This is a genomic window from Nocardioides sp. HB32 (assembly GCF_054058995.1).
The window spans coordinates 3,075,139-3,131,866 of sequence record NZ_JBSSBS010000001.1 but is presented as its reverse complement, the minus strand read 5'-3'; the positions used below and the strand labels follow the sequence as shown (position 1 = coordinate 3,131,866).

Genomic DNA, 56,728 nt, shown 5'->3' with positions numbered 1-56,728 from the left:
GCCGGCGACCGACCAGCAGGACTCGATCTCGGGGACGCCGCGGAGCCGCTCCGGGGAGTCGTCGGGCTGCGAGGCGTCGATGGGGCGGATCGAGATGAACGCCGTGAGCGGGAGCCCGAGCTGCGCGTGGTCGACGGTGGCGACGTAGCCGGTGATCAGCCCGCGCGACTCCAGCCGCTTGACGCGCTGGTGGACCGCGGAGGTGGAGAGCCCGGTGGCCTTGCCGAGGTCGGTGAACGACATCCGTCCGTCGTTGGCGAGCAGCTCCAGGATCTTCCGGTCCGTCGCCTCGAGCTCTGACTGGGTCACGCGGTGAGCGTAGCGGCCCGTGGCAGGATCTGGTCCGTGACGCAGCCCGGACGACTGATGCTCCTCGACACCGCCTCGATGTACTTCCGGGCCTTCTTCGGTGTGCCGGAGATCAAGGGGCCCGACGGTACGCCGGTGAACGCGGTCCGCGGGCTCCTCGACTTCATCTCCCGGCTGGTGGCTGACTACCGGCCCACCGACCTGGTCTGCTGCTGGGACGAGGACTGGCGCCCGCAGTGGAGGGTGGACCTGCTGCCGTCCTACAAGGCGCACCGCGTGGTGGCCGAGCGGGAGGGCGCGCCGGACGTGGAGGAGGTACCCGACCCGCTCGAGGTGCAGGTGCCGATCATCCGCGAGGTGCTCGACGCGTTCGGGATCACCGTGGTCGGCATGGCCGGCTACGAGGCGGACGACGTGATCGGCTCGCTGGCCTCCCAGGCCGACCAGCCCGTCGACATCGTCACCGGCGACCGCGACCTGTTCCAGCTCGTCGACGACCAGCGCGACGTCCGCGTCCTCTACATCGCCCGCGGCGTCGGCAACCACGAGCGGGTCACCAACGACTGGGTCCGCACCAAGTACGGCGTCGACGCGCGGCAGTACGCCGACTTCGCCACGCTGCGCGGCGACGCCTCGGACGGGCTGCCCGGCGTCGCCGGGGTCGGCGAGAAGACGGCCGCGACGCTGCTCGAGCGGTTCGGCGACATGGACGGCATCATCGCGGCCGCCCTCGATCCGGGCTCCGACCTGGCTCCGGGACCGCGCGGCAGGATCAAGGCGGCGGCGGCGTACCTCGAGGTGGCCCCGCAGGTCGTCGCGGTCGCCCGCGACCTCGACCTCGGCGCGCCCGCGACGACGCTCCCCCGCGAGCCGAAGGACCTCCCGCGGGTGGCCGAGCTCGGTCAGCGCTGGGGCCTGGAGAGTCCGGTGCAGCGACTGACCGAGGTGCTCTGCTCCGGTTGACCCTCAGCGCAGCATCTCGTCGACGACGATCTTCGCCGCCGACGGGCAGCCCTTGGTGAACCCGTAGAACGGCCCGAAGTCGCGGGTGGCGAGGAAGCCGACGGTGTAGAGCCCGGGCAGGGTGGTCTCGAACCCCTCGGACAGGTCGGGGAAGCCGTCCGTGGCGCCGATCCGGTCGAGGACGCCACGGAGGTACGGCACCCGGGCGACGTCCGGCTTGTACCCGGACGCGAACACCACGTGGTCGACCTCGAGCTCCGAGCCGTCGGAGAGCGTCAGCGTGACGGGCCCGTGCCCCGCGACGGCGGTCACGGCGGTGTCGGGGTGGCTGGTCACGACGTCCGGGCGCAGCCGGGGCACCAGCCAGTGCTCGAGCGTCAGCCGGCCGACCTCCCAGAACTGCTGGGCGATCGCCGCACGCTCCTCCGCCGTGAGGCCGCGCCACCAGCCGCGGTGCGCGAGCGTCTGGTCGACGTGGGCGTCGACGAACTTCCAGCTGACCTTCTCGAACGCCGGGGTCGGGTGCCGGTGCACCACGTCGACCCGGGACGCGCCGTGGTCGCAGAGCAGCGCAGTCCACTCGTACGCGCTCTGCCGGCCCCCGATGACCGCCACCCGCGCCCCGGACAGGTCCTCGAAGGTCACCCGGTCGACCGTGTGCGAGCGGTGCGCCTCGGGGATGCGGTCGTGCCAGTCCGGGAGCTGCGCGAAGAAGCCGACGCCGGGCGCGGCGACGACCTTGTCGGCCTCGATGCTGGTGCCGTCCGCCATCGCGGCCACGAACGTGCCGTTCGGCCTGGTCAGGTCGCCGACCAGCCGCTGGTCGGCGACGATCCCCTTCCGCGCGGCGAACCAGTCGGTGTGGTCGAGGAACACCGAGATCGGGATCGGGTCGTGCCCGGCCGGGTCGAGGCCACGCTCCTCGAAGAACGTGGTGAAGGTGTCCTCACGGTTCGCGTCGAGGTACCAGTCCGGGCCGGAGCGCAGGTACATGTCCTGCGGCATCCGGTCGCGCCAGAACGACATCGGGATCCCGACCACGTGGGTGTCGATGCCGCGGTCGCGTGCGTACGCCGCGGTGGCGTAGGCGTAGGGGCCGGCCCCGATGACCAGGAGGTCCGTCCGAGTGTCGGGCATGCCGGCACGCTACGCCGTCAGGGGGACGTCCGTACGGTGGTTGTCATGACCCGGGTCGCGATCGTCGGGGGCCACGGACAGGTGGCCCGACAGCTCATCCACGTGCTCCGTCGCTCGGAGCACGACCCGGTGGCGCTGGTGCGCAACGAGGCCTACCGCGCGGAGCTCGAGGAGCGCGGCGCCGAGGTCCGCCTGCTCGACATCGAGCGCGACGGCACCGGCGCGTTCGCCGCGGCCTTCGAGGGTTGCGGCGCGGTGGTGTTCGCGGCCGGCGGCGGCCCCGACGGGAACGTCGAGCGCAAGCGGACGGTCGACCTCGAGGGAGCCCTGAAGTCGATCGAGGGTGCGCGGAAGGCGGGCATCGACCGGTTCGTGCAGGTCTCGGCCATCGGCGTCGACGACCCGCTGCCGGCCGACACCGGCGATGTCTGGCGCGCGTACGTCGAGGCGAAGCGGGACGCCGACGCCGCGCTCCGGGCGAGCGGCCTGGCCTGGACCATCATCCGGCCCGGCCGGCTGACCGACGACGCCGCGACCGGGACGGTCTCCCTGGGCCCGGACGCGACGCGCGGCGACGTCCCCCGAGCGGACGTCGCGGCCGTGCTCGCCGCCGTGCTGGACGAGCCCGGGACCGTCGGGAAGCAGTGGAACCTCGTGACCGGCGACGTCCCGGTCGAGCGTGCGGTCCGCGGCGCCGGGGACGGTCACTCGTCGTCGGCGAGCGAGGAGTAGGCCACCACGCCCCGGCGCAGCCGTCGGACGACCTCGCGAGCGGTCTCCCGCAGCGGTGTGGCTCCCGCAGCGTCCGCCACCTGCCCGGCCAGGTCGATCAGCTGCTTCATCCAGCGCACGAAGTCGCCGGCCGCGAGGTCGCTGACCATGAGCACGTCGTCGAGCTCGTCGCCCTCCGCCCAGCGGTACGCGACCCAGGCGAAAGCCCAGGTCGGGCTGGCGGAGGAACTCGAGCCGGTGGTCGCGCTCGAGCGCGTCGAGCGCCGCCCACAGCTTGACCATCTCGGCGACGACCTCGCGGACCCCGCCCCCCGGCACCCGGGGCGAGGAGGCGTCGTCGGGCCGCCGGGCCTCGAAGACCAGCACGGACAGTGCGGCGGCCAGGCCGGAGGCGTCCAGGTCGTCCCACAGGCCGACCCGGATGCACTCGGCCGCGACCAGGTCGAGCTCGGAGTAGATCCGCATCAGGTGCCGGCCCCGGTCGGTGACCTGCTCGCCGTCGAGGTACGCCAGCGCCGTCAGCACGTCGCAGACCCGGTCGAACTGGCGGGCCACCGTGTTGGTGCGCTGCTCCACGCGCCGCTTCAGGGTCTGCGTGTCCCGGTCGAGCTTGAAGTACCGCTCCGCCCAGCGCGCGTGCTCCTCGCGGTCCGGGCACCCGTGACAGGGGTGCGCCTTGAGCTGCTCCCGGAGCGCCGCGATCTCGTCGTCCGCGGCGGTGCGGGTCCGGTCGCCCCTGCCGGAGGTGCGGGACGGCGGCGGCGGGTCGAGGTCGTGCGTGCGGCTGCGGAGCGCGGAGGCCAGGTCGCGGCGCATCTGCGGGTTGCGACCGTTGAAGTTCTTCGGCACCCGCAGCTTGGCCAGCGGCGTGACCGGTGTCGGGAAGTCGATCATCGCGAGCCGGCGCGCCTGCCGGTCGGCCGTCACGACGTACGGCCGCGGGCCTTCGGGCGACCAGCCGGGGTCGATCACGACGGCATAGCCGGCGAACTTCCCGGTCGGCACCTGGATCACGTCGCCGGGCTTCAGCGCCCGCAGCGACTCCATCGCGTCGTCGCGGCGGTCCGCCTTGCGGGTGCGGCTGGCGCCCTTCTCCACGTCGCTGATCCGGCGCCGGAGCTCGGCGTACTCCATGAAGTCACCGCGCTCGCAGGACGCCGCGTCGCGGTAGCCCTCGAGGGCGTTCTCCGCCTTGCGCACCTGCCGGGCCAGCCCGACGACGGCCTTGTCGGCCTGGAACTGCGCGAACGACTGCTCGAGCAGCTCGCGGGACCGCTCGCGGCCGAACTGGTGCACGAGGTTGACCGCCATGTTGTACGACGGCCGGAACGACGAGCGGAGCGGGTAGGTGCGGGTCGAGGCGAGCCCCGCGACGTGCCGCGGGTCGATCCCGGGCTGCCAGAGCACGACGGCGTGGCCCTCGGTGTCCAGGCCACGCCGGCCCGCGCGGCCGGTGAGCTGGGTGTACTCCCCCGGCGTGATGTCGGCGTGGCTCTCGCCGTTCCACTTCGAGAGCTTCTCGATGACGACGGTGCGCGCGGGCATGTTGATGCCGAGCGCCAGGGTCTCGGTCGCGAACACGACCTTGCACAGCCCGCGGAGGAACAGCTCCTCGACGCACTGCTTGAACGCCGGCAGCATGCCGGCGTGGTGGGCCGCGACGCCGCGGGTCAGGCCGTCCAGGAAGTCGTGGTAGCCGAGGACGTGGAGGTCGTCGGACGGCAGGTGCGAGCACGCCTCCTCGACGTATGCGTAGATGGTGTCGCGCTCCTCCGGCGAGGTGAGGCGTACGCCGGCGTTGAGGCACTGGGTGACCGCTGCGTCGCAGCCGACCCGGCTGAAGATGAAGACGATCGCCGGCAGCAGCGCCATCCGGTCGAGCTGCTCGATGGCGTCCGGGCGGCTCGGGATCCAGACCCGGCGTCCGTTGCCGACGTTGTACTTGTTGGTGGCGCGCCGGTTGCGGTCCCGCGGCGAGCGGCGGTCCCGCATCCGGGAGCTGGCCCAGTCGTCGCGCGCGATCTTGACCAGCTCGTCGTTGACCGGGGCGCCCTCCTTGACGAAGCCCGCGGCCGCGTCGACGTCGGACTTCGCGAACAGGTCCAGGATCCGGCGGCCCACCATCACGTGCTGGTAGAGCGGGACCGGGCGGCGCTCCTCGACGATCGTCTGGGTGTCCCCGCGGACCGTCTGCAGCCACTCACCGAACTCCTCGGCGTTCGAGACGGTCGCGGACAGCGAGACCACGGACACCGACTCCGGCAGGTGGATGATGACCTCCTCCCACACGGCCCCGCGGGACCGGTCGGCGAGGTAGTGCACCTCGTCCATGACCACGAAGCCGAGGCCCAGGAGCGTGCGCGAGCCGGCGTACAGCATGTTGCGCAGCACCTCGGTGGTCATCACCACGATCGGCGCCTCGCCGTTCACCACGTTGTCGCCGGTGAGCAGGCCGACCTTCTCGGGCCCGTACCGCGCGACCAGGTCGTTGAACTTCTGGTTGGACAGGGCCTTGATCGGCGTCGTGTAGAAGCACTTCCGGCCGGTCTCCATGGCCAGGTGCACGGCGAACTCGCCGACGATGGTCTTGCCGGACCCGGTGGGGGCGGCGACGAGCACGCCGCGGCCCTCCTCGATGGCGCGACAGCCCTCGAGCTGGAACTCGTCGAGCGGGAAGTCGTAGAGCGCCTGGAAGTCCTTCAACACCGGGTGTCGCTGGTGCTTGCGGTACTCGGAGTACCGCTCGGACGGGCTGAGGTCCGTCATGCGTCCAACCTACGCGAGCACCTGCAGGGCTCCGGGGGCGCACTCGACGGTGAGCGGGAGCGCGCCGAACCGCTCGCCGTCGGCGTACGACACGATCCCGGGGGCCGCGACGGTGACCGAGCGGACCCGGTGGTGCTCGTACGCCGGGTGGGTGACGTGGGTGCCCTTGAACAGCTTCGGGTAGGTGCGGATCAGGCCCGGCTTGCTCATCGGCTTGATGATCACCACGTCGAGGAGCCCGTCGTCGAGGACGGCGCCCTCGGTGATCCGCAGCCCGCCGCCGAACGACGGGCCGTTGCCGACCGCGACCAGCATCGCCTCGAAGGTGCGCACGTCGCCGTCCAGCTCGAGCGTGTACGGGATCGGCTCGAAGACGCGGAGCTCGGCCAGGGTGGCGATGTTGTACCGCATCTGGCCCCTGGGCCACGTCATCCGGTTCGCGCGCTCGTTGACGATCGCGTCGAAGCCGGCCGCGAGCACGGTCGTGAAGTACCTGGTGCCGCTCCGGGCCAGGTCGATGGTGCGCACCGTGCCGGCGAGCAGCCGCTCGGCAGCCGCGACCGGGTCCTTGCGCGGGACGTCGAAGTACCGCGCGACGTCGTTGCCGGTGCCGGCCGGGACGAGTCCGACCGGAGTGCCGGTGCCGGCGGCCGCCTGGACGCCGATGTGCACCATGCCGTCGCCCCCGCAGAGCACCAGGGCGTCGGTGCCGTCCGCGACGGCCGAGCGGGCCAGGTCGAGCGCCTCGTCGGGGTCGCGGCCCTCGACGGTCCGCACCTCGAGCCCGGCGGCGCGGAGACGGGTGGCGGCCGCGTCGCGGAACCGGGCGCCCCGGCCCTTGCCGGACGTCGGGTTGGTCAGCAGCGTGATCTGGTGGAGCTCCACGGCGCGAACACTAGTGGTGACCTACGGCTTCGCGGTGCCGATCCGCAACAGGACGGTGTAGTGCTCCGCCGACGAGCCGACGGCCTTCGACAGGCGGCCGAGGGCGTCGAGCACCAGGTCCGCGGTGAACCCGGTCCCGGGCACAGCCAGGGTGAGCCGGTTGTCGACCTCGACCAGGAGCACCTGGCCGTGCCGCCAGGCCTGGTGGGCGTCGTGGCGGGCCTTGTCGTCGGCCACCGGCAACGGGTAGGCCTCGTCGACCGCGAGCAGGTCGCACGGGAGCGGGTCGTGGCCGGCGGCCGTCAGCACCCCGGTCACGGCGTACCCCCTACGGAGCCCCGACTCCGCGGCCCAGGTGACGTCGGACTCCCCCAGCCACTCGGGGAGCTCGAAGGGGTCGACCGGCGTCACAGCGGTGAGGCCTCGTCGGGCGACAGGTCGGAGAACGGGCGGTTCTCCTCCCGGCGCTTGTCGTGGACGCGGGCAACGACCTCGGAGATGAAGTAGAGGACCACCATCGGGACGGCCATGAACGTCATCGTGAACGGGTCGGTCGAGGGTGTCGCGACGGCGGCGAAGACGAAGATGCCGACGATGATCCACGGCCGGTAGCGCGCGAGGGTGCGGCCCTTCACGACCCCGGCGCGGTTGAGCATGATCACGAAGACCGGGATCTCGAACGCGAGGCCGAACACGAGCAGCGTGCGGAAGAAGAACTGCATGTACTCGTTGAAGTCGACCAGGTTGGTCACCCCCGGCGGGTTCAGCCCGATCAGCACCTCGAGGCCCTTGGGGAGCGTGACGTATCCGAGCACGATGCCGACCATGAACAGCGGGCCGGCCACGGCGAGGAAGAGGTAGGACCAGCGCTTCTCGTTCGGGTGCAGGCCCGGGAGGATGAACGCCCAGATCTGGTACAGCCAGATCGGGCTGGTGCCGATGACCGCGGCGAAGCCGCAGAGCTTGAGGTACAGCATCAGGCCGCCGCCCGCGCCGCTGGTGGTGGCGAAGCTCGAGCCCTTCGGCAGCCGTTCCTGGGCGTCCTGGTAGGGCCCGTAGACGAAGTCGTAGAGGTGGTCGAAGAAGAACAGCGCGATGACCAGCCCGAGGACGAGGGTCAACGCGACCTTCAGGACGCGGGCGCGCAGCTCCCGCAGGTGGTCCGACAACGCCATCCGCCCGTCGACGCCGACGGGATGGACGGGCCTGCCGGAGAAGAGGCGGAGGATCCCGGTGAGGGCCAACTCAGTGGTGGCTCAGCCGTTGTGCTTGTCGGTCTGGCTGTCCTCGGACCGGATCGGCTCCTGCACGCCGGGCTGCTGAGCGGTCGGCGGCAGCTCGGTCGGCGCCGGTGCGACCGGCGGCGGCGGGGTCACGGTGTCCTTGCCGGTGTCGTCGTCGTCCTGCAGGCCCTTGGTCTCGGCCTTGAAGATGCGCAGCGCCTGGCCGGTGCCCCGGGCGAGGTCGGGCAGCTTGGACGCCCCGAAGACGAGCACCACGATCGCCAGGATCACGAGCCACTCGGCTCCCTGGGGCATTCCGATCAAGGGGTTGAGCATCGTGACCTCATCTTGTCGTGGGTGGGGCGTGCTCCATGGTACGCCGGTCAGGCGTACAGGCTGAGGGTGGTGCGGGCCTGCTCGAGGAACCGGACCTGCAGCTCGGGCGGGCTGATCACGCGGGCGTGCGGCGCCAGCCTCAGCAGCAGTCGCTGCAGCCAGCGCTCGTCCGCGATCAGCAGGTCGACCTCGAGCCGGCCACCACGTCTCCTCCGCACCGCCTCGACCGGGTAGTACTCGACGATCCAGCGCGCCTCGGGGTCCAGGGCCAGGGTGACCGGCATGGTGTCGCTGGCGCGGGTGAACAACCCGTCGCTGAGGTCCCGGGGTCCCTCCGGGGCGGTCTCGATCGGCTGGTCCAGCACGGTGGCCGCCCGGATCCGGTCCAGCCGGAACAACCGGGGCGCCTCGGCGAGGTGGCACCACGCGTCGAGGTAGCGGAAGCCGTGCGCGGTGACGACGCCCCGGGGGTCGACGGTCCGCTCGGACTGCTCGTCGCGGGACGGCACGAAGTAGGTCAGCCGGACCTGTCTCCGGCGGCCGACGGCGTCCTGGAGGTCGTCCTCGAGGCGGGCCTGGTCGAGTCGCTCGGGGGACTCCTCCCCCGGGTCGATCCGGGGCGCGGCGGAGCCTCCCGCGGCTGCGGCCTCGAGCTTCGCGAGCGCGCGGTCGACGACCTCGCGGGTCTCCTCGCTGGCACTGCTGCGGAGGGCGCGGAGCGCGACGATGATCGCGGTCGCCTCGGTGGGGGTCAGCTTGAGCGGGCGGGCCAGGTAGTCGGCGTTCGACACCCGGATCACCCCGTCGGCCTCGGGGCCCTCGAGCGCGTCGAGGTCGACGTCGATGAGGTCGTCGGGGTACCCGCCCGGCAGGCCGCACATCAGCAGCACCTTGAGGTCGCCGAGCAGCTGGTCCGGCTCGATGCCGAGCGCCCGGGCAGCGTCGTCGAGGCGGACCTGGCCGTGGGCGTGCAGGTACGGCACCAGCGTGAGCAGCCGGGCGACCTGGTCCTTGGCGCCCGAGCTCGTCGAGGTGCTCATGCGGTGCGCTCCAGGGCCGCGGTGAGCCGGCGTACCAGCTCCTCGCGCACGTGCGCGGGCTCCTCGACGTACACGTCGGCCGCGTAACCGAGGAGCTCGTCGCCGACGCCGCCGCCCCGGCTGATGACGACGCGGTCCCAGGCCGTCAGGTCGTCCGGACCGTCGACGCCGGGCTGGATCTCCTCCGCGTCCCGGCGCAGGGCCAGGCCCGAGCCCTCCCGGACCAGGACGGTGACGCGGGTGGTCGTTGGCGCCGGCGCGAGCCGGACCGTCGTGGCCCGGACGTCGATGCCGGGCGGCACGTCGTACGACCCGGGCCGGCCGTTCTTGCGGGCGACGCCCTGCACGCGGGACAGCCGGAACACCCGCTCCTCGCCGCGGTCGGTGTCGAAGCCGACGACGTACCAGCGCCCGGAGTAGCGCACGACGCCCCAGGGCTCGAGATGGCGGGTGCGGCTCGAGGCGGCGCCGGAGCGGCGGTACTCGAACTCCACCGGTGTCCGCTCCTGGACGGCCTCCCAGAACACGTCGAACGACGGCTCGTCGGCGCTCAGCCGGGGCTGGGCGATCTCGAGCGCGGTCACGTCGGTGGGGATCCCGAGCGCGGTCAGCTTGCGGACCGCCTCGGTGGTCGCCTCTGCCAGCCGGGCGTGCTCCCACACCCGCGTCGCGAGCCCGATGACGGCCGCCTCGTCGGCGGTGAGCTGGACGTCGGGCAGCGCGAGCTGGTCGGGCCGGATCCGGTAGCCGGGCTCGTCGTCGAAGTAGGCGTCCATGTTGCCCACCTCGATCGGCACGCCGAGGCTGCGGAGCTCCTCCTTGTCGCGCTCGAACATCTTCTCGAAGGCGTCGGTGCTCGAGTCCGGGTAGAGGATCGAGCGGATCCGGTCCTTGGAGACGTAGTGACGCTGGACGAGCAGCATGATGAGCAGGTTGAGCAGTCGCTCGCTCTTCTGCACCACCATGCTGCCGCGCCCCGTTGCTACTCGGTTGCTACTTGGCGGACTGGATGTCGACGACGAAGTACAGCGTGCTGTTCGCCGGGATGCCGTTCTGCTCCTGCGCGCCGTAGCCGAGCTCCGGCGGGATCGACAGGAGCACCCGGTCGCCGACGTGGAGGCCGGTCAGGCCGTAGGTCCAGCCCTTCACGACCTGCTGCAGCGAGAACGTCGCCGGCTTGCCCGAGTAGCTCTCGTCGAACGGCTTGTCCGCGCCGTACACCTGGCCGAGGTAGTTCACGGTGAGCGTCGAGTCCTCGGTGACCGCCTTGCCCTTGCCCTGCTTGATGACCGAGCGGAGCAGGTCGCCGTCCGGGTCCGGCTTGTCGAGGCCGCTGAAGTCGAGCCCGGTGACCGTGCCGCCCTTCTCGACGACCTTCGGCATCTGGGAGGACGGGACGTCCTTCGGCTTGGGCGCCTGGTAGGGCTCCATCAGGTCCACGATGATCAGGACGGTGTCCTTGTTGGCGATGCCGAGGTTCGGGTTCCCGGAGGCCCCGAACGCCTCCTCGGCGGTCGTCGTCACGGCCACCCGCGAGCCGATCTTCTGGCCGAGCACGGCGTCCTTGAACACCGGGCTGAGGTCGCTGCTGGCCGTCACCGTCTCCGGCTGGCCGGTGTCGTAGTCGCTGTAGGCCTTCTCCTGGGTGTAGCCGTTGCCGATCCACAGGTACGCCTGGACCGTGTCGCCCTCGGCGATCTCGTCGCCGTCGCCCTCGGAGATGACCGAGGTCTCGGTCTTGTCGGTCTCGAGCTTGCCGTTCCAGTCGACCTCGGGCGCGCTGCCCAGGTCCCCGGTGATCGAGATGCCGTGCAGCGCGGCGTCGCTGGAGCCGCTGGACCCGTCGGAGCCGCTGGAGTCGCTGCCGTCCCCCGAGCCGCACGCGACCAGGGTGGTAGCCAGGAACAGCGGCAGCAGGAGAATGGGAAGGCGTCGGAGACGTCGGGGCACAGAGCTCACCTATCGGATCGGGTTCATCATCAGCGCGGTCACCCTATCCGGCGTGCCTGAGGGGACGCTGATCGGCGCGGCTGTTGTGTCGCGGTTTGGTCACCAACCGCACGTTTTCGGTCCTCCGCCGTGCGGTTGGTGACCAAACCGCGCACTTTCCAGGCGCTCACATGCCATCGATGAGGCGCTGCACCCGCTCGTCGTACGCCCGGAAGGGATCCTTGCAGAGCACGGTCCGCTGGGCCTGGTCGTTCAGCTTGAGATGGACCCAGTCGACGGTGAAGTCGCGGCGCCGCTCCTGCGCGCGGCGGATGAACTCCCCACGGAGGCGGGCGCGGGTGGTCTGCGGCGGGACCGACTTCGCCTCGAAGATCTTCAGGTCGGTGGTCACGCGCGCCACCGCGCCGCGCTTCTCGAGCAGGTAGTAGAGGCCGCGACCCCGGTGGATGTCGTGGTAGGCGAGGTCGAGCTGGGCGATCCTGGGGTGGCCCAGCGGCAGGCCGTGCTTGGCGCGGTAGCGCTCGATCAGCTTCCACTTGATCACCCAGTCGATCTCCCGGTCGACGAGCCCGAGGTCGTCTGACTCGACCGCCTTCAGGCCGCGCTCCCACAGGTCGAGGGCCTGCTCGATCACCGGGGTGCTGATCTCACGGCGGTCGACGAAGTCGCGGGCCTTGGAGAGGTACTCCTGCTGGATGTCGAGCGCGCTCGCCTCGCGGCCGTTCGCCAGGCGGATCTTGCGGCGGCCGGTGACGTCGTGGGAGATCTCGCGGATGGCGCGGATCGGGTTCTCCATGGTGAGGTCGCGCATCACGACGCCCTCTTCGATCATCCGCAGCACGAGGTCGCAGCTGGCCACCTTGAGCATGGTGGTGGTCTCGCTCATGTTGCTGTCGCCGACGATGACGTGGAGCCTGCGGTACTTCTCGGCGTCCGCGTGCGGCTCGTCGCGGGTGTTGATGATCGGCCGGCTCCGGGTCGTGGCGCTGCTGACGCCCTCCCAGATGTGCTCGGCCCGCTGCGAGACGCTGTAGCTCGCGCCCCGCGGGGTCTGGGTGATCTTGCCGGCCCCGACCACGATCTGGCGGGTCACCAGGAACGGGATCAGCACGTCGGCGAGCCGGGAGAACTCGCCGGCCCGGCTGACGAGGTAGTTCTCGTGGCAGCCGTAGGAGTTGCCCGCCGAGTCGGTGTTGTTCTTGAACAGGTAGATCTCGCCCGCGATGCCCTCGTCGTGCAGCCGCTGCTCCGCGTCCAGGAGCAGTCCTTCGAGGACCCGCTCCCCCGCCTTGTCGTGCGTGACCAGCTCGGTGACGTCGTCGCACTCCGGCGTGGCGTACTCCGGGTGACTGCCGACATCGAGGTAGAGCCGGGCACCGTTGCGGAGGAACACGTTGCTGCTGCGCCCCCAGCTGACGACCTTCCGGAACAGGTACCGGGCCACCTCGTCGGGACTGAGCCGGCGCTGCCCCTTGAACGTGCACGTCACGCCGTACTCGTTCTCGATCCCAAAGATCCGCCGGTCCACGACCTCAGCCTAGGCGCAGCATGTCGACTGCGGGGGCTCCCTTGGTCGCGGTTTGGTCACCAACCGCAGGAAATCGGGGCTTCATCACGCGGACTTCGACCAATCGATGATGCCGTCCTGCCGGCGCCAGCGGTTCATCATCCGTTCGCGGCCGGTGGCCGAGTACATCGAGTTGTCGACCAGGGCCCGCCACCGGCGGAGTCGTCGTACGTCGTGCGTTCGCCCGAGCGCGCGATCGAGCTCGTGCATCGTGGCTCCCGGGTGGTTCACGAGATCGTCGAGGACGAAGCCCCGGCGCACGTACGGCGACCCGGTCAGCCCGCGCTCCCGACGCAGGTCGATCCGGTGCTGGTCCCGCCCGCGGTGATGCGCGCCGTCGTACTCGTGCAGGAAGGTCGTGCCCTCGACCAGGAGGTCCGCCTGCGCGAGCAACCGGCCGGCCTCGTCGCGGATCTCCGCCTGCGGCACGAACGGGATGTCCATGACGACGTGGAACTGCTGCAGGACGGACTCGCCGCCGGAGTCGCTCTTCCCCGTCGCTCGCCGCCAGGCCTCCCGGAGCATGCGGACCCCCGGCCGCCCGCTCGCCAGCAGGTTGGTCATCCGGTCCGGATCCAGGTCGCCGAGACGGAGGGCAGAGTCGATGAGCACCACGAGGTCGATGAGTCCGAGGTCCCGCGCGGCGCGCAGCAGGATCTCCTCCGGTGCCTCGACCGGCAACCGGGCCCGTTTGACGGGCTTGCGCTCGCGAACCAGCCGTGAGCAGATCAGGCCGTGCCGTCTCGGGCGTGGGTCGTCCAGGTCGACAGCCACGAAGACGGGGACCTGCTCCGGCAGCCGGGGCAGCTGCCACCCGAGCAGCTGGGCCCCGGTGAGGTGGGTGAAGACGGCGGACTTCGGCAGCACCAGGAGATAGGCCTCCAGGTCCCTGACGAACTCCTCCTCGTCCGTCAGCCCGCTCCGCAGCGGCCGCCCCAGCCCGTGGCTGACCCGGCGGTGCCCGGCGAGGCGGACCTCGCCGCGGAAAGGCTTGTCGTCATCGGTCGCAACCATGGACAGAGGGTGCGCCCGAGAGCGGTTGGCTGAAACCGGCGCCGCCCACGCTGTGGATGACCCGCCTGGCAACATGCGCGGTTTGGTCACCATCCGCGGAACGGGAGCGCTCCCACGTGCGGTTGGTGACCAAACCACCGGGTCGGGGGCCGCGGCGAGGTCAGGCCGGAGGCGCGACGGGGGGCTCGTCGCCGGGGCCGGGGCCGGCCTCGGAGGGGCCACCGGACGGGGCGTCGGCCCCGGACGGGGCGTCGGCCGGGGACGGAGCGTCGGCCGACGACGGTGCGGCGGAGGACGGCGAGACCGGGCCGCGGTCACCCAGGAGCTCGTCGAGCCGGGCCGGGCGGATCCGGGAGAACTTCCGCGCCTGGCTACGGGTGCGGTCCAGGACGGCGACCTCGAGGTCGTCGATCGAGATGACCCGGTCCTCCTTGTCACCCTTCTCGTTGTCGGAGTGGCCGAGCGCGGCGACGGCGAGTGCGACCGCGTCCGGGAGCGAGGTGCCCTCGGTGTACCGCTCGGAGAGGTACGACGCGACGACGTCGGCGGCGCCGCCCATCACGGCGTACCCGTGCTCGTCGGCGACCTGTCCGTCGTACGTCAGCCGGTACAGCTGGTCGTCGGCGGCTGAGTCGCCGATCTCGGCGACGAAGATCTCGACCTCGTACGGCTTCTCACCGCCCGAGGAGAAGATGGTGCCGAGGGTCTGCGCGTAGGCGTTGGCGAGGCCGCGGCCGGTGACGTCGCGCCGGTCGTAGGCGTACCCGCGCATGTCGGCGAGCCGGACTCCGGCGATGCGGAGGTTCTCGAACTCGTTGTAGCGGCCCACGGCGGCGAAGGCGATCCGGTCGTAGATCTCGGAGACCTTGTGCAGAGCCTGGGAGGGGTTCTCGGAGACGAACAGGATGCCGTCGGCGTACTGCACGGCCACCACGGACCGGCCGCGGGCGATGCCCTTGCGTGCGAAGTCCGCGCGGTCCTTCATCAGCTGCTCGGGCGAGACGTAGAACGGCATGCTCATCGGGCGTCCCCCTCCGTCAGCGGGGCGGCCGGGCCGTCGGGACGGGTCATCCGGCCGGCGATCACCTGGTCGGCGATCGCCGCGACCTCGGCGTCGGGCAGCCGGCGGCCGCCGTCCGCGGTGATGACCTGGACGACCGGGAAGATCCGGCGGGTCAGGTCGGGGCCACCGGTCGCGGAGTCGTCGTCGGCGGCGTCGTACAGCGCCTGGATGACCGCGGTCACGCAGCCGGTGCGGTCCAGGTCGGCGCGGTACAGCTTCTTGAGCGCGCCGCGGGCGAACAGCGACCCGGAGCCGACGGAGTGGAACGCCGTCTCCTCGTACCGTCCGCCGGTCACGTCGTAGCTGAAGATCCGGCCCTGGTCGACGGTCAGGTCGAAGCCCGCGAACAGCGGCACGACCGCGAGGCCCTGCATCGCCAGCCCGAGGTTGGACCGGATCAGGGCCGCGAGCCGGTTCGCCTTGCCGTCCATCGAGAGCGTGGTGCCCTCGATCTTCTCGTAGTGCTCGAGCTCGGTCTGGAACAGGCGCACCATCTCGACCGCGATGCCGGCCGAGCCCGCGATCCCCACCGCGGAGAACTCGTCGGCGGGGAAGACCTTCTCGATGTCCCGCTGGGCGATGATGTTGCCCATCGTGGCGCGGCGGTCACCGGCCATCACGACGCCGCCGGGGTACGTCGCCGCGACGATCGTCGTGCCGTGCGGGGCCAGGTCGCCGGCGTGCCCCTGGGGCACCGCGCGGCGCGCCGGCAGCAGGTCGGGAGCCTGCTCGGCGAGGAAGTCGCTGAACGACGAGATGCCCGGCTGCAGGAAGGCAGCCGGGAGGCGCGGGTCGCTCATTCGCCGCCCTTCTGGATGAACGACTTCACGAAGTCCTCGGCGTTGGTCTCGAGCACGTCGTCGATCTCGTCCAGGATGTCGTCGATGTCGCTGTCCAGCGCCTCCTTGCGCTCGGCGACGTCGCTCTCCGGGGCGGTCTGGACGACCTCGTCGGCCTCCGAGGACTTCCGCGGTTGCTTCTGCTCCTGTGCCATGCCTCGACCCTATCCACTCAACGGGTGAGAGCGGTGAACAAAGCCTCGGCCGTCTCACACCGGTCGAGCAGCTCGCCCACGTGCGCCTTGCTGCCGCGCAGCGGATCGATCGTCGGCACCCGCTGCAGCGACTCGCGGCCGGGCAGGTCGAAGATCACCGAGTCCCAGGACGCCGCGGCGACGTGGTCGGCGTACTTCTCCAGGCACCGGCCGCGGAAGTACGCGCGGGTGTCCTCCGGCGGGTCGTGCATCGCGTCCTCGATCGACCGGTCGTCGAGCAGCCGCTCGATCCGGCCGCCGGCCACCAGCCGGTGGTAGAGGCCCTTCTCGGGACGGATGTCGGAGTACTGGTAGTCGATCAGCTGCAGCTTCGCGTCGTCCCACTCCAGGCCGTCGCGCTGGCGGTACTGCTCGAGCAGCTTCAGCTTCGCCACCCAGTCCAGCTCGCGCGCGCACAGCATCGGGTCGCGCTCGAGCCGGTCCAGCACCGACTCCCACCGCGCCAGCACGTCGACGGTCTGCTCGTCGGCGTCCGCGCCGTACCGGTCCTCGACGTACTTGCGGGCCAGGTCGAGGTACTCCAGCTGCAGCTGGATGCCGGAGAGCTTCCGCCCGTCGGTGAGCGTCACCGTCTGCTTCAGCCCCGGGTCGTGGGACACCGCGCGGAGCGCCGCCACCGAGCCCTCGACGGTGAGGTCGGTGGTGATGAACCTGTCCTCGATCATCGCCAGCACGAGGGCGGTCGTGCCGACCTTGAGGTACGTCGCCACCTCGGACAGGTTCGCGTCGCCGATGATGACGTGCAGCCGGCGGTACTTCTCCGGATCGGCGTGCGGCTCGTCTCGGGTGTTGATGATGGGGCGCTTCAGTGTCGTCTCGAGGCCGACCTCGACCTCGAAGAAGTCCGCGCGCTGGCTGACCTGGAACCCGGACTCCCGGCCGTCCTGCCCCTTGCCGACCCGGCCGGCCCCGCAGAACACCTGACGGCTCACGAAGAACGGCGTGAGGTGGCGGACGATGTCGCCGAAAGGCGTCGACCGGCGCATCAGGTAGTTCTCGTGGGCGCCGTACGACGCACCCTTGTTGTCGGTGTTGTTCTTGTAGAGCGCGATCGGCGCCCCGCCCGGCAGCAGGCTGGCCCGGCGCTGCGCGTCCAGCATCACCTGCTCACCGGCCTTGTCCCAGCGGACGATGTCCAGCGGCGTGGTGACCTCGGGCGTGGAGTACTCCGGGTGCGCGTGGTCGACGTAGAGCCGGGCCCCGTTGGTGAGGATGACGTTCGCGAGGCCCATGTCCTCGTCGGTGAGCTGGCTGGGGTCGGCGACCTGGCGGGACATGTCGAAGCCGCGGGCGTCCCGCAGCGGCGACTCCTCCTCGAAGTCCCACCGGGCGCGACGCGCCTTGACAGTGGCCGACGCGTAGGCGTTGACGACCTGCGAGGACGCCACCATCGGGTTGGCGAGGGGCTGTCCCTGCACGGAGATGCCGTACTCCACCTCGGTCCCCATGACCCGGCGCACGCTCATGTACCGAGAGTACGCGAGGGGGTACGGCGCTCTAGGTTGATCCCATGGGTGCGGACAACTCCGGGCGGGCCATCGCCGCCGCCGAGGCGCTGGGGCTGGCGTACGCCGTGACCAGGCACGGCCCGGTGCGTTCCCTGGAGGAGGCCGCGACGGAGCGGGGTGTGGCGCCGCACCAGATCGTGAAGACGATGGTGGTCCGGGTCTCCGAGGGCGACCACCGGTTCGTGCTGGTGCCCGGAGACCGCGAGATCGCCTGGCCGAAGCTGCGCGCGCTGCTGGGGGTCAACCGGGTCTCGATGCCCAGCGCGGAGGCGGCGTACGACGTGACCGGCTACGTGCGCGGCACGATCACACCGCTCGGGTCCACGACTCCCCTGCCGGTGATCGTCGACGAGTCCATCGCGGGTCCGGTCAGCATCGGCGCGGGCGCGCCCGGCATCGCGCTCACCGTGGACGCCGACGAGCTCGTCGCCGGACTGGGCGCGACGGTCGCCGACGTCACGTGAGCCGGAGTGCCGGGTCGCCTACAGGTACTGGCCGGTGTTGGCGACGGTGTCGATGGACCGTCCCGGCTCGGTGCCCTGCTTGCCGGTGATGAGCGTGCGGATGAAGACGATCCGCTCGCCCTTCTTGCCGGAGATGCGGGCCCAGTCGTCGGGGTTGGTGGTGTTCGGGAGGTCCTCGTTCTCCTTGAACTCGTCCACGCAGGCCTGCAGCAGGTGCGAGACGCGCAAGCCGTGCTGGTCGTGGTCCAAGAAGTCCTTGATGGCCATCTTCTTGGCCCGGTCGACGATGTTCTGGATCATCGCGCCCGAGTTGAAGTCCTTGAAGTACAGGACCTCCTTGTCGCCGTTGGCGTAGGTGACCTCGAGGAACCGGTTCTCCTCGGTCTCGGTGTACATCCGCTCCACGGTCGCGCGGATCATCCCGGCGACGGTGGCGTCGCGGTCGCCGCCGAACTCCGCCACGTCGTCGGCGTGCAGCGGAAGGCTGGTGGTGAGGTACTTGCTGAAGATGTCGCGCGCGGACTCGGCGTCGGGGCGCTCGATCTTGATCTTCACGTCCAGCCGGCCGGGCCGCAGGATCGCCGGGTCGATCATGTCCTCCCGGTTGGAGGCGCCGATGACGAGCACGTTCTCGAGCAGCTCCACACCGTCGATCTCGCTGAGCAGCTGCGGGACGATGGTGTTCTCCACGTCGGAGGAGACCCCCGAGCCGCGGGTGCGGAAGAGGGAGTCCATCTCGTCGAAGAACACGATGACCGGCGTACCGCCGCTGGCCTTCTCGCGGGCCCGCTGGAAGACCAGCCGGATGTGCCGCTCGGTCTCGCCGACGTACTTGTTGAGGAGCTCGGGGCCCTTGATGTTGAGGAAGTAGGACTTCCCCTCCTGGCCGGTGCGCTCGCTGACCTTCTTGGCCAGCGAGTTGGCGACTGCCTTGGCGATCAGGGTCTTGCCACAGCCCGGCGGGCCGTACAGCAGCACGCCCTTCGGGGGCTTGAGCTGGTGCTCCTTGAAGAGCTCGGGGTGCAGGTACGGCAGCTCCACCGCGTCGCGGATCGCCTCGATCTGGTTGGCGAGGCCGCCGATCGACTCGTAGGCGATGTCCGGGACCTCCTCGAGGACCAGCTCCTCGACCTCGGACTTCGGGACCTTCTCGTAGACGTAGCCGGCCCGGGAGTCCAGCAGCAGCGAGTCGCCGGCACGGATGGTGTCACCACGCAGCGGCTCGGCGAGCCGGACGACGCGCTCCTCGTCGGCGTTCGCGATCACCAGGACCCGCTCGCCGTCGGCCAGCAGCTCCTTGAACATCACGACCTCGCCGACCTCCTCGTAGTCGAGGGCGGCGACGACGTTGAGGGCCTCGTTGAGCATCACCTCCTGGCCGCGGCTCAGGGTGTCCAGGTCGACGCTCGGGCTGACGTTCACGCGCAGCTTGCGGCCACCGGTGAACACGTCGATCGAGTCGTCGTCGTTGCGGTTGAGGAAGGTGCCGAAGCCGGCGGGCGGCTGGGCGAGCCGGTCGACCTCCTCCTTCAGCTTCATGATCTGGTCACGGGCCTCGCGCAGGGTCTGGGCGAGCCGCTCGTTCTGAGAGGTGAGCCCGGCCAGGCTGCGCTGGGCGTCCGCGAGCCGCAGCTCGAGCGTCCGCGAGCTCGTGGGGCCCTCGGCCAGCCGCTGACGCAGGTCCGCGATCTCGGACTCCAGGAGCCGGACCTGGTCCGCGAGCTCGTCTGGGTCCGGGCCGCCCGTGCTCGAAACGCCTTCAGATGTCGACATCTGCGCCACCTCCTGTTCGATTGACCCTACCCGCGGCGGCCGTCGATCAAAGGTCTGATTTCGGGGTGTTGGTCACGATTTGGACGCGCGGAAGTGCGCGGATTGGTCACCAACCGCAGATTTCCAGGTCGAAACATGCGGTTGGTGACCAATCCGCGCCACTTCGGCGGCCCTCAGTCGATGGGTTCGTCGACCGGGAGGCCGGGCGGCCGAGGGCCGCTGTAGTCCGATCCGTAGGCACCGGGTGCGGGGCGGCGCTTCTTCAGCGGGGCGCGCTGGCCGGGGGCCATTCGGCGCGCGGTGACCAGGAACGCGGTGTGGCCGATCATCTTGTGGCCCGGACGGACTGCGAGCCCCTCGACGTGCCAGTCCCGGACCAGGGACTCCCACGCCTGCGGCTCGGTGAACCCACCGTGGGCGCGGACGGTCTCGACGAACCGGGAGAGCTGGGTGGTGGTGGCGACGTACGCACACACGATGCCGCCGGGCCGGAGCGCGTCCGCGGTCGCCTCCAGGCAGTCCCACGGGGCGAGCATGTCCAGGATGACCCGGTCGGCGCGCTCCCCCGACGCCGGGAGTGCCTCCGCCAGGTCGCCGAGCGTGAGCCGCCAGGCGGGGTGCGACTCGCCCTCCGGGGCACCGAAGAACTGCGTGACGTTGCGGCGGGCCACGTCGGCGAACTCCTCGCGACGCTCGTACGACGTGACCCGGCCGTACGGGCCGACTGCGCGCAGCAGGGAGCAGGTGAGGGCACCGGATCCGACCCCCGCCTCGACCACGTGTGCGCCCGGGAAGATGTCGGCGAGGGCGACGATCTGAGCCGCGTCCTTCGGGTAGACGACCGCGGCGCCACGCGGCATCGAGACGACGAACTCCGCGAGCAGGGGCCGGAAGACGAGGTACTCGCCGCCGGCCGAGGAGGTGACGGTGAAGCCCTCCTCTCGGCCGATGAGCTCGTCGTGCTCGAGATGTCCCCGGTTAGAGAAGAAGCGCTTGCCGGGCACGAGCTCGAAGTTGTGCCGACGGCCCTTCTGGTCGACCAGCCGGACCCACTCGCCGACGCGCAGCGGTCCGCGGTGGACGCCGGACCAGGCTTCGGCGGGGACGTCGGGGCTCGCGGACTCAGGGGCGGACACGGCGCGAGAGCCTAGTGGGCCGACTCCCGGAACGCCCTATCCACGTCGGCGGTCGTCAGCACACCGGCGACGGACCCGTCGGGCTCGACGAGGAGGTATTCCCCCGCCGGGGTCCGGCTGATGGCCATCACCAGGTCCTCGCCGCTGAGGTCGGCGGGCAGCCGGAGGCCGTCCTCGAGAGTGCGGGCCACGGTCGAGGTCGCCACCCAGGGCCGGCGGTCGTCGGGGGTGGCCTCCAGCGCCGCCTCGCTCACGATGCCGACAGGAATGCCGCCACCGGTGACGGTGACGATGCTTCCGGCCGAGGCGTCGTGCGCGCGGCGTACCGCCTCGGCGAGGGGGAGGTCGCCCGGGACCGTGAGGGTGGGGCGGGCCAGCTGGCGTGCGACCAGCTGCGGGAGGCGGCTGCGCAGCCGGGCCGAGGACATCGCCGCGGTGGAGCCGGACCAGAGGAAGGCCGCGACGACGAGCGCCAGCAGCCAGTCGAACATCTGCGGCTTCGTGCCGGTGACCGGCTCCTGCGCCAGCGGCCACAGGAGAGCGGCAACTGCCGCCGCCCGGCCGACCCAGCCGGCGACGATGGTGCCGCGGTGGACGTTGCCGCTGACCCGCCAGACCAGGGACTTGAGGACCCGGCCGCCGTCCAGCGGCAGGCCGGGAACGAGGTTGAGGAAGCCCACCAGGAGGTTGGCGCCCGCCAACCCGCTGACGGCCATCAGCAGCAGCCCGTCGGGAGTGACCGGTCGGAGCACGAAGGCCAGGCCGCCGACCGCTAGCGAGGTGAGCGGACCCACGACCGCGATGACGAACTCCTGGCGCGGGGTGCGGGATTCGCCCTCGATGGCGGTCATGCCGCCCAGGAAGTGCAGGGTGATCGAGCTGACCGGGAACCCGTAGTGCCGGGCGGCGAGCGCGTGCGACGCCTCGTGCAACAGGACCGAGAGGTACAGGATCACGGCGAACGCGAAGCCGGCGACGTACTTCCACGGCCCGAGGCCGGGCTGCGCGGTCTCGGCGACCGGCGCGACGATGACGGCGATGATCCCGGCGATGACGAACCACGAGGACGACAAGAGGACGTCGCTGCCCGCGATGGTGCCGACCCGGAAGGTGCCCGGCGGGCGGGGCCGGGATGGGGAGTCGGGCACGCCTCGAGGCTAGCCGACGTCGTGGACCGCGGGTCCGGTGGCGTGTCGGTGGGCTGACCTAGGGTGGCGACGTGAGTGTCCAGGAGGAGTCGCCGGCGTCCCGGATGGGGACGCCCGTCGACGGCGTCGAGGTCGTCGGCGCGCTCTCACCCAGCCGCGCGGGTGACTTCATGAGCTGCCCGTTGCTGTACCGGTTCCGGACCATCGACCGGATCCGGGAGCCCTACTCGCCGGACGCGGTGCGCGGCACCGTGGTGCACAAGGTCCTGGAGGACCTCTTCGACCTCCCCGCGGAACGGCGTACCCCGGAACAGGCGGGCCGGATGCTCGAACCTGCCTGGCAGGACCTGGTGGCGCAGGACGCGGAGCTGGCATCGATGTTCGCCGCCGAGGGAGGCCCGGAGGCCGCGGCCTGGCTGGCGTCGTGCCGGGGCGTGCTGGATCGGTACTTCACGCTCGAGGACCCGACCCGGCTCGAGCCGGCCGAGCGAGAGCTGTACGTCGAGACGCTCCTGGACTCCAGGCTGCTGCTGCGCGGCTTCGTCGACCGCATCGATGTCGCGCCCGACGGCGCCATCCGCGTCGTCGACTACAAGACGGGCCGCTCCCCGCACGAGATGTTCGAGGCCAAGGCGCTGTTCCAGATGAAGTTCTACGCGCTGGTCATCTGGCGCACTCGCGGCGTCGTGCCCGCGATGCTCCAGCTGGTGTATCTCGGGAACGGCGAGATGTTGCGCTACGTCCCCGACGAGCGAGACCTGCTCGCGACGGAGCGCAAGGTCGAGGCGGTCTGGATGGCGATCCGGCAGGCCGAGGAGTCCGGGGACTGGCGACCCAGCCCGGGCCGGCTCTGCGACTGGTGCGCCCACCGGGCGATCTGCCCCGCCTGGGGCGGTACTCCCCCGCCGCTGCCCGAGCGGGAGGTCGACGTCGTGGACGACACTGACGACATCTCGCTCTGATTCACAACCGCACAAAATGACGTGGTTTGGTCACCAACCGCATCAGATCGGGCCGAAAATCTGCGGTTGGTGACCAAACCGCGGAGCCGAGCAGCCCTCAGAGCCCGTTCCGCTCGGCCCACAGGGCGGCCTGCGTGCGGTCGGCGACGCCGATCCGGGCGAACGCCGAGGTGAGGTGGGCCTTCACGGTGCGCTCGCTGATGTCGAGGCGGCGGGCGATCTGCTTGTTGGCGAGCCCCTCGCGGACCAGGCCGAGCACCTCGGTCTCACGCGAGGTGAGCTGCACCTGCTGCGAGCCGGCGCGGGAGCCGAGGAGGGCGCGGGCGGCGCGGGGGTGGATGGGCGACTCACCGCGGCTGACCGCGCGGATGCCCTGGAGGACGTCCTCGGGGTCGGCGTCCTTGAGCAGGTAGCCGACCGCGCCGGCGTTGAGGGCGGCGATGATCCGCTCGCTGTCGGAGAACGACGTCAGCACGAGCACGTCCACGCCGAGGTTCTCGGCCATGATCGCGCGGGTGGCGGCGACCCCGTCGACGCCGGGCATCTGGAGGTCCATGAGCACGACGTCGGGACGGATCCGCCGCACGACCTCGAGGGCCTCGGCGCCGTTCGCGGCCTCGCCGACGACCTGGATGTCGTCGGTGCCGGCGAGCAGCTGCTCCAGGCCGGCCCGGATCACGGCGTGGTCGTCGACGACGACGACCCTGACGGGTTCGGACCCCGTGCTGGTACCCGGGGTGTTCCCTGGACCGGTCACTGCGCATCGACCTCCATCCACACCGTGGTCCCCTCGCCCGGAGAGGATCGCACGTCGAGTACGCCGCCGCTGTCGACGACCAGGCTGCGCAGGCCGCGCAGCCCGTAGCTGTCCGGCTTGGTGCGCGAGCGGTCGAACCCGACGCCGTCGTCGACGACCTCGAGGGCCAGCGTCCTCCCGTCGCCGCGCACGGTGACCGCGAGCGTCGAGGCCTCGGAGTGCCGGATCGCGTTGCGCACCGCTTCCTGGGCGACCCGCCAGACCAGCGCCACGTGGGCGTCCGAGGCGGTCTCGGCGCCCTCGACGCTGACGGACGCCTGGATTCCGGCGGCTCCGGCGGGCGCGATGAGATCGGCCAGCGCCGCCGGCAGGCCGTCTGCGCTGAGGTCGGGCGGGTGGATCTCGGCGAGCAGCGAACGCAGCGACTTCAGGCCGGTGCGGAGCGAGACGCCGGCACTCTCGAGCGTCTCCCTGGAGTCCTCCGGGAGGTCGGACGTGCGCGCGACGGCGCTCACGGAGAACGCCGTGCCGGCGAGGTCCTGGACGACGCTGTCGTGCAGGTCGCGGGCGATGCGGCGGCGCTCCGCGTCCGAGGCGTCCATCGCCGACACCAGAAGTCGCTCCCGCTCGGCCGACGCCTTGCGCAGCTGCCGGGTGAGCCCGACGAGGATCGCGGTCGCCACTGCGATGAGGAGGATGAGGGCGCCGGCGGTGATCCAGCGGAACGAGTCGAAGATCTGGGTCTGCCGCTCGGTCAGGTCGGCAACCGGGAAGTAGGCCTCGAACAGCACCGGTCGGCCCGCCGCGCGCTGGTCGGCCACGCTCGTGGAGCCGCGATCGGTGGTGACGAACCGCGTGTAGATGCGCACCATGCCCTCGGTGCCGGCTGCCGCGACGTCCTCCGGACGGCCCGGATCGGCGATCTCGGAGCCGACCCCGCCCTTGCGCAGGATCACGCGTTGCTCGTCGTCGAGCGTGAGCGCGGGCTGGTGGGTGCCGTTCTGGCTGAACAGGTCCTTGAAGAGGAGGTCCAGCTGGCTCGTGTAGAGCAGGCGCCCGTTCGCCGACCAGATGTTGATGCGGTACGGCCGGTCCGTCTTCAGCAACCGGGCCTGGACCTCGCGATCGAAGCTCTCGAGCGGGCGGAGGTACTCGGTTGCGTTGTCCGGGCGCAGGTGCACGACGGTCGGCGGGAACTCGGGAGCCACCACGGACTGGGCGAGCAGCTGGGTGGTGCCCTTGGCCTCTGAGATCGCCTCGTCCGCGGCAGCTCGATCGGCCAGGATGTTGGTCCCGACGATGATGCCGACAGCCGTGAGGACCCCGATGGTGAGAAAGAGGACCACCGGGCTCCGGAGCAGTCTCAACCGTCGGACCTTTCGCTGGGGTCCCGACAGGATAGGCCCAACCGCCTCAGTAGGAGACAGCGGCGCGGCAGACCTCGCCGGTGCGCAGGTTCTCGGCGCGGAAGACCACGTCGTCGCTGCCCGGCAGGTTGAACATCGTCCGCACGACGCGGAAGCTCAGGTCGGAGTCCTCGTCACCGCGGGCTCGCCCGTTGTCGGACACCTCGCCGTTGTGCTTGACGCGCCAGTCCCACGCGTCGGCGTCGTTGCTCCAGACCGTGCCGGTGACGAGCAACCGAGTGTTGTTGCCGTCGACCTGCTCGACCTTGAGCTTCGCGCGGGAGACGCTGCTGGGGTCGCACTGGTCGCGATCAACGTCCTTCGCAGCCCCGCCGTCCTTTGCCAGAGCCGGGGCTACTGACAGGGCCGCTGCACCCAGCACGAGGCTGAGCACGACGGCGGGGCCGCGTCGGACGATCATCGAACCTGCTTCCTCAGAACCAGGGCGAGTGACCCCCTGATGACTGCAATCCTGGGCGAGGGCGGGTGCACCGCGCCATTGTCCGGTGGTACTAGGACCTGATCCGTCCGATGACTAGGCCCGCACCGCCCACACGGCGGCGAGGTCGATGCCCTCCAGGGTGTCGGCGAACACCCGACGCTCCGTGGGCAGCACCGGCACGTGGTTCTCGACCACCAGCACCAGGCAGCCGGCCGCCTCCGCCGACTTCGCCCCGGTGTTGGAGTCCTCGATCGCCAGGCAGTCGGAGGCCGGTACGCCGAGCGCCGCGGCCGCGGTGAGGTAGGGCTCCGGGTGCGGCTTGCCCTGCACGACCCGGTCCCCCGTGACCACCACGCGGAACGTCTCCGGCGGCAGCTGCGCCAGGATCGGCGCGACGAACCGGTCGTACGACATCGTCACCAGCGCACACGGGATCCCGGACGCGCGGATCCGGTCGATCAGGTCGACCGCGCCCGGCCGCCACGGCACCTCCGCCTGGACCTTGCGCACGACGCCATCGAGCAGCGCCTCGACGATCTCGTCGATCTCGAGGTCGATGCCCATGTGCTGGCGGATGTAGGCCGCGGAGACCCGCAGGTCGTTGCCCACCAGGTTCAGCGCGTGCGCCTCGCTCCAGCTGCCGCCGTACCGCTCCGCGAGCTCGTACTCGGTGCTGATCCAGTACGGCTCGGTGTCGACGAGCGTGCCGTCCATGTCCCAAAGGACGGCCAGCGGGAGGTCAGCCAGCGGGAGGTCAGCCAGCGGGAGGTCAGCCAGCGGGAGGTCAGGCTGCGGGAGGTCAGGCTGCGGGAGGTCAGTCATCGGGGTCGTAGCCGAGGTTCGCCGACAGCCAGCGCTCCGCCTCCGTCAGGGTCCAGCCCTTCCGCTCGGCGTAGTCGGCGACCTGGTCTCGGCCCAGTCGCCCGACCACGAAGTACTGCGACTGGGGGTGCGAGAAGTACCAGCCCGACACCGCGGCACCGGGCCACATCGCCATGCTGTCGGTCAGCTCGATCCCGGTCGCGGCCTCGACGTCCAGCAGCTCCCACAGGGTGCGCTTCTCGGTGTGCTCGGGGCAGGCGGGGTAGCCCGGCGCGGGTCGGATGCCGGCGTACCGCTCGGCGATCAGGTCGTCGTTCGACAGTGTCTCGTCCGCGGCGTGGCCCCAGAACTCGGTGCGGGCCCGCTGGTGCAGCCGCTCGGCGAACGCCTCGGCGAGCCGGTCGGCGAGCGCCTCGAGCATGATCGCGGAGTAGTCGTCGTTCGCTTCCTTGAAGGCCGCGATCCGCTCCTGGGCCCCCAGCCCCGCGGTGACGGCGAACGCGCCCACGTGGTCGGCGAGGCCGGTGTCCCGCGGTGCGACGAAGTCGCCCAGGGAGCGGTTGGGCACGCCGTCGCGGTGCTCGCCCTGCTGGCGCAGGTTCCGCAGCGTGGTCAGCACCTCGGTGCGCGAGTCGTCGGTGTAGATCTCGATGTCGTCGCCGACGGCGTTGGCGGGGAAGAACCCGAACACGGCGTTGGCGGTGAGCCACTTCTCGTCGACCACCCGGTCGAGCATGGCCAGCGCGTCGTCGTACAGCGCCCGGGCGACCTCGCCCGTCGTGGGGTTGTTGAGGATGTCCGGGAACTTGCCCTTCATCTCCCACGCGTTGAAGAACGGCTGCCAGTCGATGTACTCCCGCAGCTCGCCCAGGTCGTAGCCGCTGAGCAGGTGGGTCCCGGGTCGGCGGGGGGCGGGCGGCTGGTAGCCGCTCCAGTCGATGGGCGTGCGGTTGGCGCGCGCCTGCTCGATGGTCAGCATCGGCCGGTCGTGCTTGGCGGCGTGCCGCTCGCGCAGGGCGTCGTAGTCCGCGGTGACCTCGGCCAGCAGCTGCGGACGCTGGGCGTCGCTGAGCAGGGCCGCGAGGGTCGGCACCGACCGGGAGGCGTCCTTCACCCACACCACCGGGCCGCCGTACCTGCCGTCGACCTTCACCGCGGTGTGGGCGCGCGACGTCGTGGCCCCGCCGACCAGCAGCGGGATGTCGAACCCCTGGCGCTGCATCTCGGAGGCGACGTTGACCATCTCGTCCAGGGAGGGCGTGATCAGGCCGGAGAGCCCGATCGCGTCCGCGCCGATCTCGGCCGCGGTGTCCAGGATCTTCTGCGCCGGCACCATCACGCCGAGGTCGATGACCTCGTAGTTGTTGCACTGCAGGACCACGCCGACGATGTTCTTGCCGATGTCGTGGACGTCGCCCTTCACGGTGGCCATCACGATGGTGCCGTTGGTGTCCTTGGCGGTGGCGTACTCGGGGTTGTCGAGCTTCTCCTGCTCGATGAACGGGATCAGGTAGCCGACGGCCTTCTTCATCACTCGCGCGGACTTCACGACCTGCGGGAGGAACATCTTGCCGGCCCCGAAGAGGTCGCCCACGACGTTCATGCCGTCCATCAGCGGGCCCTCGATCACCTCGATCGGCCGTCCCCCGCGCTCCGCGATCTGCTGGCGGAGCTCCTCGGTGTCGTCCTCGACGAAGCCGTCGAGCCCCTTCACCAGCGCGTGCGTGATCCGCTCGGCGACCGGCAGGGACCGCCACTCCTCGGCCGCGACCTCGGTCTCCTCGCCGCTGCGGTTGTGGCTCTCGGCGATCTCGAGCAGCCGCTCGGCGGCGTCCGGGCGCCGGTTCAGGATGACGTCCTCGATCCGCTCGCGCAGCTCGGGCTCGACCTCGTCGTACACCACCAGCGCACCGGCGTTGACGATGCCCATGTCCAGGCCCGCGGCGATCGCGTGGAAGAGGAACACCGCGTGGATCGCCTCGCGGACCGGGTTGTTGCCGCGGAAGGAGAAGCTGACGTTCGAGATGCCGCCCGAGACCTTCGCGCCCGGCAGGTTCGCCTTGATCCAGCGGGCCGCCTCGATGAAGTCGGCGCCGTACGATGCGTGCTCCTCGATGCCGGTCGCGACGGCGAAGACGTTCGGGTCGAAGATGATGTCCTCGGCCGGGAAGCCCACCTCGTCGACGAGGATCCGGTACGCACGCTCGCAGATCGCCTTGCGGCGCTCGAGGTTGTCGGCCTGGCCGTCCTCGTCGAACGCCATCACGACGGCGGCCGCGCCGTACCGGCGGCAGAGGCGGGCCTGCTCGACGAACTTCTCCTCGCCCTCCTTGAGCGAGATGGAGTTCACGATCGGCTTGCCCTGCACGCAACGGAGACCGGCCTCGATCACCTCCCACTTCGAGGAGTCGACCATGACCGGGACCCGGCTGATGTCCGGCTCGGACGCGACCAGCTTCAGGAAGCGGTCCATCGCGGCGACGCCGTCGATCATGCCCTCGTCCATGTTGACGTCGATGACCTGCGCGCCGCTCTCGACCTGCTGGGCGGCGACGGTGAGGCCGGTGTCGTAGTCACCCGCCTTGATCAGGTTGCGGAACCTCGCCGAGCCGGTGATGTTCGTGCGCTCCCCGACGTTGACGAAGAGGCTGTCCGCGTCCAGCGTGAACGGCTCGAGGCCGGCCAGCCGCATCGCCGGCGCGACCTCCGGGACGGTACGCCGCTGCTTGCCGTCGACGACCTCCGCGATGGCGGCGATGTGGGCGGGCGTGGTGCCGCAGCAGCCGCCGACCAGGTTCACGAACCCGGCCTCGGCGAACTCCTCGATGATCGCGGCGGTCTCCGCGGCGGCCTCGTCGTACTCGCCGAACGCGTTCGGCAGGCCGGCGTTGGGGTAGCAGGAGACGAACGTGTCCGCGATCCGCGACATCTCGGCGATGTAGGGGCGCATCTCCTTCGCGCCGAGCGCGCAGTTGAGCCCGACCGCGAGGGGCCTGACGTGGCGGACGGAGTTCCAGAACGCCTCGGTGGTCTGGCCCGACAGCGTGCGGCCGGAGGCGTCGGTGATGGTGCCGGAGACGATCACCGGCCAGCGCCGGCCGCACTCGTCGAAGAGCTGCTCGACCGCGAAGATCGCGGCCTTGGCGTTGAGGGTGTCGAAGATCGTCTCGATGACGATCAGGTCCGCGCCGCCGTCCACGAGGCCGCGGGCGGCTGCGAGGTACGCCGAGACGAGCTGCTCGTAGGAGACGTTGCGGGCGCCGGGGTCGTTGACGTCCGGCGAGATCGATGCGGTCCGGGTGGTGGGGCCGAGCGCACCCGCGACGTACCGCGGCCGCTCGGGCGTGCCGACGGCGTCGGCCTCGCGGCGGGCCAGTCGCGCGGACTCGAGGTTCAGCTCGTAGTCGAGGTCCTCCAGGCCGTAGTCGGCCAGCGAGATCGCGTTCGCGTTGAACGTGTTCGTCTCGACGATGTCCGCGCCGGCCTCGAGGTAGTCCCGGTGGATGGCCGCGATGATGTCCGGCTGGGTGAGCGTGAGCAGGTCGTTGTTGCCGACCAGGTCCTGCGGCCAGTCCGCGAACCGCTCGCCGCGGTACCCCGCCTCGTCCGGACGGTCCCGCTGGATGGCGGTGCCCATCGCCCCGTCGATCACCATGATCCGCTCGCCCAGCGTGCGGGTGAGCTCGTCGGTGACGTCGGGCCGCCACTGCGGGGACTCGGACAACGGGGACTCCTCTCGACTGCTCAAGCGTAGGAACCCTGGCCACGAGCTGGACCGGATTCCCAGATCGTGACACCGGGCGTCTCGCCCAGGGAAATCCCCGGCGGCGACTAGGCTTGGAGGGGTGATCGAGCTGGAGGACGTTCCCGACCTGGTGGACCCGATCGTCATCGCCGCCTTCGAGGGCTGGAACGACGCCGCCGACGCCGCCTCCGCGGTCGTCGACCACCTCATCCGGGTGTGGGGTGCGCGCACCGTCGGCGCGATCGACCCCGAGGACTTCTACGACTTCCAGGTCAACCGCCCGGTCGTGGGCAGCGACGCCATGGGCCACCGGCGGATCACCTGGCCGACGACCACACTGTCCGTCGCCTCTCCCCCGGAGCTGGACCGCGACGTGATCCTCCTGCGCGGCATCGAGCCCAGCATGCGCTGGCGCCAGTTCTGCGGCGAGCTGCTCGCCGCGTGCGACGAGCTCGGCGGCACGATGGTGATCACGCTCGCCGCGCTGCTGGCCGACACCCCGCACACCCGGCCGATCCCGGTGACCGGCACGGCGACCGAGCCCGAGCTGGTCGACCGGCTCAAGCTCGAGCAGTCGACGTACGAGGGTCCGACCGGGATCGTCGGCGTGTTCCAGGACGCCTGCGTGCAGGTGGACATGCCGGCGGTGTCGTACTGGGCCGCGGTGCCGCACTACGTCGCCCAGCCGCCCTGCCCGAAGGCGACGCTGGCGCTGCTCGGCCAGCTCGAGGACCTGCTCGAGGCGTCGATCCCGCTCGGTGACCTGCCCGAGGACGCCCGCGCCTGGGAGCGCGGTGTGGACGAGCTGGCCGAGGAGGACGAGGACGTCGCCGACTACGTCCGGGCCCTCGAGGAGACCCGGGACACCACCGACCTCCCCGAGGCCTCCGGCGAGGCGATCGCGCGCGAGTTCGAGCGGTACCTCAAGCGGCGGCGCGACGAGGACTGACCGGCCGCTAGGTGCGCGGATTGGTCACCAACCGCAGATTTGAACGGTCCAATGTTGCGGATTGGTCACCAACCGCAGAACGGACCAGCCCCGTCCGGATCCGTCAGCGCATCCAGATGGCCAGGCCGAGAGCGGCGTCGAGGAGGCGCAGCATCTCGCCGGCGGCATCGGGGTCGCTGGTGTCGGCGAGGCCGTCGGTGCCCAGCGTGGCCGCGACCCAGCGGTCGACCGCGGCGAGTGCACGCGGCGCGTCGAGGTCGTCGGCCAGCGCGGTGAGGACCTCCTCGACGACGGGCGCGGCCGGTGCGCCGGCACCCAGCGAGAGGGCCCGGCGCCAGCGGTCGACGTCGTCGACGGCGGTCCAGAGCTCGGCGTCGGTCCACTCCCAGTCGGCTCGGTAGTGGTGGCGCATCAGCGCCAGTCGGATCGCCATCGGGTCGACGTCGCTGTTGCGCAGCGCCGAGACGAAGACCAGGTTGCCCCGCGACTTCGACATCTTCTCGCCGTCGTACCCGACCATCCCGCCGTGGCTGTAGACCTGGGCGAACGGCGTGCCGGGTACGGCGACCTGGGCGTGGCCGGCACACATCTCGTGGTGCGGGAACACCAGGTCGCTGCCGCCGGCCTGGACGTCGAACGCGGACCCGAGGTGCTCCTGGGCGATCGCGGTGCACTCGACGTGCCACCCCGGGCGACCGGGTCCCCACGGGCTCTCCCACGACGGCTCCCCCTCGCGGCGGCCGCGCCACACGATGCAGTCGAGCGGGTCCTTCTTGCCCGGGCGCTCGGGGTCGCCGCCGCGCTCCGGGTAGATCTCGAGCATCTTCTCCCGGGACCAGCCCGACTCCGCACCGAAGGCCGGGTCCGCGGTCACCGAGAAGTAGAGGTCGTCCTCGACCCGGTAGATCGTGCCGACGGCGTCCAGTCGCTCGATCAGGTCGATGACCAGCGGGATCGACTCGACGGCACCGATGTAGTGGTCGGGCGGCAGCACGCGCAGCGCGGCCATGTCCTGGCGGAACAGCTCGGTCTCCCGCTCGGCCAGCTCGACCCAGTCGACGTGCACCTTGGCCGCGCGCTCGAGCAGCGGGTCGTCGACGTCGGTGACGTTCTGGACATAGGTCACCTCGTGACCGGCGTTCCGCCAGGCCCGGTTCAGCAGGTCGAACGCGACGTACGTCGCGGCGTGGCCGAGGTGGGTGGCGTCGTACGGCGTGATGCCGCACACGTACAGGCGCGCCGGGCCGTCGGGCGTCGTCGTGACCCGATCGCCGGACGCGGTGTCGTGCAGGACGACCGGCGGACCCACGACGGGCAGGGTGGGGATCTCCGGGGACGGCCAGGCGCGCATGCGGCGAGCCTATCGAGTGGGGCGAGGCGGGTCAGAACGGCGGCCACGGGATCGCGGGCCACTCGCCGCGAGGCGCCGGCATCACGGCCTTCGCCGCCAGGCGCTGGCACCGCCGGGCGAGCGCCTCGAGCTCCGGGTCGGTCAGGTGCTCGGCGAGGGCCTCGCCGAGGGCGCCGCGCACCTCGTTGCCCACCCTGCGGACGACGTCCACCTCCTCCGGGGTCAGGCTCTCCCCCAGCCACCCCCACAGGACGGTGCGCAGCTTGTGGTCGGTGTGGAACGTCACGCCGTGGTCCACGCCGTACCGGTGCCCGTCGGCCATCTCGAGCACGTGGCCGCCCTTGCGGTCGGCGTTGTTGACGACGACGTCGAAGACCGCCATCCGCCGCAGCGGCGCGGAGTCCTCGTGGATCAGCGAGATCGGCCGGTCCTGGCCGTCCAGCCCGTCGAAGACGTGCTTCCACCCCTCCGGCACCTCGCGCTCGGCGACCAGCGTGACCGCGACCTGCTCCTCGTCCGGCTCCTGCCAGCGCTGGACCATCCCGGGGCCGTGCGGCCCGCCGCGCAGCCAGGTCTCGGGCACGACGTTCCAGCCGAACGCCTCGGAGACCAGGTACGCCGCCCGCTCCCGGCCCGCGAGCGTCCCGTCGGGGAAGTCCCACAGCGGCCGCTCGCCGGCGACCGGCTTGTACACGACGCGCACCCCGCCGATCTCGCCGACGAAGGTCGCGTTCGACGCAGGCATGATCCGGCCGTGGAGGACGAGCTCGTCCTCGAGCAGGTCGGCCTCGGGCATCGGTCCGTCACGGGTCCCGTCGCCGGAACCCGTTCGCCCGCACGCACAGGTGTCCGTCCGGGTCGATCGGGTTGCCGCAGAAGGGGCAGCTCGGCCGGCCCGCGTCCAGGACCTGCTCGGCACGCTTGACGAAGGCGCGGGCCGGTCCGGGGGCGATCCGCACCAGCAGGACCTCCTCGGGGTCGGGCTCCTCGAAGTCTTCGTCGAGCTGATCCGGGGTGACGACCGCGGCCTCGCTGAACGGGAACACCTCGATCACGACCCGTTGGTCGTCGGGGTCCCAGGACAGCGTCATGGTGCCGGCGCGGAACTCCTCGTCGATCGGCTGCTCCAGGGGCGCGGAGTCGTCGAGGCCGAGCGGCGCGACGGCGGGGATCATCGCCTCGTTGAGCTCGTTGGACATGACCTCGTCGAGCAGCTCGTCGATCCGCTCGGCGAGCGCCTGGACCTGCTGCTTCTCCAGCGCGACGCTCACGATCCGTGAGCCCGACCGCGCCTGCAGGAAGAAGGTGCGCTGCCCCGGCGGGCCGACGGTGCCGGCGACGAACCGCTCCGGCGGGTCGAAACCGTGGACGAGGGGTGCCATGCCAGTCACCCTAGGCGGTCGCCGAAGGGCCGGCCCCACCGCCGACGACGGCGTCCGTGGACGCCGCTCGTCGGTGCCGCTTCGTCGTGGCCGGCGGGGCCAGCCAGGACAGGTCGCCGGAGTGGGTGTTCGTGGCGAGCACGTACGGCCGGCTGCTGGTGTAGCGCACGATCGACACCGACGCGGGGTCGACGTGGAGGCGCTGGAACAGGTCGAGGTGCATGCCGAGCGCGTCCGCGAGCACGGACTTGATGACGTCGCCGTGACTGACCGCGACCCAGAGCGCTCCAGAAGCGTGCTCGGCCTCGAACGCCGCGTCCAGGCGCCGTACGGCGGCGACCGCACGCGCCTGCATCGCCGTCATCGCCTCGCCGTTGGGGAACACCGCGGCCGAGGGCTGGGTCTGCACGAGCGACCAGAGCTTCTCCTTGGCCAGCTCCTTGATCGGGCGGCCGGACCAGTCGCCGTAGTCGCACTCGGTGATCCCGCGCTCGGAGGTCGGTCGCGGCGAGCCCGGCTGGGCCTTGGCGATCGCGCGCGCCGTCTGCCGGCAGCGCTCCAACGGGCTGGTGACGACGCCGGCCAGCGGCAGGACCGCGAGCCGCCCCGCGGTGCGCGCGGCCTGGGCGGCACCGGTGTCGTCGAGCTTCACGCCGGGGAGCCGCCCCGCGAGCACGCCGGTGGCGTTCGCCGTCGTGCGCCCGTGGCGCACGAGGATCACGGTTGCCATGGCGGCGACTGTAGAGGACGGCGCCTCGGGCTACCGTGTGCCCGTGATCGTCGACTGTGCGCTCTACCGCGACGGCGAACGCGCCGCCGGCGGCACCCACTGGCAGGAGCTGCGGGCGAAGGCGGACGTCGACGGCGACTTCGTCTGGATCGGCATGCACGATCCGAGCGAGGAGGAGATGCGCGAGGTCGCCGAGGTCTTCGAGCTCCATCCGCTCGCCATCGAGGACGCCATGCAACCGCACCAGCGACCGAAGCTCGAGCGCTTCGGCGACCTGGTCTTCCTCGTGCTGAAGACCCTCTGGTACGTCGACGAGCACGACGCCGTGGAGACCGGCGAGATCGCGATGTTCCTCGGCGCGGACTTCGTGGTCACCGTCCGGCACGGCCAGGGCAACGAGCTGCACTCGGCCCGCGAGGAGCTGGAGTCGAGCCGTCGGGTGCTGGCGCACGGCCCGGGAGGGGTGATGTACGCCGTCATCGACCGGGTCGTCGACGAGTACCTCGATGTGGTCGACGAGCTGGTCGTCGACGTGGACGAGATCGAGTCGTCGGTGTTCTCCGCCGACCGGACCAACGACTCGGCGCGGATCTACGTCCTCAAGCGTGAGCTCGCGGAGGTACGCCGCGCGGTGCTTCCCCTGCGCGACCCGATCACCCGGCTGGTGACCGGCGACGTGCCCGGCGTACCCGAGAACTCGACGCCGTTCTTCCGGGACGTGGCGGACCACCTGGCCCGTGCTGCGGAGACCGTGGACTCGCTGGACTCGCTGCTGTCGACGGCGTTCGACGCGCACCTGGCCCAGATCTCGGTGCAGCAGAACAACGACATGCGGAAGATCTCCGCCGGTGCGGCCCTGGTCGTCGTGCCGACGCTGATCGCCGGGGTCTACGGCATGAACTTCGAGCACATGCCGGAGCTGGAGTGGACCTACGGCTACCCGTTCGCGCTCGCGCTGATGGCCGTGGTGGCGGCGGGCCTGTGGGTCCTGTTCAAGAAGTCCGGCTGGCTGTGACCGGTCAGGTCGCCGTCATCACGCCGGTCGACAGCAGCACGACCAGCAGCAGGCCCAGGCCCACGCGGTACGGGATGAACCAGGTGATCGCGTGCCCGGCCACGAAGCGGAGCAGCCAGGCGATCGAGGCATAGGCCACGACGAAGGCGGTGACGATGCCGACCAGGGCGACGCCGACGCTGATGCCGCCGCTCATCGCGTCCGGCAGCTCGAAGAGGCCGGCCGCGACCAGCGCGGGGATCGAGAGGTAGAAGCTGACCTTGGTCGCCGTGACCCGGTCCAGGCCGCGGAACAGGCCGCCCGAGATCGTGGCGCCGGACCTCGACACCCCGGGCACCAGGGCGGCGACCTGGATGAGGCCCACCGCGACGGCGTCGCGCATGTTCAGGTCCTGCTCGGAACGGTCCTGGCGCGCGACGCGCTCGGCCGCCCACATGACGGCGCTCCACGCGATCAGCGCGATGGCCACGACCCAGAGCGACCGCAGGTCGCCGGTGATCAGGTCCTTGAACAGGAGCCCGGCGATCCCGACCGGGATGGTGCCGACGATGACGTACCAGCCCATCCGGTGGTCGAGCTGGCCGCGGTACTCGGGCCGGACCAGCCCGAGGAACCACGCCTTGGCGATCCGCCCGATGTCGCGGAAGAAGTAGACGACCACGGCGGCGATCGCACCCATCTGGATCACGGCGGTGTACCCGGTGACGGCGTCGTCGCCCAAGTCCAGCCCGAGCGCCTTCTGGGCGATCATCAGATGGCCGGTGCTGGAGATGGGGAGGAACTCGGTGAGCCCCTCGACGATGCCGAGGATGACGGCGTCGAAGTAGTCCATCGACTCGCTTTCGGGTCGGTCCGGTCGGTGCTGGGCGAGCCTACGGGGTCGAACCTGTCCGGAAGATGAACGGCGAGCCGGGACCGTCGTACGCGGGCGCCTTGGCTACCTTCTTCCCCATGCAGCAGCGGCGAGTCGGCGCGACCGGCCTGGCGGTGTCCCGACTCGGCCTCGGCACCATGACCTGGGGACGCGACACGGACCAGCACGAGGCACGTGACCAGCTGATCGCGTTCGCCGAGGCGGGCGGGACGCTCGTCGACACCGCCGCCGGCTACGGCAACGGCGCGTCCGAGGAGCTCATCGGCACCCTGATCGGCGACGTCGTCGCGCGGGACGAGGTCGTGCTCGCGACGAAGGCGGGCATCAGCGCGCGACGCGGCGGTCGCGAGTACAACACGTCCCGCGGGCACCTCCTCTCCACGCTGGACGCATCGCTGCGCCGGCTCGGCACCGACCACGTCGACCTGTGGCAGGTGCACATCTGGACCGACGAGACCCCGGTCGAGGAGACGCTCTCGGCCCTCGACACCGCCGTGCAGAGCGGGCGCGCGTCGTATGTCGGCATCTCCAACTACAGCGGGTGGCAGACCGCGCAGGCGGCCACCTGGCAGCGGGCGGTCCCCGGGCGCTCGCCGCTCGCGTCGACGCAGGTCGAGTACTCGCTGCTGAACCGGGCTGTCGAGCACGAGGTGCTGCCGGCCGCGGCGGCGCTGGGCCTCGGCGTACTGCCGTGGTCCCCGCTGGGTCGCGGCGTCCTCACCGGCAAGTACCGGACCGGGACGCCGTCGGACTCGCGCGCGGCGTCGACGCACTTCGCGAACTTCGTGAACGCCTACCTCGACGACCGGTCGGCCGGCATCGTGGAGGCCGTCGCCCGCGCCGCCGACGGCCTGGGCTGGACGCTCCTCGAGGTGGCGCTGGCCTGGGTCCGCGACCGGCCGGGCGTCACCGCGCCGATCATCGGCGCGCGCACCGCCGCCCAGCTGCGCGGCATCCTGGGCGTCGAGGAGCTGAGCCTGCCCGACGAGATCGTCAGCGCGCTGGACGACGTCTCGGCAGAATGACACCGTTGTACCGAGGAGGCAGCATGACCCGTGCGTTGCGCCACCCACCCACCCGGGGGGTGGAGTGGGAGTTCGACAAGGTGACCTTCTCCCGGGAGTACCCGCGCAACGTCGTGACCAAGCTCCTCGTCGAGCGCGCCGAGCACGGCGGCTGGGAGCTCGACCGGGTCCGCATCGCCGCCGACGGCACCCGCCGGATCGTGCTGCGTCGCAAGATCATCCGGGCCGTCCGGACCGCCTGAGAGCGGCTGACATAACGGCGAAAATGCTGCGGTTTGGTCACCAACCGCACGAATCGGGGCCCGAAATCTGCGGTTGGTGACCAATCCGCGACCCCACGGCCGGGCGGCTCAGACGTCGTCGAGGAACCGGTCGAACACGCGTGCGCCGAACTCCAGCGCATCGACGGGGACCCGTTCGTCGACGCCGTGGAACAGGGCGGTGAAGTCGAGGTCGGCAGGGAGCCGCAACGGCGCGAAGCCGTAGGACCGCATGCCGAGCTTGCGGAAGTGCTTGGCGTCGGTGCCGCCGCTCATCAGGTACGGCGCGACGATCGCGTCCGGGTCCTCGGCGAGCAGCGAGCGGGTCATCGCGTCGACCAGGTCGCCGTCGTACGGCGTCTCCCAGGGCTGCTGGTGGCTGACGTACTCGACCTCGATGTCGTCGCCCACCAGGTCGGCGAGCGTGGCGAAGAACTCGTCCTCGTAGCCCGGCAGGAATCGGCCGTCGACGTGCGCGGTGGCCTCGGTGGGGATCACGTTCACCTTGTACCCGGCGCGGAGCATGGTCGGGTTGACGGTGTTGCGGATGACCGCGCCCAGCATCCGCGCGGCGCCGCCGAACTCCTGCACCAGCGCCTCGGCGTTCTCGGGCGTCGCCTCCTCGCCGGCCAGCTCGCCGACGGCGGCGAGCAGGGTGCGCATCGCCGGGGTCAGCCGCACCGGCCACTCGTGCGCGCCGATCCGGGCGACCGCGGAGGCCAGCGACGTGACGGCGTTCTCGCGGTTGATCATCGAGCCGTGGCCGGCCCGGCCGCGGGCGGTCAGCCGCATCCAGGCCATGCCCTTCTCTGCGGCCTCGATCAGGTAGATCCGCCTGCCGCGCACGGTCGCGCTGAACCCACCCACCTCGCCGACGGCCTCGGTGCAGTGCTCGAGCTCCTCGGCGTGCTGCGCGACGAGCACCTCGGCGCCCTGGTGGCCACCCGCCTCCTCGTCGGCGGTGAAGCAGAGCGTGATCGGCCGCGTGGGCACCCGCCCCGCCCGCTGCCGGGCGCGGACCACGGAGAGCAGCATCGCGTCGAAGTCCTTCATGTCGACCGCGCCCCGGCCCCAGACGTAGCCGTCGCGGATCTCGCCGGCGAACGGGTCGACCTGCCAGTCCTCGGCCGCCGCGGGTACGACGTCGAGGTGGCCGTGCACCAGCAGTCCCCCGACGTCATTGGAGCCCGAACTCGGGGACCCGCCCCACTGGGCCACGACCGACGTACGACCCGGCGACGACTCGTAGAGGTTGGACGCGATGCCCACCTCGTCGAGCAGCGTGGCGACGTACTCGGCCGCCTTCCGCTCCCCCGGTCCGTCCTCGTCGCCGTAGTTCGAGGTGTCGATCCGGATCAGCTCACGGCACAGCTCGACGACCTCGCCGGCGGGGTCCACAGGGGTGTCGCTCATGCCCCCAGCATGTCACCGCGAGGGACGGGTGCCGATGCGGAACTTCCCTCCACCATTTGCTAGTGTTCCACCGCACTCGTCCGGGTGGCGGAATTGGCAGACGCGCTAGCTTGAGGTGCTAGTGCCCGTATTAGGGCGTGGGGGTTCAAGTCCCCCCTCGGACACCGATCGGCTCCGGAGTCGCTGTGGTCAGCGGCCCGGAGCCGCTGTCATTTCCCGCCTCGAAAGTCTTGCCGCACCGGCCTCACCCTGCAATTATCAGGAAACTTTCCTATTGATCGCGGGGAGGCAGGGTGAACCCCGGAACGCCGAGCGTGCTGCGCGCCATCAACGACCGCGCCGCACTCGAGCTGCTCCTCGAGCACGGCCCGCTGTCCCGCACGCGCCTCGGCGAGCTCACCGGCCTGTCCAAGCCGACCGCCTCCCAGCTGCTGAGCCGGCTCGCGGGCGCGGGACTGGTGATGACGAGCGGGAGCTCGCGCGGCGGCCCCGGCCCCCGGGCCCAGCTCTACGCGGTCAACCCCGGCGCGGCGTACGTCGGTGCCCTCGACGTGACCCCCGCGAGCATCGTCGCGGCGGTTGCCGACATCACCGGCCGGGTCGTGGGCGAGTTCGAGCTGCGCACTCCGCGCCGGGCGGGCCCGGACGCGGTCGCGCGGGTCGTCGAGGCGCTCGAGGGGGCCACGGCCGCGGCCCGTCTCGAACGTTCCGTCCTCACGCACGTCGCCATCGGCACCCCGGGCGCCTTCGACCCGGGCACCCGCCGGCTGCGCTACGCCAGCCACCTGCCCGGGTGGCACGACCCCGACCTCCTGGACCGGCTCGCCACCGCACTCGGTGTCCCCTTCGACGTCGAGAACGACGTCAACCTCGCGGCACACGCCGAGCTGCGGACCGGGGCGGCACGCGGCGTCGACACCTTCGTGCTGCTCTGGGCCGAGGACGGGCTCGGCGCCGCCATCGTGATCGACGGCCGCATCCACGGCGGCGCGACCGGTGGCGCCGGCGAGATCGGATTCCTGCCGCTCCCGGGGACGCCTCCGGTCCGCGGCGTACGCCGGGGCAACGCGGGCGGGTTCCAGGAGCTGGCCGGCGGCCCCCAGGTGCTGGCGCTCGCCCGGTCCCACGGCCTGCGGGCCGGGAGCCCGGCGGCCGCCGTCCGTGCTGCCATCGACTGCCCGGGTGCCGGGGACGCGGTGCTCGCGACGCTGGCCGAGCGCTTCGCGCTCGGCATCGCCGCTGTCGTGGCCGTGCTCGACCCGGCGCTGGTCGTGCTGTCGGGTGCGGTGCTGTCCGCCGGCGGTGACCGGCTCCTCGGCCTGATCACCGACGAGCTCGAGTCGCTGGCGGCAGCCCGGCCGCGCCTGGAGCTGTCCGCCGTCACCGCACGTCCCGTCCTCACCGGCGCGCTCCAGACCGCATTGGACGCCGCTCGGGACCGGGTCTTCGACACCGTCACCAGCACCCGGCAGGAATGGAGAGCACCATGATCACCACGACCACCCGCGCCCGACTCGCCGCCGTCGCGGCAGCGCTCGCGCTGCCGCTCGCGGCGGCCGCCTGCACCGGGGACGGCGGCGGCGGTTCGAACGACAACCCGGACGCGGACGTCACCATCACGTTCTGGCACGGGTGGAGCGCCGACAGCGAGGTCGCGGCCATCCAGGCGACCGTGGACGCCTTCGAGAAGGCGAACCCCAACATCCACGTGAACGTGGTCGGCAACATCACCGACGACAAGATCAACCAGGCGCTCCGCGCCGGCGGCTCCAATGCGCCCGACGTGGTCTCGTCGTTCACCACCGACAACGTCGGCCAGTTCTGCACCTCCGGCGCCTTCGTCGACCTCGGTCCCCTCCTCGACAAGGCGGGCATCGACCCGGAGTCGACCTTCCCCGCGGCGCAGCTGGAGTACACGCAGTACCAGGGTGACCAGTGCGCACTTCCGCTGCTCGGTGACGCGTACGGGCTCTACTACAACAAGGACGCCTTCGCCGCCGCGGGGATCGCCGGGCCGCCGAAGACGCTCTCGGAGTTCGACGCGGACGCGGTGAAGCTCACGAAGACCTCGGGCGACACCTACTCCCAGCTCGGGTTCATGCCCGACTACCACGGCTACGAGTCCACGATCACCCACTTCGCGGCCCAGTGGTCGCCCGAGTACTTCGACGCCGACGGCGCGTCGAACGTCGCCGCCGACCCGGCCTTCAAGGACACCTTCGAGTGGCAGCTGGGCCTCGTGAACAAGCTCGGGGGCTACGACCGGCTCGAGAAGTACCGGACGACGTTCGGCGACGAGTTCGGCGCCAAGAACCCGTTCATGACCGGTCAGGTCGCGATGGCGATCGACGGCGAGTGGCGCGCGGGGATGATCCAGGCCGACGCACCGGACTTGAACTTCGGCGTCGCCCCGTTCCCCGTCCCCGACGACCAGGCCGACCAGTACGGCAAGGGCTACATCACCGGCACCATCGTCGGGATCGCGAGCACCAGCGAGAAGCAGAACGCGGCGTGGCGGTTCGTGCAGTTCCTCACCACGGACACGAAGGCTGTCGTCGACTTCGCCAACGCGATCCACAACGTCCCGTCGACCAAGGACGCGCTGGCCTCGCCGGACGTGAGCCAGGACCCGGCGTTCCAGACGTTCGTCGCCATCGCCTCGGACCCGAACAGCAACACCACACCGGCCAGTCCCAACGGCGGGGCGTACCAGCTCACCTTGCAGGACCTCGGCTACGACATCGAGTCGGGCAAGCAGACCGACATCCAGGCCGGCCTCGAGGATGCGGCCCACCAGATCGACACCGAGCTCGAGCAGTCGAAGTGAATCCCACGGCTCGTGCCCGGCGCCGACGGGAGACACTGCGCAACCTGGCGTTCCTGTCGCCCTGGCTGCTGGGCACGGGCCTGTTCTTCCTCTACCCGCTGGTGTCGACGGCGTACTTCTCGTTCACGCACTACAACGGGTTCGGCTCCCCGACCTGGGACGGCCTGGACAACTGGCGGTTCGTGCTGCAGGACTACCCGTTCTTCTGGCCGGCGATGCGGAACACCCTGTGGTTCGTGCTCGTCATGGTGACGCTCCGCGTGCTGTTCTCCCTCGTCGTCGCCATGCTGGTGCTCCGGCTCAAGCGCGGTGGCGGTCTCTTCCGCACCCTGTGGTACGCGCCGTACCTCACGCCGCCGGTGGCCGGGACGCTGGCGTTCGTCTTCCTGCTCAACCCCGGCACCGGGCCGGTGAACACGATCCTCGGCAAGCTCGGGCTCCCCCAGCCCGGCTGGTTCAACGATCCGGCGTGGTCGAAGCCGGCGCTCACCCTGCTCGCGCTGTGGACCGTGGGCGACCTGATGATCATCTTCATGGCGTCGCTCCTCGACGTGCCGCGCGAGCTGTACGAGGCGGCCGAGCTCGACGGCGCCGGCGCGAGGGGGAGGTTCCGCTACGTCACGCTCCCGCACCTGCGGCCGATCCTCACCTTCGCCGCCGTCACCGGGGTGATCGCGATCATGCAGTACTACACCGAGCCGACCGTCGCGGGTCAGGTCGCGAGCGGGCAGATCGGCGGGTCTGGCCAGCAGACCGAGCCCGGGTACCCGGACAAGTCGACGCTCACCCTGCCGCAGCTCGTCTACAACCTCGGGTTCCAGCGCTTCGACATCGGCGCCTCGTGCGTGATCGCCCTGATCCTCTTCGCGATGTCGCTCGCCGCCGCGATCGTCCTGATGCGGCGCGGTGGGGCCTTCCTGGGCGGTGAGGTGTGAGCCACCGGACCCGCGCCGCGCTCGAGTGGGTGGCGGTGCACGCGATGGCGGTCGCGGCCACGCTGTTCTTCGTGCTGCCCTTCGTGTTCGTCGTGCTCACCGCGCTGATGACCGACGAGCAGTCGCTGACCAGGCAGCTGTGGCCCAACCCGTTCCAGTGGCACAACCTGGCCGACGTCTGGAGCACACCCGGCTTCGGGACCTGGTGGCGCAACACGATCATCTATGCGGTCTCGGGTACGGCGTTGACGCTGCTCTCGAGCATCCCGGTCGCGTACGCGCTGGCCTGCTTCCGGTTCCGCGGCCGCAACCTGGCCCTCATGGTGGTCATCGCGACGATGATGCTGCCGCCGCAGGTCGTGATCGTCCCGATGTACCTCGTGTGGGCCCAGCAGCTGCACCTGTCCGGCTCACTGTGGCCGCTGATCATCCCGATGGCCTTCGGGGACGCGTTCTCGATCTTCCTGCTGCGTCAGTTCTTCGTGACCATCCCGCGCGAGTACCTGGAGGCGGCCAAGGTCGACGGCTGCAGCGACTTCGCCGCCCTCGTGCGGGTGGTGCTGCCGATGGCCAGGCCGGCGGTCGCGGCCGTCGCCCTGTTCCAGTTCTTCTACTGCTGGAACGACTACTTCGGACCGCAGATCTACACCAGTGAGAATCCCGGCGCCTGGACCCTCAGCTACGGGCTGCAGACGTTCAAGAGTGCCCACCACACGAACTGGAACTTCACGATGGCCGCCACCTTGATGGTGATGGCGCCGGTGATCCTGCTGTTCTTCCTCGCCCAACGGGCGTTCATCGAGGGCGTGACGCTGACAGGAGTGAAGGGATGAAGATCGTCGTCGTCGGTGGCGGGTCGACGTACACGCCCGAGCTGGTCGACGGGCTGGGCCGGATGCGCGACCTGCTGCCCGTCGAGGAGCTGGTCCTGGTCGACCCGGTCGCCGACCGCCTCGAGCTGGTCGCCGGCCTCGGTCGCCGGATCCTCGCGCGGCTGGACCACCCCGCCCGGCTGGTCACCTCGACCGACCTGGCTCCGGCTCTCGACGGCGCCGCTGCCGTCCTGGTCCAGCTGCGGGTCGGCGGGCAGGCGGCGCGGCTGCAGGACGAGACTTGGCCGCTGGAATGCGGCTGTGTGGGCCAGGAGACGACGGGCGCGGGCGGGCTGGCGAAGGCCCTGCGGACGGTGCCCGTCGTGCTGGACATCGCACGCCAGGTGCGCGAAGCGGCGCCCGACGCCTGGATCGTCGACTTCACCAACCCGGTCGGCATCGTCACCCGGGCGCTGCTCCGCGACGGCCACCGGGCCGTCGGGCTGTGCAACGTAGCGATCGGCTTCCAGCGGCGGTTCGCCCAGCTGCTGGACGTGGCGCCGGACCGGGTCGAGCTCGGTCACGTGGGACTGAACCACCTCACCTGGGAGCGCAGCGCCGTGGTCGACGGGGTGGACCGGCTGCCCGAGATCCTCGCCCGTCACGCCGACGACCTGGCCGCCGACATCGGTCTGCCGTCGGAGCTGCTGCGCGCGCACGGCATGGTGCCGTCGTACTACCTGCGTTACTTCTACGCCCACGACGAGGTCGTCCGCGAGCTGCTCGACGACCAGCCACGGGCCGCGCAGGTCGCCGCCCTCGAGGAGGAGCTGCTGCGGATGTACGCCGACCCGGCGCTCGACCGCAAGCCGGACCTGCTCACCCAGCGGGGCGGCGCGTACTACTCCGAGGCCGCGGTCCAGCTCGCCGCGGCACTGCTCGGCAGCAGCGGCGGGTCGACCCAGGTGGTCAACGTGCGCAACGACGGGACCCTGCCCTTCCTTGCCGACGACGCCGTCATCGAGGTCCCGGCCCGGGTGGACGGCTCCGGCGTCACGGCGCTGCCGGTCGCGCCGCTCGAGCCCCTGTACGCCGGGCTGGTCGCCGCAGTCACCGCCTACGAGGACCTCGCTCTCGACGCGGCGTTGCGGGGCGGCCGCCAGCGTGTGTTCGACGCACTGCTGGCCCACCCGTTGGTCGGCCAGGTCGACCTGGCCGCGGGACTCACCGACCGGCTGATCGCCCACAACCGCGAGCACCTGCCGTGGGCCTGAGCGTGGAGGCGGTGCTGGCGATCGACGCCGGCAACAGCAAGACCGACGTGGCGGTCGTCGCGGCCGACGGCCGGCTCCTGGGGACGTCGCGCGGGGGCGCCTTCCACCCGCACCGCGTGGGCGCGGAGGCGGCGGTGGACGGTCTCGCCCCGCTCGTGAGCGAGGCCGTGGAGCGGTCCGGACCCGTGGAGCTCCGGCACCTCTCGGCGTGCCTGGCCAACGTCGACCTGCCCTTCGAGCACGATGCCCTGGAGAGTGCCCTCGCCGGGCGCGCGTGGGCCGCGACGAGCGAGGTCTTCAACGACACCTTCGCGCTGCTGCGCGCCGGCCTGGACAGCTGGCGCGGCATCGCGGTGATCTGCGGAGCGGGCATCAACTGCACCGGGGTCCTTCCCGACGGCAGGACCGCGAGGTTCGCCGCGGTCGGCACCATCTCCGGTGACTGGGGCGGCGGCGCCTTCCTCTGGCAGGAGGCGATGTGGTGGGCCGCCCGCGCCGAGGACGGCCGCGGACCGGACACCCTCCTGCGCACCGCGCTCCCCCAGCACCTCGGGCTGCCGTCGATGGCCGAGCTGATCGAGGCGATCCACGCCGGGCGGGTCCCGGAGGACCGGTGCGCCGAGCTCACCCCCCTCCTGTTCGCGGTCGCCCAGGCCGGCGACCCCGTCGCGGCCGACGTCGTCCGCCACCAGGCCCGGGAGGTGGTCGCCCTCGCGCTCGCTGCCGCCCGGCGGCTGGGGGTCGACGAGGAGCCGATCGACGTGGTGCTGGGCGGCGGCGTGCTGACCGCCGGGCACCCGCTCCTCATGGAGGAGATCGACCGCGGGCTGGCGGCCGTGGCGCCGAAGGCGCAGACCCGGGTCGTGACGATCCCGCCGGTGGCCGGCGCGGCCCTCCTCGGCCTGGACCGGATCGGGGCCGGGACCGGCGCGCACCAGCGCCTTCGCGACGCCTACACCGGCATGTCTTCTTGAATCATTCAAGAATCTCCGGCAGGGTGTGGCCATGCCCACCACGGCCGACTACGAGCGGATGCTCCGGGACGCGGACCTCCGCGTGACCCGCCCGCGGGTCGCCGTCCTCGACGCCGTGCACCGGCTTCCCCACGCGGACACCGAGTCCATCATCGGCGCGGCCCGGGCTGAGCTCGGCGACCTCTCCCACCAGGCCGTGTACGACGTCCTCCGGGCGCTGACGTCGGCCGACCTGGTGCGCCGCATCCAGCCGTCCGGCGCGGTCGCCCGCTACGAGTCACGCGTGGGCGACAACCACCACCACGTCGTGTGCCGCTCGTGCGGCGCCATCGCCGACGTCGACTGCGCCGTCGGCCACGCACCCTGCCTGACCGCGTCCGACCCCCACGGGTTCACCGTGGACGAGGCCGAGGTCGTCTACTGGGGCGTCTGCCCCGCCTGCTCCACCGCTCGTCTCCCTCAGTGACCATCGCCAGCTCGAAAGGTTGACCATGTCCGACATCCAGGACCCGCAGGGCATCCAGCGCAAGGAAGCCGAGGGCTGCCCCGTGCTGCACGACTCCGCGGCCGCTCACGGCAGCGAGAGCGAGAACCCGGCGATCGACTCGCCGACGCCGAAGCCCGGTCGCCCCCACACCAACAAGGACTGGTGGCCCAACCAGCTCGACCTCTCCGTGCTGCACGCGCACTCCCCGAAGGGCAACCCCCTCGGGGCGGACTTCAGCTACCCGCAGCACTTCGCCGAGCTGGACCTCGCCGAGCTCCGGCGGGACATCGTCGAGGTGCTCAACACCTCGCAGGACTGGTGGCCCGCCGACTTCGGCCACTACGGCGGCCTGTTCATCCGGATGAGCTGGCACGCGGCCGGCACGTACCGCATCCACGACGGCCGCGGCGGCGCGGGCGACGGCGCGCAGCGGTTCGCCCCGCTGAACAGCTGGCCCGACAACGCCAACCTCGACAAGGCCCGGCGCCTGCTGTGGCCGGTCAAGCAGAAGCACGGCCAGAAGATCTCGTGGGCGGACCTGCTGGTGTACGCCGGCAACGTCGCCCTCGAGGACATGGGCTTCTCGACGTTCGGCTTCGGCTTCGGCCGACCCGACGTGTGGGAGACCGAGGAGATCTACTGGGGCCCGGAGGACACCTGGCTGGGCGACGAGCGGTACGCCGACGAGCGGCAGCTCTCGGACCCGCTCGGCGCGGTCCAGATGGGCCTGATCTACGTCAACCCCGAGGGCCCGAACGGCAACCCCGACCCGGTCGCCTCTGCGCGCGACATCCGCGAGACGTTCGCCCGGATGGCGATGAACGACGAGGAGACCGTCGCGCTGATCGCCGGTGGCCACACCTTCGGGAAGACGCACGGCGCCGGCGACGCAGACCTGGTCGGACCGGAGCCGGAGGGAGCGCCGCTCGAGGAGCAGGGCCTCGGCTGGCGCAGCGGCTACGGCAGCGGCAAGGGTGCCGACGCGGTGACCTCGGGTCTCGAGGTCACCTGGACCACGACGCCGACGCGCTGGAGCAACGACTTCTTCAAGCACCTGTTCGGCTACGAGTGGGAGCTGACCGAGAGTCCCGCCGGCGCGCACCAATGGGTCGCGAAGGACGCCGAGGACATCATCCCCGGCCCGACGCCGGACTCGCCGAAGCGCAAGCCGACCATGCTCACCAGCGACCTCGCGCTCCGGATGGACCCGGAGTACGAGAAGATCTCGCGGCGGTTCCTCGAGAACCCCAACGAGTTCGCGCTGGCCTTCGCCAAGGCCTGGTACAAGCTCCTGCACCGCGATATGGGCCCGGTCCGGCGCTACCTCGGCCCGTGGGTCGCCGAGCCGCAGCTGTGGCAGGACCCGGTGCCCGACGTCGACCACGAGCTGGTCAGCGACGCGGACGTCGCGGCGCTCAAGGCGAAGGTCCTCGAGTCTGGGCTGACCGTGTCCCAGCTGGTCTCGACGGCATGGGCATCGGCCGCGAGCTTCCGCTCGACGGACAAGCGCGGCGGCGCGAACGGCGCCCGCATCCGGCTCGAGCCGCAGCGCAGCTGGGCGGTGAACCAGCCCGGGCAGCTCGCCGAGGTCCTCGACAAGCTCGAGGAGATGCGGCGCGAGTTCAACGAGTCGGGCGGCGCGCGGATCTCGCTCGCCGACCTGATCGTGCTCGCGGGCTCGGCCGCCGTGGAGAAGGCCGCCCGGGATGGCGGCGTCGACGTGACCGTGCCCTTCCACCCGGGCCGCACCGACGCCTCGCAGGAGCAGACCGACGTGGACTCGTTCGCGGTGCTCGAGCCGCGAGCCGACGGCTTCCGCAACTACCTCCGGGACGGGGAGAAGCTGCAGCCGGAGACGCTGCTGGTCGACCGCGCCTACATGCTCGACCTCACCGCGCCGGAGATGACGGTGCTCGTCGGCGGCCTGCGTGCCATCGGCACGAACGTCGGCGGCACGCAGCACGGCGTGCTCACCAAGCGGCCGGGTGCGCTCACCAACGACTTCTTCGTCAACCTGCTCGCCCCCGGGGCGTTGTGGAAGGCGTCCGAGTCGGAGGAGAACGTCTACGAGATCCGTGACCTCGCCAGCGGCGAGCTGCGCTGGACCGCCACCGCGGTGGACCTGGTCTTCGGCTCGAACTCGCAGCTGCGGGCGCTGGCCGAGGTCTACGCGAGCGAGGACGCGCGGGAGAAGCTCGTCCGGGACTTCGTCGCGGCCTGGGTCAAGGTCATGGAGCTCGACCGCTTCGACCTCGACTGAGCCTCCGCTCGACCCGCCCGGGGCCCGGCCGCACGCGGCCGGGCCCTCGTGCGTTCGGGGAGCAGGAGAATGACAGCCGTGTGATTTAACCCGACACGCCGAGGCAATTCCTTGACAATTTCGATCACTCTGTTCCCACCAGGGCACAACTGTCCCTAGACTCCCACCCGTGTCGCTGCGGACCCGGCTGCTCGCGCCCGTGACCGCTGCCCTGGTGGGTGGCCTGGTCGCGGGCCTCGTCGCGCTCGCTCCGGCCGCCGCCTCGGCCGCGGACCAGCAAGGCCACAAGCGCGGCCCCGACGCGGTCTTCAAGCGCAGCTCCTACCTCTGCTACGGCTACCAGGACTGCCGGGACCAGGGCATGGGCAACGCCGGCTACGCGCAGAACAACGACAAGATGTACTGGCGCATGTACAGCGGCCACAACTGCACCAACTACGCGGCGTACCGGATGGTCAAGAGCGGCCTGCCGAACACCCGCCCGTGGTCGGGCGGCGGCAACGCCATGTACTGGGGCACCTCGATGCCCCGCATCACCGACGACGTTCCACGGGTCGGCGCCGTGGCCTGGTGGAAGGCGAACGCGGGGCCGGCGGGCTCGGTGGGCCACGTCGCGTACGTCGAGAAGGTGGTCTCCGCCGACGAGGTGATCGTGTCCCAGGACAGCTGGGGCGGCGACTTCTCGTGGGCCGTGATCACCCGCTCCAGCGGCAACTGGCCCAGCGGCTTCGTGCACTTCAACGACCAGCCGCTGAGCAACCAGGTCGCGCCGGTCATCAGCGGCATCGCGAAGGTCGGCTCGGTGCTCAGCAGCACGGCGGGCGGCTGGAAGCCCGCAGACGTCCAGGTGTCCTACCAGTGGTCCGCGGACGGCCAGAAGATCGCCGGCGCCACCGAGCCCACGCTGCGGGTCACCAAGGCCCGGCTCGACCAGACCCTCACCGTGACCACGACGGCCACGAAGCTCGGGTACCCGACCCGCACGGCGACCTCCGCGCCGACCGCGGCGGTGCTGCCGGGCACGCTGAAGAGCGTCACCGCGCCGGCGCTCTCGGGCGTCTCCCAGGTCGACTCCACGCTCACCCTCGACACCGGCACCTGGACGCCGGCCCCGGACGCGCTGACGGTCCAGTGGCTCGCCGACGGCCAGCCGATCGACGGCGCGACCGGTGCTCCGACGCTCTCGCTCACGCCCGACCTGGTCGGCGCGACGATCTCGGCGACCGTGACCGCGAGCCGGGCCGGCTACGACCCGGTGAGCGCGACCACCGCCCCGTCCGCGCCGGTCGTCCCCGGCACCTTCACCGTCGCGACCGCCCCGAGCGTCCTCGGCCTGCCCGAGATGGGCCAGGCCCTGACCGTCGACACCGGCGCCTACCACCCGACCGCCGATACGGTCGCGATCCAGTGGCTCCGCGACGGCGTGCCGATCGACGGTGCCACCGGACCGTCGTACCAGCTGATCAACCTCGACCTCGGCTCGAGGATCTCGGCGCGCGTGACCGTCAGCCGCGCCGGCTACACGGACCTGAGCGTCGACTCCCCCTCCACCTCCCGGATCAGGACCGACCCCAGGATCCGCGTCCAGACCCAGCGCCTCCAGCACAAGGTGAAGGTGACGGTCACGGTCAGCGCACCCGGTCTCGACGTGGTCGACGGCGTGGTCGTCGTCCGGTTGGCCGGGGTCGCGCAGACCGCGACGCTCCGCAACGGCACCGCCCGCGTCGTCCTCGACGACCTGCCGCCCGGCAAGCGCACGATGACGATCCGGTACGCGGGCAGCGACACCGTGAACCGGCTGGTCGTCACCCGCCAGGTGCGCGTCCTCTAGCTCACCGGGTGGTAGCCGCAGGCGCCGTCCGCGGTGATCGCCTTGCCCGGGTCGTCCTTCGAGCCTCCGCCGCCGCCTGCGTGGGGCGCCAGGGCCTTGGCGACCACCGACTGCATCCACGCGAAGTCGGGGTCACCGGAGAAGAACTTGTCGGAGGAGATGAAGGCGATCGACTTCATCTTCTTCTCCTTGACCTGGAGGGCGAGGTCGACGAAGGACGGCATCAGCTCGCGGGGTACATCGGTGCGCAGGATCTCCTCCCCTGCCTTCGCGAGCGCCTGGTACCGGCGCAGCACGTTCAGGGGGTCGGCCTCCTCGACGATCGCGTTCACCATGCAGCGCTGGCGCAGCATCCGCTGGTAGTCGTCGGAGCCCCAGCGGCCGCGGGAGTACCAGAGTGCGTGGAAGCCGTCGAGGTGCTGGTCCGGGCCGGGCTGGAGGTAGCCGGTCGGGGGGATCCCGGCGTCGGTGTTGCCGTTGATCGCGATCGGCTCGTTGATGTTGACCGTCACGCCCCCGATGGCGTCGACGAGCTGCTGGAAGCCGAGCAGGTTGATCAGCATGTAGTAGTCGACGTGGGTGCCGAGGCTGCCCTCGACGGCGAGCTTGACCGCGTCCGCGCCCTCGTTCTCGGACTTGCCGAGGATGTGCGGGTACAGCGCGGGCACCTGGCTGTAGACGGCGTTCAGCATCCAATTGCCGGGGTCGGCGTTCGGGTCGGTGCTGCGGAAGCCGTCCGGGAACACCTGGTGCAGCGGGCTGTCCTCGGGGAACTGCGCGTTCATCATGTTGCGCGGCAGGCTGAACATCACCGACTTGCCGGTGTGGGTGTCCATGCTGAGCAGGATCACCGAGTCGGTCCGGATCCCGGTGCGGCCGACGCCGCCGTCGCCGCCGAGCAGCAGCACGTTGACCCGGTCGCGACCGCCCCAGGGGTCGTCCGGCGTCGTGTCCAGCGGCGTCGTCTGGTTGTGCTCGTCGTTGAAGACGGTGGCCACGAAGTGCGCCTGGGTGTTCGCGAGCCGCACGCTCTGGACCGCCGGCAGCGCGACCAGGATGCACAGCAGCCCGACCACGATCCCGCCGAGCGTGCTCTCGAGCCTGCTCATGCCGAGCGGGCGCGCCATGACGTACGTCGTGATCACCGTGAACGCCCACAGCACGAAGACGACGCCGATGACGACACCGGCGATCCGGAGCCGGGTCGGATCGAACGCGAGGTCGACGAAGTGGTGCCAGTCCCGGGCGTAGTACGCCAGCACGCCGGCGCCTGCGAGGAACGCGACCAGCACGAACCAGCCGAGCCTGCGACGTGTCCACAGGTAGCCCGCTCCGGGGAGGACGGCGCCGAGCAGCGTCACGCAGAGCGCACCCGCGAGCGTGCGGGCTCGCCGGAAGGCCCGTACGGCCCGGGGCGCCCGATGGCGCGCCACGGGCTCGACCGTCCCAGTCGACGTGGCCATCCGCACCCTTCCGCCGTCGATCCCGGCAAGGAGGGTACTCGCGCTCAGGCGGGAATCGTGATTGCGGGCACGTACGCCGTGCCGCGCGCCTCCCGGACCCACAGCACGCCGGTGCCCGCGGTGGGGCCCTCGGCGGCGAGCTCGCGCTTGAGCACCTTGTTGGTCGCCGTGCTCGGCAGGTCCGGCGCGATCCGCACGTACCGCGGCCACGCCTTCGCCGAGAGGTCCGGCTGGGCGGCCAGGAACTCCTCGAGCTCGGCCGGGTCGAGGCTCGCGTCGTCCTGGAGGACGAGCGCCGCCATCACCTGGTCACCGACCCGCTCGTCCGGCACCGCGTAGACGGCGACCCGGTTGACCGCGGGCAGCCGCTGGAGCACCCGCTCGATGGGCGCGGCCGCGAGGTTCTCGCCGTCCACGCGCATCCAGTCCGCCGTCCGGCCGGCCAGGTAGATCCACCCGTCGGCGTCGCGGTAGGCCAGGTCGCCGGACCAGTACATGCCGTGCCGCATCCGCTCGTCGTTCGCGGACTGGTCGTTGTAGTAGCCGCCGAAGTAGCCGCCGCCGGTCGTGTTGACCAGCTCCCCCACCGCCGCGTCCGCGTTCACCAGCTTGCCGTCGGCGTCGAACTCGGCGACGGCGCACTCGGTGACGGTCTCCGCGTCGTAGATCGCGACCCCGTCGAACCCCTTCCCGATCGAGCCCGGCGGGGTCCCCGGCTCACGGGTGATGATCACGGCGAGCTCGGTGGAGCCGAAGCCGTCCCACACGGCGCAGCCGAAGCGGCGGGAGAACTCGTCGATGTCCCGGTCGCTCGCCTCGTTCCCGAACGCCACGCGCAGCGTGTTGTCCGCATCGTCGGGCCGCCCGGGCGTGGCGAGCACGTACGCGAGCGGCTTCCCGACGTAGTTCAGGTACGTGACGCCGTACCGGCGGACGTCGGCGAGGAAGCCGGACGCGCTGAACCTCGCGGGCACGATCGTGGCGCCCGCGCACACCGCCGGGCTCCAGCCCGCGACGACGGCGTTGGAGTGGAACAGCGGCATCGCGACGTAGCAGACGTCCTCGGGACCCAGCTCGAAGCGGCCCTGCAGGTTGAGCCCGGAGAACAGCACCATGAGGTGGTTGACCTGCACCGCCTTCGGGTCGCCGCTCGTCCCGGAGGTGAAGATCATCATGAACGTGTCCGTCGCGTCGACCTCGCGGTACGGCCCGAGCGGGCCGGCTCCCCCGACGAGGGCGGTCCACTCCTGCGTCGAGGTGTCCAGCACCCGCACGCCGGCGAGGTCGAGGCCGTCGAGCAACGCCCGGTGCTCGGCGTCGGTGACCAGGATCTGGCACTCGGCCCGCCGGAGGTCCTGGAGCAGCCCGTCGCCGCGGCGCGTGGTGTTGATCCCGCACAGCGTGAAGCCGCCGAGGCCGCCGGCCGCCATCATCACCAGCATGTCCGGGGTGTTCCCGAGGAGGGTCCCCACGTGCACGGGCCGGTCCGGGTCGGCCAGGCCGAGCAGCGCCGATGCGACGGCCGAGGCCTCCGCGAGGTGCTCCCTCCAGGTCCAGCTCCGGTCGCCGTACCGCACGGCGACGCCGTCGTCTCCGGCTCGCTCCCGCAACAGCTGCTGGATGGTCTCCGCCATGCGCCCTCCTCGAAGTTGACGCGTGTCAAACTAGGCGACGTTCGACTAGCCTGCAACGTGTTCCAGTGCCCCACACGCCGGAGGACCGATGCCCCGCCGACCGACCAGCCGCTACGCGACGCTGACCCGCCCGGAGCTGGCGACGCTGGTCCCCGAGCTGCTGCTGATCGGGCAGCTGATCGACCGCTCGGGCATGGCCTGGTGCATCTCGGCGTGGGGGCGGGAGGAGATGGCCCGGGTCGCCATCGAGGAGTGGGCCGGCGCCAGCCCGGTCTACACCCGCCGGATGCAGCGCGCGCTCGGGTACGAGGGCACCGACGTCGTCACGATCTTCAAGGGCCTCCAGCTCGACATCGGCGCTCCCCCGCAGTTCATGGACTTCCGGTACGACGTGCAGGATCCCTGGCACGGCACCTTCCACCTCGACCACTGCGGCGCGCTCATGGACGTCGAGCCGATGGGCGAGGCCTACGTGCGCTCGATGTGCCACGACATCGAGGACCCGACCTTCGACGCCACGGCGGTCGCGACCAACCCGAGGGCCCAGGTCCGTCCGGTGCACCGCCCGCCGCGCACTCCCGCCGACCGGCACCCGCACTGCGCCTGGACCGTGACCATCGACGAGTCGCACCCGGAGGTCAGCCCGCTCGCGGCGTACCACGTGATCGAGAGGACCCGGGCCGCGCACCTCGAGCTGGACCCGATCGACCCGGCCGACGACGGCGCCTCGGATTACTCCGGGCCGCTGGTGTCCGACGTCGACTTCGCGGCCTTCTCGCACTCCGCCCTGGTCCGGATCGCCGACGAGGTGTGCCTGCAGATGCACCTGCTCAACCTCTCCTTCGTGCACGCCGTGCGCCGGCGCGCCGCGTCCGGCGACGAGGCGACCGCGATCGCGACCCGGCAGCTGGTCGGGGTCGCCGGCATCGCGGCGGAGCGGCTCCACCGTGCACTCGGGCTGGACGCGATGCGCACCCTGGAGCTGCACCCGCTGCTCAACCCGGCGGCGTACGTCGACGCCTCGGTCGCGGGTGATTCGCTGACCGTGGGACCGTCGCCGGCCCGGGAGGACGCCGCGTGGATCACCCTGTGCGGGCCCGGCCGGGAGCGCCCCCTGCAGGTGGTGCTGCGCGCGGTCGACCCCCACCTGGACGTCGAGGTCGAGGGCACACCGGAGCGGTGGACGGCCCGCGTCGTACGCCGCGACCAGCCCGCACCCGAGGCGGACGAGGTGGCGGTGACGCGGTTCAGCACGGGGTCGTCGTTCGCGTTCCAGCCCCGGCGGGCACTCCCGATCACACCGGTCTGACGGCATACTTGCCTGATGCCCGTCACTCGCGGCTTCTTCGGCAAGAAGCGACCCCAGCGTCCTGACCGGCTGCCGCCGGGGCAGTACGACACCGGCAGCTCCTGGCCGACCCTGACAGCGGAGGCGACGCCGCGGCTCGACGTCGAGCAGTGGTCGATGACCGTCGACGGCCTCGTCGGACGGCCGCACAGCTGGAGCTGGCGGGAGATGCACGCCCTTCCGGAGTCGACGTACTTCGGCGACATCCACTGCGTCACGACGTGGTCGAAGTTCGACATGACGTTCCGCGGGGTCAGCGTGGACACGCTCCTCGAGATCGCGATGCCGCTGCCCGAGGCGAAGTTCGTGATGGCGCACTCGACGACCGGCTACACCACGAACCTGCCGCTGGAGGACGTGACGGGCGGCAAGGCGTGGGTGGTGTGGGAGGTCGACGGCAAGCCGCTCCCGACCGGGCACGGCGGGCCCGTGCGGCTGCTGGTGCCGCACCTCTACTTCTGGAAGTCCGCGAAGTGGGTCACCCGGCTCGAGCTGATGGAGCGCGACCGGCCGGGCTTCTGGGAGCAGAACGGCTACCACGACCGCGGCGACCCGTGGCTGGAGCAGCGCTACCAGGGCGACCCGTAGTGGTGTCCGCTCCCGCCGGCGACTGGACGACCGGGACGATCATCGAGCTCGACCACCCGACCGACAGGCTGGTCCGGCTGCGCCTCCACGTCGACGACCGCGTCGACCACCTGGCCGGGCAGCACTACGTGGTGCGGCTGCGCGCACCCGACGGGTACACCGCCCAGCGGTCCTATTCGGTCGCCTCCGATCCCGACGACCCGCTGCTGGAGCTGATGGTCGAGTGCCTGCCCGGCGGCGAGGTGTCGGGGTTCCTGCACGACGCGGCCGAGGTCGGGGACGTGCTCGAGCTGCGCGGGCCGATCGGCGGCTGGTTCGTGTGGCCGGGCGACGTCCCGGCGGTCTGCGTCGCGGGCGGGTCCGGGGTCGTGCCGGTCGTCGCGATGACCCGGGTCGCGCGGCGGCTGGGGCTGCAGCACCTGCTGAAGGTGGTGGTGGTCGCCCGCACCTGGGAGGAGCTGCCGTACGCCGAGGAGCTGCAGCGGTACGGCGCCTTCGTCGCCCTCACTCGGCAGAACCTCGGCGACCGGGTCGCGGCGCCGCCGTACCCCTCCGAGATGGAGGCGTACGTCGCAGGCGCCGAGCGCGCCTACGTGTGCGGATCGGTCGGCTTCGCGTCGTACGCCACCCGGCTGCTGGAGGAAGCCGGCGTCGACACCGACGCGGTCCGCGTCGAGCAGTTCGGCGAGACCGGCTGAGCCGCACCCTATGCTGCGGTCATGCTCATCCTCGGTCTGATCCTCTTCGGCATGGTCATCGGCGCCGGCGCCCAGCTGATCCTCGGCCGGCACGGCGGCAGCATCGACTGGACGATGGCGATCGTCGCGGGCCTGGTGGGCTCGTTCGTCGGCGGCCTGCTCGCCAGCCTGCTGGCCGGTGACGGCATCGAGCTGCACGCGAGCGGCATCATCGGCTCGCTCGTGGGTGCCGTTATCGTGACCGCCGTCTGGCGCTGGGCCGCGGGTCGCTCGAAGACCGCGTGATCTCCACCCGTGAGTGAGGCCTTCGGCCACTTCCGCGTCGGGTTCGTCACCGGCGCGACCCCCGACAAGTGGGCACGCACCTGGCGCGAGCGGTACGCGCGCGACCCGCTC

At 71.2% G+C, this 56,728-nt stretch carries 53 protein-coding genes, 1 tRNA gene and 1 pseudogene (2 of these 55 running past the window's edge); 23 read left to right on the top strand and 32 right to left on the bottom strand.

Annotated features, from left to right (window positions below; genetic code table 11):
• A protein-coding gene (locus ACVW2K_RS15815) for an Lrp/AsnC family transcriptional regulator (RefSeq protein ID WP_028638271.1) crosses the window boundary here: on the bottom strand, positions 1-309 show its 5' portion. The gene continues 144 nt to the left of window position 1, outside the view; only the first 309 of its 453 coding nucleotides appear in the window; the start codon lies at positions 307-309; its stop codon lies beyond the left edge, outside the window.
• Positions 310-366: 57 nt separating this feature from the next.
• On the opposite strand from ACVW2K_RS15815, the gene ACVW2K_RS15810 reads away from it, so the two are divergent.
• Positions 367-1,272 (top strand): 5'-3' exonuclease, encoded by a 906-nt coding sequence (locus ACVW2K_RS15810; protein WP_457204078.1) that lies wholly within the window; start codon positions 367-369, stop codon positions 1,270-1,272.
• Between the two features lie 3 nt (positions 1,273-1,275).
• Here ACVW2K_RS15810 and ACVW2K_RS15805 read toward each other — a convergent pair whose 3' ends face one another.
• Complete coding sequence (locus ACVW2K_RS15805; RefSeq protein ID WP_457203163.1) at positions 1,276-2,409, bottom strand: FAD-dependent oxidoreductase; 1,134 nt, start codon at positions 2,407-2,409, stop codon at positions 1,276-1,278.
• Between the two features lie 45 nt (positions 2,410-2,454).
• On the opposite strand from ACVW2K_RS15805, the gene ACVW2K_RS15800 reads away from it, so the two are divergent.
• A complete protein-coding gene (locus ACVW2K_RS15800) occupies positions 2,455-3,141 on the top strand; it encodes an SDR family oxidoreductase (protein WP_457203162.1) in 687 nt (228 codons plus the stop codon).
• Here the strand turns inward: ACVW2K_RS15800 and ACVW2K_RS15795 are convergent.
• The 14 genes and pseudogenes from ACVW2K_RS15795 to dop form a co-directional block, all read right to left on the bottom strand.
• A pseudogene (locus ACVW2K_RS15795) lies at positions 3,114-5,907 on the bottom strand (DEAD/DEAH box helicase). The gene ACVW2K_RS15800 and the pseudogene ACVW2K_RS15795 sit on opposite strands and share 28 nt — an antisense overlap.
• 9 nt (positions 5,908-5,916) lie before the next feature.
• On the bottom strand, positions 5,917-6,792 hold the full coding sequence (locus tag ACVW2K_RS15790) for a diacylglycerol kinase (protein WP_457203161.1): 876 nt from the start codon (positions 6,790-6,792) through the stop codon (positions 5,917-5,919).
• Positions 6,793-6,813: 21 nt separating this feature from the next.
• Complete coding sequence (locus ACVW2K_RS15785) at positions 6,814-7,203, bottom strand: hypothetical protein (protein WP_457203160.1); 390 nt, start codon at positions 7,201-7,203, stop codon at positions 6,814-6,816.
• Complete coding sequence (gene tatC / locus ACVW2K_RS15780) at positions 7,200-8,036, bottom strand: twin-arginine translocase subunit TatC (protein ID WP_457203159.1); 837 nt, start codon at positions 8,034-8,036, stop codon at positions 7,200-7,202. The genes ACVW2K_RS15785 and tatC overlap by 4 nt, the downstream gene beginning before the upstream one ends.
• A 12-nt stretch (positions 8,037-8,048) precedes the next feature.
• Entirely contained in the window at positions 8,049-8,351 is a 303-nt protein-coding gene (locus tag ACVW2K_RS15775; protein ID WP_081790533.1) for a Sec-independent protein translocase subunit TatA, read from the bottom strand.
• Between the two features lie 47 nt (positions 8,352-8,398).
• On the bottom strand, positions 8,399-9,391 hold the full coding sequence (locus ACVW2K_RS15770; protein ID WP_457203158.1) for a helix-turn-helix transcriptional regulator: 993 nt from the start codon (positions 9,389-9,391) through the stop codon (positions 8,399-8,401).
• Complete coding sequence (locus ACVW2K_RS15765; RefSeq protein ID WP_457203157.1) at positions 9,388-10,356, bottom strand: helix-turn-helix transcriptional regulator; 969 nt, start codon at positions 10,354-10,356, stop codon at positions 9,388-9,390. Before ACVW2K_RS15765 ends, ACVW2K_RS15770 begins: the two co-directional genes overlap by 4 nt.
• 28 nt (positions 10,357-10,384) lie before the next feature.
• Positions 10,385-11,341 (bottom strand): FKBP-type peptidyl-prolyl cis-trans isomerase, encoded by a 957-nt coding sequence (locus ACVW2K_RS15760; protein ID WP_457203156.1) that lies wholly within the window; start codon positions 11,339-11,341, stop codon positions 10,385-10,387.
• A 166-nt stretch (positions 11,342-11,507) separates the two neighbouring features.
• Positions 11,508-12,869, bottom strand: coding sequence for a Pup--protein ligase (gene pafA / locus ACVW2K_RS15755; RefSeq protein ID WP_028638281.1), 1,362 nt, complete (start codon positions 12,867-12,869; stop codon positions 11,508-11,510).
• Between the two features lie 84 nt (positions 12,870-12,953).
• Positions 12,954-13,922, bottom strand: a complete 969-nt coding sequence (locus tag ACVW2K_RS15750) for a hypothetical protein (RefSeq protein WP_457203155.1) — start codon at positions 13,920-13,922, stop codon at positions 12,954-12,956.
• Between the two features lie 160 nt (positions 13,923-14,082).
• Positions 14,083-14,943: a proteasome subunit alpha gene (gene prcA / locus ACVW2K_RS15745; RefSeq protein WP_457203154.1), complete on the bottom strand. Its 861-nt coding sequence runs from the start codon at positions 14,941-14,943 to the stop codon at positions 14,083-14,085.
• On the bottom strand, positions 14,940-15,785 hold the full coding sequence (gene prcB / locus ACVW2K_RS15740) for a proteasome subunit beta (RefSeq protein ID WP_028638284.1): 846 nt from the start codon (positions 15,783-15,785) through the stop codon (positions 14,940-14,942). The genes prcA and prcB overlap by 4 nt, the downstream gene beginning before the upstream one ends.
• On the bottom strand, positions 15,782-15,979 hold the full coding sequence (locus ACVW2K_RS15735; RefSeq protein ID WP_028638285.1) for a ubiquitin-like protein Pup: 198 nt from the start codon (positions 15,977-15,979) through the stop codon (positions 15,782-15,784). Before ACVW2K_RS15735 ends, prcB begins: the two co-directional genes overlap by 4 nt.
• Before the next feature lie 17 nt (positions 15,980-15,996).
• Positions 15,997-17,505, bottom strand: coding sequence for a depupylase/deamidase Dop (dop, locus tag ACVW2K_RS15730; protein WP_028638286.1), 1,509 nt, complete (start codon positions 17,503-17,505; stop codon positions 15,997-15,999).
• A gap of 44 nt (positions 17,506-17,549) precedes the next feature.
• On the opposite strand from dop, the gene ACVW2K_RS15725 reads away from it, so the two are divergent.
• Entirely contained in the window at positions 17,550-18,011 is a 462-nt protein-coding gene (locus tag ACVW2K_RS15725) for an aminoacyl-tRNA deacylase (protein ID WP_457203153.1), read from the top strand.
• Positions 18,012-18,029: 18 nt separating this feature from the next.
• Here the strand turns inward: ACVW2K_RS15725 and arc are convergent, their stop codons facing one another.
• The 3 genes from arc to ACVW2K_RS15710 form a co-directional block, all read right to left on the bottom strand.
• Positions 18,030-19,784 carry a proteasome ATPase gene (arc, locus tag ACVW2K_RS15720; RefSeq protein ID WP_028638288.1) on the bottom strand — a complete coding sequence of 585 codons (1,755 nt, stop codon included), beginning with the start codon at positions 19,782-19,784 and terminating at the stop codon, positions 18,030-18,032.
• Between the two features lie 173 nt (positions 19,785-19,957).
• Positions 19,958-20,920 carry a tRNA (adenine-N1)-methyltransferase gene (locus ACVW2K_RS15715; RefSeq protein WP_028638289.1) on the bottom strand — a complete coding sequence of 321 codons (963 nt, stop codon included), beginning with the start codon at positions 20,918-20,920 and terminating at the stop codon, positions 19,958-19,960.
• A gap of 11 nt (positions 20,921-20,931) precedes the next feature.
• The gene (locus ACVW2K_RS15710; protein WP_457203152.1) at positions 20,932-22,068 is read right to left on the bottom strand and encodes a site-2 protease family protein; all 1,137 of its coding nucleotides are present in this window, start codon (positions 22,066-22,068) and stop codon (positions 20,932-20,934) included.
• 71 nt (positions 22,069-22,139) lie between these two features.
• On the opposite strand from ACVW2K_RS15710, the gene ACVW2K_RS15705 reads away from it, so the two are divergent.
• Entirely contained in the window at positions 22,140-23,030 is an 891-nt protein-coding gene (locus tag ACVW2K_RS15705) for a RecB family exonuclease (RefSeq protein ID WP_028638291.1), read from the top strand.
• A 97-nt stretch (positions 23,031-23,127) separates the two neighbouring features.
• Here the strand turns inward: ACVW2K_RS15705 and ACVW2K_RS15700 are convergent, their stop codons facing one another.
• The 5 genes from ACVW2K_RS15700 to metH all read right to left on the bottom strand — a co-directional run bounded on the left by ACVW2K_RS15700 (position 23,128) and on the right by metH (position 30,181).
• Positions 23,128-23,787 carry a response regulator gene (locus ACVW2K_RS15700; RefSeq protein ID WP_051549374.1) on the bottom strand — a complete coding sequence of 220 codons (660 nt, stop codon included), beginning with the start codon at positions 23,785-23,787 and terminating at the stop codon, positions 23,128-23,130.
• Positions 23,784-25,133, bottom strand: coding sequence for a sensor histidine kinase (locus tag ACVW2K_RS15695; RefSeq protein WP_028638293.1), 1,350 nt, complete (start codon positions 25,131-25,133; stop codon positions 23,784-23,786). The genes ACVW2K_RS15700 and ACVW2K_RS15695 overlap by 4 nt, the downstream gene beginning before the upstream one ends.
• 67 nt (positions 25,134-25,200) lie before the next feature.
• Positions 25,201-25,614, bottom strand: a complete 414-nt coding sequence (locus tag ACVW2K_RS15690; RefSeq protein ID WP_028638294.1) for a hypothetical protein — start codon at positions 25,612-25,614, stop codon at positions 25,201-25,203.
• A 114-nt stretch (positions 25,615-25,728) separates the two neighbouring features.
• Complete coding sequence (locus ACVW2K_RS15685) at positions 25,729-26,457, bottom strand: HAD family hydrolase (protein ID WP_457203151.1); 729 nt, start codon at positions 26,455-26,457, stop codon at positions 25,729-25,731.
• On the bottom strand, positions 26,450-30,181 hold the full coding sequence (gene metH, locus ACVW2K_RS15680) for a methionine synthase (RefSeq protein WP_457203150.1): 3,732 nt from the start codon (positions 30,179-30,181) through the stop codon (positions 26,450-26,452). Before metH ends, ACVW2K_RS15685 begins: the two co-directional genes overlap by 8 nt.
• A gap of 121 nt (positions 30,182-30,302) precedes the next feature.
• On the opposite strand from metH, the gene ACVW2K_RS15675 reads away from it, so the two are divergent.
• A complete protein-coding gene (locus tag ACVW2K_RS15675; protein WP_028638297.1) occupies positions 30,303-31,151 on the top strand; it encodes a PAC2 family protein in 849 nt (282 codons plus the stop codon).
• Positions 31,152-31,254: 103 nt separating this feature from the next.
• Here the strand turns inward: ACVW2K_RS15675 and mshC are convergent, their stop codons facing one another.
• From mshC to ACVW2K_RS15655, 4 genes are read right to left on the bottom strand one after another with little or no spacing between them, the layout of a single operon-like run.
• On the bottom strand, positions 31,255-32,502 hold the full coding sequence (gene mshC, locus ACVW2K_RS15670) for a cysteine--1-D-myo-inosityl 2-amino-2-deoxy-alpha-D-glucopyranoside ligase (RefSeq protein WP_457203149.1): 1,248 nt from the start codon (positions 32,500-32,502) through the stop codon (positions 31,255-31,257).
• 31 nt (positions 32,503-32,533) lie between these two features.
• The gene (locus tag ACVW2K_RS15665) at positions 32,534-33,298 is read right to left on the bottom strand and encodes an SCO1664 family protein (RefSeq protein WP_457203148.1); all 765 of its coding nucleotides are present in this window, start codon (positions 33,296-33,298) and stop codon (positions 32,534-32,536) included.
• A 7-nt stretch (positions 33,299-33,305) separates the two neighbouring features.
• A complete protein-coding gene (locus ACVW2K_RS15660; RefSeq protein WP_028638300.1) occupies positions 33,306-33,884 on the bottom strand; it encodes a DUF3090 domain-containing protein in 579 nt (192 codons plus the stop codon).
• 10 nt (positions 33,885-33,894) lie between these two features.
• Positions 33,895-34,614, bottom strand: a complete 720-nt coding sequence (locus ACVW2K_RS15655; RefSeq protein ID WP_457203147.1) for a histidine phosphatase family protein — start codon at positions 34,612-34,614, stop codon at positions 33,895-33,897.
• Between ACVW2K_RS15655 and corA the strand changes: the two genes are divergently transcribed.
• Positions 34,613-35,629: a magnesium/cobalt transporter CorA gene (gene corA / locus ACVW2K_RS15650; RefSeq protein WP_231496252.1), complete on the top strand. Its 1,017-nt coding sequence runs from the start codon at positions 34,613-34,615 to the stop codon at positions 35,627-35,629. The two genes, ACVW2K_RS15655 and corA, sit on opposite strands and share 2 nt — an antisense overlap.
• Before the next feature lie 4 nt (positions 35,630-35,633).
• Here corA and ACVW2K_RS15645 read toward each other — a convergent pair whose 3' ends face one another.
• Positions 35,634-36,461, bottom strand: coding sequence for an undecaprenyl-diphosphate phosphatase (locus tag ACVW2K_RS15645; protein WP_457203146.1), 828 nt, complete (start codon positions 36,459-36,461; stop codon positions 35,634-35,636).
• 119 nt (positions 36,462-36,580) lie between these two features.
• Between ACVW2K_RS15645 and ACVW2K_RS15640 the strand changes: the two genes are divergently transcribed.
• Together ACVW2K_RS15640 and ACVW2K_RS15635 are read left to right on the top strand one after the other, a co-directional pair.
• A complete protein-coding gene (locus tag ACVW2K_RS15640; RefSeq protein WP_457203145.1) occupies positions 36,581-37,528 on the top strand; it encodes an aldo/keto reductase in 948 nt (315 codons plus the stop codon).
• Positions 37,529-37,551: 23 nt separating this feature from the next.
• Entirely contained in the window at positions 37,552-37,770 is a 219-nt protein-coding gene (locus ACVW2K_RS15635) for a DUF5703 family protein (RefSeq protein ID WP_051549375.1), read from the top strand.
• A 108-nt stretch (positions 37,771-37,878) separates the two neighbouring features.
• Here the strand turns inward: ACVW2K_RS15635 and ACVW2K_RS15630 are convergent, their stop codons facing one another.
• Positions 37,879-39,201 (bottom strand): M20/M25/M40 family metallo-hydrolase, encoded by a 1,323-nt coding sequence (locus ACVW2K_RS15630; RefSeq protein WP_457203144.1) that lies wholly within the window; start codon positions 39,199-39,201, stop codon positions 37,879-37,881.
• Positions 39,202-39,279: 78 nt separating this feature from the next.
• On the opposite strand from ACVW2K_RS15630, the gene ACVW2K_RS15625 reads away from it, so the two are divergent.
• The 10 genes from ACVW2K_RS15625 (at position 39,280) to ACVW2K_RS15580 (ending at position 50,601) form a co-directional block, all read left to right on the top strand.
• Positions 39,280-39,365 (top strand) — tRNA-Leu (locus ACVW2K_RS15625).
• Between the two features lie 129 nt (positions 39,366-39,494).
• The gene (locus ACVW2K_RS15620; protein ID WP_051549376.1) at positions 39,495-40,691 is read left to right on the top strand and encodes an ROK family transcriptional regulator; all 1,197 of its coding nucleotides are present in this window, start codon (positions 39,495-39,497) and stop codon (positions 40,689-40,691) included.
• Positions 40,688-42,028, top strand: coding sequence for an ABC transporter substrate-binding protein (locus tag ACVW2K_RS15615; protein ID WP_036570833.1), 1,341 nt, complete (start codon positions 40,688-40,690; stop codon positions 42,026-42,028). The genes ACVW2K_RS15620 and ACVW2K_RS15615 overlap by 4 nt, the downstream gene beginning before the upstream one ends.
• Positions 42,025-42,963 carry a carbohydrate ABC transporter permease gene (locus ACVW2K_RS15610; RefSeq protein ID WP_028638308.1) on the top strand — a complete coding sequence of 313 codons (939 nt, stop codon included), beginning with the start codon at positions 42,025-42,027 and terminating at the stop codon, positions 42,961-42,963. Before ACVW2K_RS15615 ends, ACVW2K_RS15610 begins: the two co-directional genes overlap by 4 nt.
• Positions 42,960-43,796 (top strand): carbohydrate ABC transporter permease, encoded by an 837-nt coding sequence (locus ACVW2K_RS15605; protein WP_457203143.1) that lies wholly within the window; start codon positions 42,960-42,962, stop codon positions 43,794-43,796. Before ACVW2K_RS15610 ends, ACVW2K_RS15605 begins: the two co-directional genes overlap by 4 nt.
• A complete protein-coding gene (locus ACVW2K_RS15600) occupies positions 43,793-45,049 on the top strand; it encodes a 6-phospho-beta-glucosidase (RefSeq protein ID WP_457203142.1) in 1,257 nt (418 codons plus the stop codon). Before ACVW2K_RS15605 ends, ACVW2K_RS15600 begins: the two co-directional genes overlap by 4 nt.
• Entirely contained in the window at positions 45,040-46,023 is a 984-nt protein-coding gene (locus tag ACVW2K_RS15595; protein WP_457203141.1) for an N-acetylglucosamine kinase, read from the top strand. Before ACVW2K_RS15600 ends, ACVW2K_RS15595 begins: the two co-directional genes overlap by 10 nt.
• Positions 46,024-46,054: 31 nt before the next feature.
• A complete protein-coding gene (locus tag ACVW2K_RS15590) occupies positions 46,055-46,489 on the top strand; it encodes a Fur family transcriptional regulator (protein ID WP_028638312.1) in 435 nt (144 codons plus the stop codon).
• Between the two features lie 25 nt (positions 46,490-46,514).
• On the top strand, positions 46,515-48,770 hold the full coding sequence (gene katG / locus ACVW2K_RS15585; RefSeq protein ID WP_457203140.1) for a catalase/peroxidase HPI: 2,256 nt from the start codon (positions 46,515-46,517) through the stop codon (positions 48,768-48,770).
• Between the two features lie 169 nt (positions 48,771-48,939).
• Positions 48,940-50,601 (top strand): CHAP domain-containing protein, encoded by a 1,662-nt coding sequence (locus tag ACVW2K_RS15580; protein WP_457203139.1) that lies wholly within the window; start codon positions 48,940-48,942, stop codon positions 50,599-50,601.
• Here ACVW2K_RS15580 and ACVW2K_RS15575 read toward each other — a convergent pair.
• Together ACVW2K_RS15575 and fadD1 are read right to left on the bottom strand one after the other, a co-directional pair.
• The gene (locus ACVW2K_RS15575; protein ID WP_457203138.1) at positions 50,598-52,034 is read right to left on the bottom strand and encodes an LCP family protein; all 1,437 of its coding nucleotides are present in this window, start codon (positions 52,032-52,034) and stop codon (positions 50,598-50,600) included. The two genes, ACVW2K_RS15580 and ACVW2K_RS15575, sit on opposite strands and share 4 nt — an antisense overlap.
• A 74-nt stretch (positions 52,035-52,108) precedes the next feature.
• Complete coding sequence (gene fadD1 / locus ACVW2K_RS15570) at positions 52,109-53,698, bottom strand: fatty-acid--CoA ligase FadD1 (protein WP_457203137.1); 1,590 nt, start codon at positions 53,696-53,698, stop codon at positions 52,109-52,111.
• 88 nt (positions 53,699-53,786) lie between these two features.
• Here fadD1 and ACVW2K_RS15565 point away from each other — a divergent pair, with 88 nt between their 5' ends.
• The 5 genes in view from ACVW2K_RS15565 to ACVW2K_RS15545 are tightly spaced (at most 21 nt apart) and all read left to right on the top strand, a layout consistent with a single transcriptional unit that may run on beyond the window.
• Positions 53,787-55,007 (top strand): hypothetical protein, encoded by a 1,221-nt coding sequence (locus ACVW2K_RS15565; protein ID WP_457203136.1) that lies wholly within the window; start codon positions 53,787-53,789, stop codon positions 55,005-55,007.
• A 15-nt stretch (positions 55,008-55,022) separates the two neighbouring features.
• On the top strand, positions 55,023-55,634 hold the full coding sequence (locus ACVW2K_RS15560; RefSeq protein WP_028638316.1) for a sulfite oxidase-like oxidoreductase: 612 nt from the start codon (positions 55,023-55,025) through the stop codon (positions 55,632-55,634).
• Between the two features lie 2 nt (positions 55,635-55,636).
• A complete protein-coding gene (locus ACVW2K_RS15555) occupies positions 55,637-56,332 on the top strand; it encodes an FAD-binding oxidoreductase (protein ID WP_231496253.1) in 696 nt (231 codons plus the stop codon).
• Between the two features lie 21 nt (positions 56,333-56,353).
• Positions 56,354-56,617 (top strand): GlsB/YeaQ/YmgE family stress response membrane protein, encoded by a 264-nt coding sequence (locus ACVW2K_RS15550; RefSeq protein WP_028638318.1) that lies wholly within the window; start codon positions 56,354-56,356, stop codon positions 56,615-56,617.
• Positions 56,618-56,626: 9 nt separating this feature from the next.
• Positions 56,627-56,728, top strand: the start of a protein-coding gene (locus tag ACVW2K_RS15545) for a LysR family substrate-binding domain-containing protein (RefSeq protein WP_028638319.1). It continues 492 nt past the right edge of the window; only the first 102 of its 594 coding nucleotides appear in the window; it begins with the start codon at positions 56,627-56,629; its stop codon lies off the right edge, out of view.

Bases quoted from the DNA above. Each gene is read 5' to 3' on its own strand.
- ACVW2K_RS15810 (WP_457204078.1), top strand. From the start codon at position 367: ATGCTCCTCGACACCGCCTCGATGTACTTCCGGGCCTTCTTCGGTGTG.
- ACVW2K_RS15805 (WP_457203163.1), bottom strand. From the start codon at position 2,409: ATGCCCGACACTCGGACGGACCTCCTGGTCATCGGGGCCGGCCCCTAC.
- ACVW2K_RS15800 (WP_457203162.1), top strand. From the start codon at position 2,455: ATGACCCGGGTCGCGATCGTCGGGGGCCACGGACAGGTGGCCCGACAG.
- ACVW2K_RS15775 (WP_081790533.1), bottom strand. From the start codon at position 8,351: ATGCTCAACCCCTTGATCGGAATGCCCCAGGGAGCCGAGTGGCTCGTG.
- ACVW2K_RS15770 (WP_457203158.1), bottom strand. From the start codon at position 9,391: ATGAGCACCTCGACGAGCTCGGGCGCCAAGGACCAGGTCGCCCGGCTG.
- ACVW2K_RS15765 (WP_457203157.1), bottom strand. From the start codon at position 10,356: ATGGTGGTGCAGAAGAGCGAGCGACTGCTCAACCTGCTCATCATGCTG.
- ACVW2K_RS15750 (WP_457203155.1), bottom strand. From the start codon at position 13,922: ATGGTTGCGACCGATGACGACAAGCCTTTCCGCGGCGAGGTCCGCCTC.
- prcA (WP_457203154.1), bottom strand. From the start codon at position 14,943: ATGAGCATGCCGTTCTACGTCTCGCCCGAGCAGCTGATGAAGGACCGC.
- prcB (WP_028638284.1), bottom strand. From the start codon at position 15,785: ATGAGCGACCCGCGCCTCCCGGCTGCCTTCCTGCAGCCGGGCATCTCG.
- ACVW2K_RS15735 (WP_028638285.1), bottom strand. From the start codon at position 15,979: ATGGCACAGGAGCAGAAGCAACCGCGGAAGTCCTCGGAGGCCGACGAG.
- dop (WP_028638286.1), bottom strand. From the start codon at position 17,505: ATGAGCGTGCGCCGGGTCATGGGGACCGAGGTGGAGTACGGCATCTCC.
- ACVW2K_RS15725 (WP_457203153.1), top strand. From the start codon at position 17,550: ATGGGTGCGGACAACTCCGGGCGGGCCATCGCCGCCGCCGAGGCGCTG.
- arc (WP_028638288.1), bottom strand. From the start codon at position 19,784: ATGTCGACATCTGAAGGCGTTTCGAGCACGGGCGGCCCGGACCCAGAC.
- ACVW2K_RS15690 (WP_028638294.1), bottom strand. From the start codon at position 25,614: ATGATCGTCCGACGCGGCCCCGCCGTCGTGCTCAGCCTCGTGCTGGGT.
- ACVW2K_RS15685 (WP_457203151.1), bottom strand. From the start codon at position 26,457: ATGACTGACCTCCCGCAGCCTGACCTCCCGCAGCCTGACCTCCCGCTG.
- mshC (WP_457203149.1), bottom strand. From the start codon at position 32,502: ATGCGCGCCTGGCCGTCCCCGGAGATCCCCACCCTGCCCGTCGTGGGT.
- ACVW2K_RS15665 (WP_457203148.1), bottom strand. From the start codon at position 33,298: ATGCCCGAGGCCGACCTGCTCGAGGACGAGCTCGTCCTCCACGGCCGG.
- ACVW2K_RS15660 (WP_028638300.1), bottom strand. From the start codon at position 33,884: ATGGCACCCCTCGTCCACGGTTTCGACCCGCCGGAGCGGTTCGTCGCC.
- corA (WP_231496252.1), top strand. From the start codon at position 34,613: ATGGCGGCGACTGTAGAGGACGGCGCCTCGGGCTACCGTGTGCCCGTG.
- ACVW2K_RS15655 (WP_457203147.1), bottom strand. From the start codon at position 34,614: ATGGCAACCGTGATCCTCGTGCGCCACGGGCGCACGACGGCGAACGCC.
- ACVW2K_RS15645 (WP_457203146.1), bottom strand. From the start codon at position 36,461: ATGGACTACTTCGACGCCGTCATCCTCGGCATCGTCGAGGGGCTCACC.
- ACVW2K_RS15640 (WP_457203145.1), top strand. From the start codon at position 36,581: ATGCAGCAGCGGCGAGTCGGCGCGACCGGCCTGGCGGTGTCCCGACTC.
- ACVW2K_RS15635 (WP_051549375.1), top strand. From the start codon at position 37,552: ATGACCCGTGCGTTGCGCCACCCACCCACCCGGGGGGTGGAGTGGGAG.
- ACVW2K_RS15630 (WP_457203144.1), bottom strand. From the start codon at position 39,201: ATGAGCGACACCCCTGTGGACCCCGCCGGCGAGGTCGTCGAGCTGTGC.
- ACVW2K_RS15615 (WP_036570833.1), top strand. From the start codon at position 40,688: ATGATCACCACGACCACCCGCGCCCGACTCGCCGCCGTCGCGGCAGCG.
- ACVW2K_RS15600 (WP_457203142.1), top strand. From the start codon at position 43,793: ATGAAGATCGTCGTCGTCGGTGGCGGGTCGACGTACACGCCCGAGCTG.
- ACVW2K_RS15590 (WP_028638312.1), top strand. From the start codon at position 46,055: ATGCCCACCACGGCCGACTACGAGCGGATGCTCCGGGACGCGGACCTC.
- katG (WP_457203140.1), top strand. From the start codon at position 46,515: ATGTCCGACATCCAGGACCCGCAGGGCATCCAGCGCAAGGAAGCCGAG.
- fadD1 (WP_457203137.1), bottom strand. From the start codon at position 53,698: ATGGCGGAGACCATCCAGCAGCTGTTGCGGGAGCGAGCCGGAGACGAC.
- ACVW2K_RS15565 (WP_457203136.1), top strand. From the start codon at position 53,787: ATGCCCCGCCGACCGACCAGCCGCTACGCGACGCTGACCCGCCCGGAG.
- ACVW2K_RS15560 (WP_028638316.1), top strand. From the start codon at position 55,023: ATGCCCGTCACTCGCGGCTTCTTCGGCAAGAAGCGACCCCAGCGTCCT.
- ACVW2K_RS15550 (WP_028638318.1), top strand. From the start codon at position 56,354: ATGCTCATCCTCGGTCTGATCCTCTTCGGCATGGTCATCGGCGCCGGC.